Raw genomic sequence first — 55,516 nt, 5'->3', positions numbered from 1 at the left:
TGGCGTCGGCGGTGGCCCAGTCCTTGCGGGCGCGGGCGGACTCGCGCTGGTCGAGGACGAGGCGTACGAGGCTGTCGACGACGCCGTGCAGATCCTCGCTCTGGTCGGACTCGCCGACCCACTGCTCGTCCAGCGGGTCCAGGCCCAGGACGCCGAGCATGGCGCGGACCTCGGCGAAGCGGGCGACCGCGGCGTCCTTGTCGTCGGCGGCGAGCGCGCTGTTGCCCTGGCGGACGGTGGTGTGCACCACGGCGAGGGCGCCGGGGACGCCCAGGTCGTCGTCCATCGCCTCGGCGAAGGCGGGCGGGACCTCGGCGGCGGGCTCGACGGACTTGCCGGCCAGCTCGGTCACACGCTGAAGGAAGCCCTCGATCCGGCCGAAGGCGGCCTCGGCCTCGCGCAGGGCCTCCTCGCTGTACTCGATGGTCGAGCGGTAGTGCGGGGTGCCCAGGTAGTAGCGGAGCACGATGGGGCGCCACTGCTTGACCATCTCGGACACCAGCACGCTGTTGCCGAGCGACTTGGACATCTTCTCGCCGCTCATGGTGACCCAGGCGTTGTGCACCCAGTACCGGGCGAACTCGTCGCCGAAGGCCTTGGCCTGCGCGATCTCGTTCTCGTGGTGCGGGAAGATCAGGTCGAGGCCGCCGCCGTGCACGTCGAAGACGGAGCCCAGGTACTTGTGGGCCATCGCCGAGCACTCCAGGTGCCAGCCGGGACGGCCGCGGCCCCACGGCGTCTCCCAGTCGGGCTCACCCGGCTTGGTGGCCTTCCACATGGCGAAGTCGCGGGGATCGCGCTTGCCGGTGATGCCCTCCTCGGTGGGCTGGCGCATCTCGTCCAGGTCCTGCTTGGACAGCTCCAGGTAGCCGGGCCAGGAGCGGACGTCGAAGTAGACGCTGCCGTCGGCCTCGTAGGCGTGTCCGCGCTCGATGAGGGTGCGCATCATCTCGACCATCTCGGTGACATGGCCGGTGGCGCGGGGCTCGTAGGTCGGGGGGAGGCAGCCGAGGGCGGTGTAGCCGTCGTTGAACGCCCGCTCGTTCTCATAGCCGATGGACCACCACGGGCGGCCCTGTTCCCGGGCTTTGGTGATGATCTTGTCGTCGATGTCGGTGACGTTCCGGACGAACGTCACCTCGTAGCCGCGGTACTCGAACCAGCGGCGCATGATGTCGAAGTTGAGGCCCGAGCGGATGTGCCCGATGTGCGGGGCCGCCTGCACCGTGGCGCCACACAGGTAGATCGAGACACAGCCCGGCTTGACCGGGTCGAAGTCACGGATCTGCCGGGCGCTGGTGTCGTACAGGCGAATAGTCACCACTCCAGGGTAGTGGTCGCGACCCAGTGCCTCACGCCCCTTCCCCTCTTTACGGCGCCCTCCCCGCTGTTTGCGGTGATCCCCCCGTGCGGCGGCCTGACCGTGCGCCCCGCCCCGGAGCCCTCGCCCGCACGACGGGCCGGAGCGTTCCGCATGCCCAGGAGAGTCACCACACCACTGTGACCTGCGCAGACGCCGTGCAGGCCGAGGCCGGGCGATGCCGTGCGCGGGCCTCAGACAGGCAGGTTCCAGGACGGCCCGTCGGGGCTGCCGAGCCAGACACGTTGGGTGCCGTCCTCCTCCACGGTCATACCGAAGTCGGACAGTGTGGGTGAGCCGGCGCTCCGCCAGGTGGTGAGGGCGCCTTCCACCTGGTCCCACAGCTGGAGGGGTCCGTGCTGGTGGACGGTCCATCCCTCCCCGGCGGGTTCGGTCCATGCCTGGGAACCGGTGGCGACGTCCACCAGGATCACGCCCGTGCCGGTGGTCATGAGTTCGGCGGAGGGCGCGGCCAGCTGGGCGAGGAACTGCCCGGTCCAGTCCTCCAGGAGGGCGGGCCGCACACGGGTGGAGCGAGTGCGCCCGGGGTGCTTGTGGAACGTGGGGCGGGGCGGTCGTTCGTGGGGGCGGGCGAGCATGTAGCTGATCCGGTCGGCGTGGAAGGGGCCGGTGGCCGTTCCGTCGTCGTGGACGGTGAGGCGAACGAGGCCGGAAGCCGGCAGCCATCCGCCGACGGCGGTGGTGATGGTGCCGCCGTCGCGTACCTGGCGGAGCCAGGCCGGGGGGATGTGGCGTACGGCGCAGGTGGCCACGATGTGGTCGTATTCGGCGCCGTCCCTGTGTCCGGCGAGGCCGTCACCGGTGATGAGAGCGGGGTTGTGACCGGCCGAGCGCAGGCGATCGGCCGCCGCGGCGGCAAGGTGGGGGTCGTACTCGATGGAGCAGACGTTCTTGTCGCCGAGACGACTGCACAGGATGGCGGTGGAGTAGCCGGTTCCGGTGCCGATCTCCAGCACCTTGTCGCCGTCGCCGAGACGAGCGAGGTCGAGCATGCGCACGATCAGAGAGGGCAGCGTGCTGGACGAGGTGGGGCGTCCGGTGAGCGGGGCGGTGGCGTCGGCGGCGGCGACACCGTCGACCTGGGTGACCCAGGTGACGTCCTGGTGGACGAGACGCAGCCACTCGGCGGGGTCGGTCCGATCGCGGTGGAGGGGGGCCCAGTGGCGGCCGTCGAAGCGGAACAGGCCCTCGCCGATGAAGAGTTCGCGGGGCACGGTTTCCAGGGCGGTGCGCCATGCCGGGTCGTCCACGGGGACGGCGGCCGCGAGTCGGCGGCGCAGGTCGTCGGGGTCGGTCATGCGGGGGCTCCGTGCTGTAGCTGATCGGCGATGGCGCGGGTGATGGGAGTGGTGATGCGGTCGGGGAACCAGGCCCATTGGCCGTTCGGGTTGCACTCGTACCAATGCCACCGGCCGTCACGGTCCAGTCCGAAGTCGAAGGCTCCGAAGACGAGCCCGAAGGCGTCGAGGTAGGCGCGGACGCTTCCGGCGATCTCGGGCGGGACGGGCAGGGGTGTGTAGGTGAGCTGTTCGTAGTGGCGGCGCCAGTCGATCCCGGGTGAGCCGCTGATCCGGACGGCGCAGAGGTGGTCGCCGACAGCGGTCAGGCGGATGTCGGCGGTTTTGCCGACGCGCTGCTGGAACAGGTGGGCGGTGTGGCGTACCCGGTGGTCGACCTGGTCGGGAGTGACGTCCTCGATCCAGACCGTCAGTGCGCGGCCGGTGCTGTCGGTGTAGGCGGTCTCGCGAAGTGGCTTGTAGATCACGGGCCCGTGCTCCGAGATGAAGGCGCGGGCACGATCGGGGTCGTTGGTGACGAGCGTGGGTGGCACGGTGAAACCGCACGCGGCGGCGGTGGCCAGTTGCGCCGGTTTGTACTCGGCATCCCGGTTGCGCCACGGGTGGTTCAGGTAGTGGGCTCCGGGAAGGGCGGCGAGGACGCCGCCGAGTCCGTAGCGGGCTTCTTCGATGCTCCATCGTGCTGCCAGGTCCGCCATGGCGCGGTCGGCGATGTAAGGGGTGGGCCGCCGCCAGTACACCGAGCGGACGTTCCCCACGTCGAGGGTTCGGGAGGCAGTGGCGAGAGTCCCTCCGGGTCCGGTGCTGCCGAAGGTGCCCGACAAGCGGATCTCTCCGGGGAAGTCGCCGGGGTCCAGGCGGACCACCGGTACCCGGCGCAGGTTCAGTTCGCTGATCACACCGTCCGCGGTGGCGTCGTCCAGCCGCGTGACGACGAGGACGGGCGACCTGCCCGGAGCCATCAGTCGGCGTCCCCGTTCTGGTCGCTGCCCTGATCAGGGGTGCCGTCCAGGCTGGTCTTCGTACTCGTCTCCTGCGACGTCTCCGACCGCTTGTGCCTGGCCTCCTCCACCGGCAGGGGCGTCCCGTCAGGAGCGGCCCACACGGGAACCTGCGTACCCGGGTCGAGGACCGGCCGGGCGGCGGGAAGGACCGCCGCCGCGGGGTAGGGCCGCATGCGTCCGAGTCCCCAGGGCTTTACCTGATCGGATGGCGCTGAAGGCTGCATGAGTCTCCTCGTTTCCCAGATGATCCGACGGTGACGTCCGCTGCCGGGAGTTCCGGGCGATCAGCGACGCCTGCCGGTGCGGGACGGCCGGCGGCCGGCGGGGTGAGCACCGAGCGGCCGGTAATCACTCAACACCTGTGCGCGGCCATGAGTAAGCGAGCACAGTGGACGGTGAGTTGCACAGGTTGCACACGCTCGGGGGTCACGATGGGACGACAGTCACTCATGCCGAACGACGTCCTGGCGGCGCTCATGCGAGAGGGGAACATCCGGAACGACCAGTTGGCACGTCGAGTCAATGCCGTCGGCACCGAACTCGGCCTCGGCCTGACCTACACCAAAACGGCCGTCTCGCAGTGGCTGAGAGGCCACCGGCCGAAGAAGGAAGCGCGCCCTGCCGTCACCGAAGCGCTCTCACGTCTGCTCGGGCGGCCCGTAACCTCGGTGGAACTCTGCTGGGACAGCGACACCACCGAGCCCCCGGCCGTGGTGTCGGGGATCGTCGACCTCGGAAGGGCGGACATGGACCCATCCCGGCGCGCCGTGCTCGGCGCGGGCCTGTACTCGGCGGCCCTGGCCATCCCCCGTTACGACGACATCGCAGGCCGGACAGATCACGCTGCGGCCGGTCGCACCACCCGTATCGGCCGGTCCGACGTGGAGACCGTGACGCGGATGACGGAGCAGATCGCGGACATCCTCGACGACCTCGGGGGTGGCCATGCCCGTCCCATGGCAGCGGCATTCCTCGTCAACACCGTGGGGCCCTGTCTGCGTGCCGACGGAACGCACGAGGTGAAGCGCGCGATGCGGGCCGCGGCCTCGGATCTCACGTACCTCACGGGGTGGATGGCCATGTACGAGCGCGAACACGGCGTCGGCCAGCAGTACTACATGACGGCGCTGAAACTCGCCGGTGCCGCCGAGGACCATGTGACGTACTGCCGCACCCTGCGCGGCATGGCGTTGCAGGCTTCGAACCTGGGTCACGGCCCGAAGGCCCTCGAACTCGCCGACTCGGCCGCGCAAGCCGCTCCGGCCTCAGGACCGCGCCTGGTGGCATTCCTGCGTGGCCAGCAGGCACACGGAGCCGCCATGGTCGGCGACCGGCGGCAGGCGTTCGACCGACTCCGGGAAACCGAAAAGGCGCTCTCGCAGGCCGACGGCCGCAACGACCACATCGGTGGATACGATCGCGCCGCCTACGAATTCCACGTCGCCCACGTCCTGTGGGAACTCAGGGACCGGCCCGGATCTGTCGAAGCCCTGCGGCGATCCAACAAGGCGCGTCCCTCCGGCGAGCGGCAGGGCCGCATGCACGCGACCGGCCTCCTCGCCACCCGGCTCATGGAGATGAGGCACGTGGAGGAGGCGTCCCGGGAGTGGGACATGTTCCTGGACGACTACGCCGGTGTCAGCAGTGCGCGGGGTGACGAACACTTCGCGACCCTGCGGACGTCCATCCGGCCGTACGTATCGCTGCCGGCCGTACGCGCCCTGGACGCGCGGGCCCGCGAGGTGGCCCGGCAGAAATCGGCAGCGTGACCGGGCGGCACCCCAGAGCCGCCCGGTCACCTCGCGCCACGCGCCCACCCGGGCCACGCGCTCGGGCCGGCCGAGTCGGGCTGTACGCCGGGTTCTGTTTCCCGGGCCGTGCTGCGGCCGGGGCGGGGCGGGTGGTTCAGAGCCGACCGACCACCTTGCGTGGCGTGATTCGTACGACGACCCGTTCCGCGTCCTCGGAGGACTCCGGGTTGAACTCGGCGTACTTCTTGCCCGTGTACTTGAGGCTCAGGTCGTCGATGAGGGACCGGCCGCCGTCGGTGGTCAGTTCGGCGGTGCCGCGGATCTCGGCGTACTCGTAGGGCTGGTCGGGGTTCATGACGACGACGGTGACGCGGGGGTCGCGGTCGAGGTTCAGCTTCTTGCGGCGGTCGACCGTGGTGGAGAAGAGGAGGTGCTCGCCGTCGCGCTTCACCCAGACCGGGGACATCTGCGGGCTGCCGTCGGGCTGGACGGTGCCGACGACGATGAACACCTTGCCGTCGAGCAGGGACTTGAGCCGGTCGGACAGGGCGGCGGACATGGGTACCTCCGAAAGGCCGCGGACGGTGACTCTCCGGGTACCCTCGCACGCCCTCGGCTCACCCGCACCAGGAGGCCGCGGAATTCAGGACACCCGCGCCACCAGCGCCGTCGCCACCGCCATCAGCCCCTCGTCGCGCCCCGGGAAGCCGAGGCCGTCCGTCGTGGCACCGGAGACGGACACCGGCGCGCCGGCCGCCTCGGAGAGGATCTTCTGGGCCTCGTCCCGCCGCTTGCCGATCTTCGGGCGGGGGCCGATCACCTGCACGGCGACATTGCCGATGACGAAGCCCGCCGCGCGCACGATCCGCGCGGCCTCGGTGAGCAGCGTGACCCCCGACGCGCCGGACCACTCGGGCCGCCCGGTGCCGAAGTGCTGTCCGAGGTCACCGAGCCCGGCCGCGGAGAACAGCGCGTTGCAGGCGGCGTGCGCGACCACGTCCGCGTCGGAGTGCCCGGCCAGACCCGGCCCCTCGCCCTCCCACTTCAGGCCCGCGCACCACAGCTCGCGGCCCTCCTCGAAGGCGTGGATGTCGGTGCCGATGCCGACCTGGGGCAGGACCGTCTCAGTAGCCATCGTTGAGCCTCCTGCGGGCCAGGACCGCCTCCGCGAGGACCAAGTCCAGCGGGCGGGTCACCTTGAACGCCTCCTCGTGACCGGGGACGGTCACCACGGGCAGGCCGAGCCGCTCCACCATGCTCGCGTCGTCCGTGACGTCCTCGGTCACCGTCTCGTGCGCGCGCACCAGCGTCGCCCGGTCGAACCCCTGCGGCGTCTGCACGGCCCGCAGCCGGGCCCGCTCCGGCGTGGCCACGACCGGCTCGGGCGCGCCGGGCGCGGCGGCCGGCTCGACCTCCTTGACCGTGTCGGCCAGCGGCAGCGCGGGGACGACCGCCGGGGCGCCGTCGCGTACGGCCTCGATCACCGCGTCCACGGTGTCGACGGGGACCAGCGGACGGGCCGCGTCATGGACGAGGACGACGCCGTACTCGGGGGGTACGGCCGCGAGGCCGAGCGCCACCGACTCCTGGCGGGACTCGCCGCCGGGCACCACCTGGAAGTCCGTGCGCTCCGGCAGCGTGTGCGCGTCGAGCAACGACTTCACCTCGCCGGGTCCGTCCGGCGGGGCGACCACGATGACGAGGGAGACATGACGGGAGGCGGCCAGGGAGTGGACGGCGTGGATGAGCATCGGCGTGCCGTTGAGCGCCCGCAGCGCCTTGGGCGCGCCCGGTCCGAGCCGTACGCCGCGGCCGGCGGCGGGAATCACGGCGGCGACGGGGGCCTGCGCGGGCGCCGAGGGCGGTCCGGCGGGCGAGGGACGCGATTCGTCAGACATCGGTTCCTGTCAGGTTTGTGTGCTCGACCTTGTTGGGTATGGCCTTCAGGAGTGCCGGGCGCGACGCCTTGACCGGACCCTTTCCGTGACCCTGGTCGAGCCGTCCACCCGGGCCCGGCACCTTGAGTATCGGGGGCCCGCTTCGTTTTCAGGGGCTTTCCGGGGGGTACGCCACAGGCGGCGCCGCGGGGACGAACATGCCGCAGCGCCCGGCGACAGAATCGAGTGTCATCGGGCACCGCGGCATTTTCGCTGTGCTGAGAATGTGCGAGAGCACTGTGCTGAGCGTGTGCGGGGAGTGGGGGCGAGGGGCAGGACCGATCAGAACATCAGCCGTTGACCAGGGATCGCCACCCACGGCACGGGCACGTCAGGAGGCGAGCACCTCGTCGAGCAGGGCCTCGGCCTTGTCCTCGTTCGTGTTCTCCGCGAGAGCGAGCTCGCTCACCAGGATCTGGCGGGCCTTGGCGAGCATGCGCTTCTCACCGGCGGACAGTCCGCGCTCGCGCTCACGACGCCACAGGTCACGCACGACTTCCGCGACCTTGATGACATCGCCGGAGGCGAGCTTCTCCAGGTTTGCCTTGTAGCGACGGGACCAGTTCGTGGGCTCCTCGGCGTACGGCGCGCGCAGCACCTCGAAGACCCGGTCCAGTCCGTCCTGACCGACCACGTCACGCACACCGACGAACTCCGCATTGTCCGCTGGCACACGCACCGTGAGGTCACCCTGGGCGACCTTCAACACCAAGTAGGTCTTGTCCACGCCTTTGATCTGGCGAGTTTCGATAGCCTCGATCAGCGCGGCCCCGTGATGGGGATAGACCACGGTGTCGCCAACCTTGAACGTCATGTGACAGGTACCCCTTCCGTGGCTATCCAGGGTAACACGGATACGGCGTCTTCTGAATGGCGTTTTCGCAGGTCAGGGCATATCTCGGGGCTTGACAACAGCAACCGGAACGTGCTGCGAGGGCCCTCCGGAAGCGGGAATTCGCAGGTGGGAGGGGCTGTTCGGGCGGGGTGAAACGCGTACGTTACACACCTCGCGCGCACACTCCAAGTGGATGAACGTCCCGATTTGTCCGATTCCTAGCGTACGACTTCCGCTACTCCGTTCGGAGGCCCCGGGCCCATGTGAGCCGTTTCCAGAATTGATCAGTGACGGCCGGACGGGTGAACCGGTGATCAATTTCGGGACGGCCCCACATTCCTTCACGGAAATTTTGCGCCCGGTTATGCGAATGGCGTACCGCGACCTCGGCAAAGTGGCCGAAGTGGCGGTTGTGACTGCGGGGACGCGTGAGACGTCGGCGGGGCCACGTACCCCCACCTGGCGGGAAGCCCGGGGCGAGGGGGAGGGTCGGGTGCGATCGCGCGGGAACGGCTCGGTAACCTGAAGCCGCTGACAGACACTTAGGACGGCTTTACAAGGAAGCCGCCCCTGCGTTAGGAGTTGCCGCCGCCGTGAGCAGCAGCCTTCGACGCGGCGCCCTCGCCGCTTCCGCCATTGTCTTCTCGATCGCCTCGCTCGCCGCCTGCGGCGCCGGCAACGACTCGCAGACGCTTGAGGTCAAGCCGGACAACGCGGCGACCAGCGTCGGCGACATCAAGATCCAGAACGCTCTGGTCATCACCCAGCCCGACCCGAAGGCGACCGGCCCGGCCGTGGTCTCCGCGACCCTGTTCAACTCGGGCGCCGACGACGAGACCCTCCAGTCGATCAGCGTCCCGGGCACCGGCGACACCGTGAAGCTGACCCCGGCCAAGGGCGGCAGCCTGACCGTCCCGGCGCACGGCTCCCTGATCCTGGGCGGCCCGGACAACGCCTCCGCCGAGATCCCCGGCGGCCACCAGAGCGTGCAGGACGGCAACGCCCAGCCGGTCACCTTCACCTTCAGCAAGGCCGGCGCGGTGAGCCTGCGCGCCTTCGTGGTCCCGGCCACCAGCTACTTCGACAAGTGGGGCCCCTCCAAGGTCCCGGCCGCCCCCACCGGCTCCCCGGCCGCCGGCGCCACCGCCACCGCCTCCGGCAGCGCCAAGCCGGGCAAGCACGGGGCGAACCCCTCGTCGAGCGCGAGCACCGGCGCGGGCGACACCACGGGCACCACGGGCACCAACCCGACCCCGAGCGACTCGTCCTCGGCATCGACCGGCGCGGGTCACTGAGCGGTCGTACGACGGGCCACTGAGCGGTCGTACAACGGCTGAGCGGTCGTACGACCGCCCGCCGAGCCGCCGTACGACCGGTCACTGAGTGGTCGTACGGACCCACGCAGCACGCGAAAGGGCGGCATCCCCGTGGGGGTGCCGCCCTTTCCGCGTCGGGCCTTCGGTCTACGGCTCGAACTTGTAGCCCAGGCCGCGCACCGTCACCAGGTAGCGCGGGGCGCCCGGGTCCGGCTCGATCTTGGCGCGCAGGCGCTTGACGTGGACGTCCAGGGTCTTGGTGTCGCCCACGTAGTCGGCGCCCCAGACCCGGTCGATCAGCTGCATCCGGGTGAGCACCCGGCCGGCGTTGCGCAGCAGCATCTCCAGCAGGTCGAACTCCTTGAGCGGCAGGTCGACCTTGGCGCCGCCGACCGTCACCACGTGCCGGTCGACGTCCATGCGGACCGGACCGGCCTCCAGCGCGGCCGGGGTGACCTCCTCCGGCTCGCCGCGGCGGCGCAGCACCGCGCGGATCCGGGCGACCAGCTCGCGGGAGGAGAAGGGCTTGGTGACGTAGTCGTCGGCTCCTATCTCCAGCCCGACGACCTTGTCGATCTCGCTGTCCTTCGCGGTCACCATGATCACGGGGACGTTCGAGCGGCCGCGCAGCTGGCGGCACACCTCGGTACCGGGCAGGCCCGGCAGCATCAGGTCGAGCAGGACGAGGTCGGCGCCGTTGCGCTCGAACTCGTCGAGGCCGTCGGGGCCGGTGGCCGCCACGGCGACCTCGAAGCCCTCCTTGCGCAGCATGTAGGACAGAGCGTCGGAGAAGGACTCCTCGTCCTCGACGACGAGCACTCGGGTCACGGAAGGACCTCCGGGGAGGGAAGCGGTTCGTACGGGGATGACTCGGTGGGACCGGTCTCGTCGTCGAGGCCGGGGTCCGGGTGCTGGAGCGCGCGGTCACGGGCCGCGCCCGCCTCCGGCAGCCTGAGGGTGAACGTGGAGCCCTGGCCTTCGGCGCTCCAGACCGTGACCTCCCCGCCGTGCGAGGCGACCACGTGCTTGACGATGGCGAGACCCAGACCGGTGCCGCCGGTGGCCCGCGAGCGGGCCGGGTCGACGCGGTAGAAGCGCTCGAAGATGCGCTCCTTGTCCTTGTCCGAGATGCCGATGCCCTGGTCGGTCACGGCCAGCTCGATCATGTCACCACCGGGGGCGCTGACCCGCCGGGCGGCGATGCCCACCCGGGTGCGGGCCGGGGAGTAGTTCACCGCGTTCTCGACCAGGTTGCCGAGGGCGGCGGCCAGCTGGCCCCGGTTTCCCCAGACGTGCAGGTCGGCGGTGCCGCCCGCCCGTCGCCCGCCACCACCCTGATCGAGCCCTTCGGGCACACCCACATTCGTGGCCATGGTGATCTGCTTGGTGCCCGCCTGGTGGCGGCAGCGGTCCACGGCCTCGGCGACCAGCTCGTCCACCTGGACGGGCTCGGCGTCCTCCAGGGGGTCGTCGTTCTGCACCCGGGACAGGTCGATGAGCTCCTGCACCAGGTTGGTCAGCCGGGTCGCCTCGATCTGCATCCGGCCCGCGAAGCGCTCCACGGCCTCGGGGTCGTCGGAGGCGTCCATGACGGCCTCCGACAGCAGGGACAGGGCGCCCACCGGCGTCTTCAGCTCATGGCTCACGTTCGCCACGAAGTCGCGTCGTACGGCCTCGATCCGGCGGGCCTCGGTCAGATCCTCGACCAGCAGCAGGACCAGGCGGGAGCCGAGCGGCGCGACCCGCGCGGAGACGGCGAGCGCCTCGCCGCGTCCGCTGCCGCGCCGGGGCAGATCCAGCTCGACCTGGCGTATCTCACCGTCGCGCCGGGTGTCGCGGGCCATCTGCAGCATGGGCTCGATGGAGAGTTTGCCTCCGCGCACCAGGCCGAGGGCGTAGGCGGCGGAGCTGGCCTTGACGACGGAGTCGGCCTCGTCGAGGACCACTGCGGAGGAGCGGAGCACCGAGAGAACGGTGTCCACTCCGGGCGGGAGTACGGGATCGGTATGCAAAGAAGTCCTGGTCGGTCGCTTCTGGTCGCGTTCGCTCCAGCGGAACGCCAGCATGGCGATGACGCCGGTGAGCACCCCGGCGATCGCTGCCGCTGCGGCGACCGCCGCGTTCACGTCCATGCGTCCAGGTTAGGCATGGGGTACGACATGCCCACAGCCGATCGGGTGCGACCTCGAACACTCGTCGCCCAGAGTTCACCTAGGGGCCAGGGTCGGTTCATTTGGGAAGCCGGAAACGGACGCGTACGGGGCGGAGCGTGGGAGCGTGGGGTTCGCACCGCCGGTTCTGCCGCCGGCCCCCGGACGACGACCCCCGGAAGCACGTATACGAGAGGGAACCCTGATGCGGGACGCGTACCACGAGGAACTGGACTCGATCGGCGACGGTCTGGTGGAGATGGCCCGGCTGGTCGGCTCGGCGATCGGACGCGCCACGACCGCCATGCTGGACGCCGATCTCAAGCTCGCCGAGAGCGTGATCGAGGCGGACCAGAAGGTCGACGAGCTCCAGCACGACCTGGAGGCCCGGGCGATAGCCCTGCTGGCGCGGCAGCAGCCGGTGGCGACGGACCTGCGCATCGTCGTGACGTCGCTGCGCATGTCGGCCGACCTGGAGCGCTCCGGCGACCTCGCCCAGCACGTGGCGAAGCTGACCCGGCTGCGTTTCCCGCAGCGCGCCGTCCCTCAGGACCTGCACGCGACCATCCTGGAGATGGGCCAGCTCGCGCAGCGCCTGATGGCGAAGGCCGCCGAGGTCATCGTGACCAAGGACGTCGACCTCGCGCTCCAGCTGGAGCAGGACGACGACGAGATGGACCTGCTGCACCGCACCCTCTTCCAGCACCTCATCGACGACCGCTGGAAGCACGGCATCGAGACGGCCGTCGACGTCACCCTGCTCGGCCGCTACTACGAGCGCTACGCCGACCACGCGGTCGCCGTCGCGAAGCGGGTGGTGTACCTGGTGACCGGCGAACACGCGGACGAGATCCAGTCGGACATCCAGCCGGTGACGGGGGTGGAGGGGGCGTAGCCCTGGCCGGGCGGGGCGGGGGCCTGCTCCACCTTGGTACCGGGTGGGGGCCCGGTTGCTTGGTACCCGGTGAGGGGCCGGTTGCTTGGCACCGGGTGGGGGACCTTGCTTGGTACCCGGGGGGCCGGTTGCTGGGCGGGCCCACGGGCTCGACGGCCGGACCCCGACGACCGGACCCCGACGACCGGACCCCGACGGCCGAGCGCCAAGTACGGCGCCTCCGTGCGCCGTTGATGCGCCCGGTCGGTTGGGCATGAAATGGGTGAGGGCATGCCTGCCCCGGCAACCAGGCCTAGGCGTCCAGGCCTCGGCGTCCAGGAGGGACCCATGACCGACTCCCCCAGCACCACCCCCGACCCCGCGCAGGAGCGCGAGTCCGAGCAGCCCGCGGAGATCAGGGGGCTGCCGCTGATCGCCGCGTGCGGCTGTGGTTCCGGCTGCGGCTGCGGCTGCCAGTCGGGCGCGCCCTGCCAGTGCGGCTGACGGCAGAGCCGTCGTAGGGCCGGTGCGAACTCCCTTCGCACCGGCCCTTTCCGCGTGCCGTCACAGTCGTACGACCGGATTCAGCCGCAGCAGGCCGACGGCGAGACGGGTGCGGTGGTCCGCGTGGCGCAGCAGCCGTCGGCCTCGGGGTCGGGGTCGGGGTCGGCCTGGGGGTCGGCCTGGGGGTGGGCCTCGGGGTCGGCGCTCCTGCCGAGGGTGTCGGCGTCGGCCTTCACGACGTACACCTCCCACGGCTCCTTGCCGGGGCCGTGCACCCACACCTTGTCCTGGAGGGCGTAGCAGCAGGAGGTGTCGTTCTCCTTGAAGGTGGCCAGGCCGACGTCCTTGAGGCGGGTGGTGGCGGCGCTCACCTGACCGGTGGACTCGACCTCGATGCCCAGGTGGTCCAGCCGGGTCTCCTCCTCGCCGGGGCCGCCCTCGATCAGGACGAGCTTGAGCGGGGGCTCGGTGATGGCGAAGTTGGCGTATCCCTCCCGCCGCTTGGCCGGTTCGGTGCCGAACAGCTTCGAGTAGAAGGCGACCGACGCCTCCAGGTCGGGGACGCGCAGGGCGAGTTGAGCACGGGACATGGCGGGGCTCCCATCCGGTTTCGTTCGACGCCTACGACATCCACGAGACATCCATGACGACATCCACGACGTCTGAATCGATAACTGTCGATGCAAGATTGACGCGCTGTATCGAAGCCTGTCAACATAGACACATGTCGAATCAAGACCTGGTGCTGCTCGACCAGACCGACGGAACCGCTGGAACCCCCGGAACCGCCGGAGCCTCCGACTGCTGCCCCGGACTGCTCACCGCCCCCCTGGACGAGGACCAGGCCGCGGAGCTGGCGAAGGTGTTCAAGGCGCTCGGCGATCCCGTCCGGCTGCGCCTGCTGTCGATGATCGCCTCACGGGCGGGCGGCGAGGTCTGCGTCTGCGACCTGACCCCGGCCTTCGACCTGTCCCAGCCGACGATCTCGCACCATCTGAAGCTGCTGCGCCAGGCCGGTCTGATCGACTGCGAGCGGCGCGGCACCTGGGTCTACTACTGGCTGGTCCCGGAGATGACCGACCGTCTGGCGGCCATCCTGACGCGCCCCACCGGCGCGCCCCTCCTCGACGGCACCACCTCGTGACCGCGCCCGTGACCGCCCTCGCGGCCGAGAGGAACATGGCGGGGCGGCTCTCCTTCGTCGACCGCTACCTGGCGCTGTGGATCCTCGCCGCGATGGCCGCCGGACTCGGCCTCGGCCACCTGGTCCCGGGCCTGGGCGACGCGCTGGCCGAGGTGACCGTGACCGGGGTGTCCCTGCCGATCGCCCTGGGCCTGCTCGTGATGATGTACCCGGTCCTGGCCAAGGTCCGCTACGACCGCCTCGGCACCGTCACCCGCGACCGCCGCCTGCTGCTGCCGTCCCTGCTGCTCAACTGGGTCGTCGGCCCGGCGCTGATGTTCGCGCTTGCGTGGCTGTTCCTGCCGGACCTGCCCGCCTACCGCACCGGTCTGATCATCGTGGGCCTGGCGCGCTGCATCGCCATGGTGATCATCTGGAACGACCTGGCCTGCGGCCACCGCGAGGCCGCCGCCGTCCTGGTCGCCCTGAACTCCGTCTTCCAGGTCATCGCGTTCGCGGCGCTCGGCTGGTTCTACCTGTCCGTGCTCCCCGGCTGGCTGGGCCTGCCCCGGACCGGCCTCGACGTGTCGACATGGCAGATCGCCCGCAGCATCCTCATCTTCCTCGGCATCCCCCTGGCGGCCGGCTACCTCACCCGCCGGATCGGCGAGCGGACCAAGGGCCGCACCTGGTACGAGTCCCGACTCATCCCCCGCATCGGCCCGTTCGCCCTCTACGGCCTCCTCTTCACGATCGTCCTCCTCTTCGCCCTGCAAGGCGACGCCATCACCGCACGCCCCCTGGACGTCGCCCGCATCGCGTTGCCGCTGCTGGTCTACTTCGCCGTCATGTGGGCGGGCTCGATGGCCTTGGCCCGTGCCATCGGCCTGGACTACCCCCGCGCCACGACGCTGGCCTTCACCGCCGCGGGCAACAACTTCGAGCTGGCCATCGCCGTCGCGATCGCCACCTTCGGCGCCTCCTCCGGCCAGGCCCTCGCCGGTGTCGTCGGCCCGCTGATCGAGGTACCGGCCCTGATCGCCCTCGTCCACGTCGCGCTACGCACCCGCCGCTACTTCACCGCCCCCCAGAAAGCCCCCGCCCATGCCTGACCTGCCCTCCACCCCCTCCACCCCTTCCGTCCTCTTCGTCTGCGTCCACAACGCCGGCCGCTCCCAGATGGCCGCCGCCTTCCTCACCCACCTCGCGGGCGACAGCGTCCGGGTCCGCTCGGCCGGCTCCGCCCCCGCCGCCACGGTCAACCCGGCCGTCGTGGCGGCGATGGCGGAGTCGGGCATCGACATCTCGGCCGAGATCCCGAAGGTCCTCACCGTCGAAGCCGTCCAGTCCTCCGCCGTCGTCATCACCATGGGCTGCGGCGACACCTGCCCGGTCTTCCCGGGCAAGCGCTACCTCGACTGGCAGTTGCCGGACCCGGCGGGCCAGGGCGTCGAGGCGGTGCGCCCGATCCGCGACGAGATCGAACGCCGGGTCCGCGACTTGCTCACCGAGCTCACACAGACGTCGTAACGGCGCTTCCGGGACCTACGCCCGCCCGCTTGAACCCGTGACTCCGCTCCACCTTCGCCACATGCAGCGTGTAGCTCTGATACCACTCGGCTCGCCCACGCTCCTGCGCCGCACGGTGCTCGGCGTTGCTCCGCCATTGGGTGAGGGCGTCCGCGTCACGGAAGTACCCGACGGTGATGGACAACCCGCCGGGAGTCTGCGCGTGGTCCGCCCCCAGGTACCCGGGGACCTCCTTCACCAGGTCCTCCATACGCGCGTTGGTCTCGCCGTAGCCGCTCCGGTCCTCGGTCGGGATCGCGGTGAACACGGCGACGTAGTACGGCGGTTCGAAGGCCTCGACAGGCGCGACAGCCACCTCTGATTGATCACTCATGACGTCACTGTGCGTCAGCCCTAGCCCAACGATCCAGGGTCTTTCCCGAACGGGATCCATAGGGGATCCGACTCTTGACCAAAGGGTCACCCCGCGATACGGGTCGCCTGCTCACGGAGTTCCTGGGCCTCCGGCACCCCGTCGTACCGCCGCAGCCGGACCCGCATGTCCTGGAGGGCCGCCTGGACCTTCACCGAGCGGATGCCGTCGGCGCAGTCGAGGAAGCTCCGCCAGGTGGCCATGGCACCGTCCACATCGCCTTGGCGCAGCCGCACGCCACCGAGGTCGGCGAGGACGATGGCGCGGGTGCGGCGGCGGTCGAGGCCGTGGGCGAGGTAGCGGACAGCCAGGTGGCGAGCATGGCCGCGGCCCTTTGCGGGTCACGAGGGACGGAACCGTTCGCCTAGCCGTCATAACCTGGAATTACGCGGTCTCGCCCAGCGCTACTACGCGCACTCCTTCCCGCTAGCCGCCGAGGCCAGCGACCCGGAACTCTCCGTCACCGCACTGCGCGGGCTCGCCGTGCAGTGCGTCGCCCTCGGCCACCGGGCCGAGGGCGTCCAACTCGGTGAAGCCTGCGTGGAGTACGGCCGTCACCTCGACAACCCGCGCGCGGTGCCCTACGGACGAATCCACCCTCGCCAATGCCCGCCGCCCAGAACGACGACCGGCACATGGCACCCAGAATCTGACCATGCCCGAGACGGCCATCGGCAGCGCGGCTGCCGCGGGTAGTGACTGCTGGGCAGCCCACTACTCCCCAGACCGCTGGGCCCACGAATCCAGCATGGTCCTCTCCCATTTCGGTGATCTCGACGCCGCCGACGAGGAGCACCTCCACCTCGCCCTCGACCGGACGGCGCAATCTGGCAGGAAGGGCACTCACCGAGGCCATCGGTCGCGAATTTTCGCCGTCGCCTCCCAACTCATCTACCTCGCTGACTGGATGGCCCAAGACGAGGGCGACGCCCTAGTCGTCCTTGGCGGCTGATGAGCATCCTCGGTTGCCCCAGACACGGCCCAGACTGTCGCACTCAGCTTGAAAACTGCGATCGTTCGCGGCTGAGCAAGGCGCTGATCTCTAACAACGACCAGGTTGCGGCCTCATCAACGACGAGTGCGCCTACCGTGATTCCTCATTGCTCCCCGGTCGTTCTAATGAGGTTGTGGTGCGGGACTTGGCGGGACTCTGCATGCCTGCGCGCCTACTCCTTCAACCGCAGCAGATCGCCAGCAGGATCCCAGATCAGATCAACATCGTCAGGGTATGCATACGACCAAGTCGTGATGAAGGCACGCTGCACGAGGTCTTCGCTTAGGAAGTCAAGATCCTCACCGATTTGAGCGAAGATATTGTGGCGATCGTGGTTTGTGAGCGCGCGCTGCGTTACAACTTCCCGCACCCGTTCCTGCATAAAAGTATCTAGATGCAACGAGATCGCAAGTTTACCTAGGAGGTTGGGGATAGAATCAAACCCTTCAAGGATTCGGTCCATGATGTAAGCTTCCGGTGAATCTTCACCCGGAATGAAAAGTAGATCATCCGAGCTCGGGCTATTTTCATCACTTACAGCCTCGTCAGGCAGATTGAGTTTCTGCGGCGCAAACCCAGATTCGGCCCGCTTATCCCCGTCAAGAAGTGCAATGGCGAAGAAACGTCGGGCAGGGCTCGAATTATGGAATCGAGTGTGATCTCGCGCAGGAGCAGCTCCGCCTAGCTTATGCACTTCTATCCCCGATCGGTCGATTCCATGCTTCTGACAGTAGGCTCGCAGGGTAACGTCTGCCACCATTTCGCCGAATCGGTCCTCTGTGAAAACTACAAGTCGAGCGTTAATCTGCCCCGTCAGAGCACGCAATGACGCTACATCAAGCTTGCCTTGCTTAACCTCTCCACGATAAGCCACCCAGACAGCTTCATTCGGCAGCGGGAACAGGGCGTCGTTGGAGTGTGTAGTAAATATTACTTGGCACGACTTCCTCTTGGCTACCTTAATGAGGTATTCAACGAGGCGTCTAGTGGCTACAGGATGCAGCCCGTTTTCGATCTCTTCGATCAAGATCAAGGCGTTATCTGCGCTTGACTCAATCTGCGAGACGATGCGGATGACACTAGCCTCACCCGCCCCAAAATGAAATTCAGAGTAGCCTGCGCCATCCCCTGAGGGCAAGGAAGCGAAAATCGATAGGTCGCCGCTGCGTGCGCTGACACGGAGGTAGCTTCCGGCGTCCTTTCCGAGAATCGACTCTACCGCTTCAATTACAGGCTCTGTGAGCTGTTCCTCTGAGAACCCCTCGAAGCTACCACCGATGAATTTAGAAAGCTCCTTGCGCTCGCTTGCCGGAAGGGTCCTGCTTACGCCAAAGGTCAGAACGTCCCTCTCAACAGCGTCACGATTCCACTTAGCCTTCAGATAACTGGCAGTTCGGCTGATGGTTGCGCTGCTTTGTTCACGCTTGTCGAGGATTTCGTACTCAACCCTCCAGTTCTTCATGCTGTCGTCATACTTGCCGCTCTTCGCGAAGAACTGTCGAGGTAGGACTTTGCGGTGAATAAGAGCCGCTGCCCCGAGAATTGTTGTCTTCCCTGAACCATTTGGCCCTACGAGCGCAGTTACAGGAAAGTCGAATGTCACTTCTCGATTGGAGAATCCGCGCAGCTTTACCATCCTGAGGCGTCGGAGATACTTGTCATAGGCTTTCTTGTTTACGCGAGACGCGAGTGCTGTGATGTCACTTTTACGGATCTCACTCTTCGCAGACATTCGAACCCCCCAGGGCAGTACCCGGACTTTCAGGCAGTCTAGGACGCCCAAGCCTTGAGTGGGGCTGTCTCTCCGAAACTCGGTGTAGCAGTTTTTGCCTGGAGCTGCTCTGGCGCGTGCGATCATGGCTCCATAACCCCCCGACGTGACGGGCAGCCTGTGGACCTGTCCGACAAACACAGGGTCGGGGCCATGATCTTCGAGTCTCGCGCCAAAGCAGCTCCGTGAAGCTGGGCGCCCCAGCCGCAACGAACCCCTTCTGGCGTCGAGTGGCTGCATGCTGTGACCGCTGCATGGGCGTCGGCCGGGGCCGAGGCAGGGGTGCGGGCCCGGCCAGAGATCGTGCCTGCACTCCGAGGAGCGGAGCGAGTCACCTCAGAGTGGTAGGAGAAGTTGCAACTCACTCCGCGCAGCGCAGCCTGAAGGCATCTGCGCATGACCGGACTTCGGCGTCTTGGCGGGACGCGAGAGGCGGGAAGAGTACTGGGCGGATTGTCCACATGATGCGGGTGTAGGCGTGGGTGATGGTCACCGTGCAGGGTTCGCGGCGCAGTAGTGATCGGCGGGTTTCCAGGCGGCCAGCGTGCAGCCATGTCCATGCCTCGTCGGAAGCGGCCGCGTCGAGGGCCGGAGAGATCGTCCGCAGGGCGACCGCGACCCACCGGTCGGCCTGCCATGCCGAGTACGCGTCGATCGCGGCGAGAAGTGCTGGTCCTCCTCGCGGCCAGCGAAGAGACTCGGTCGAGCACGCGCACCAGTAACCGCGGCGCAGCGTGCTGGTCACGGCAAAAGGCCCTGAGCTCGCACGGGTTGGGGCGTCGGCTCCTGGCAGTGGAGAGGCGCGTCGAGTTCGGCGGTGACGGTGCGGCCGGGGTCGCCGCCTTGGATCCTGACCCGGTCGGCGAGTGCGGCGACCATGCCGAGACCTCGGCCGTGGGTCGATTCGAGAGTCGGACGCTGGACCCGGGGGCTGGTCTCGGACGTGCCGGAGTCGGTCACCTCGATGACGACGGCCAGCGGAGAGACGGTGAGCGCCACATGGAACGTGCCGCCGGAGTTGCCGCTGGCGGTGTGCACGACGGCGTTGGTGCCGAGTTCGGTCACGACCAGCGCGGCGTCCTCGGAGCAGGGGTGGCCGTCCAGCATCGCGCGCGTCCACCTACGGGCGGCATGAAGTTCCTTGGGGTCCCCGGGGAAGCTGCGTCGATGAGTGGGCATGGCGTCCTCCATGGGCGATGACCTGCTGTTCTCCTGGGCAGAGCGACCCGTCGGCAAGAGTGGAGCAGGTGAGCCGTAGAATCAGTACCGGCACCGTACTAAAAGTACGGGTAGCGAGGAGTGCGAACCCGCACTTTTCGTACGGGTGCCGAGATGCATAACGTCGCCCTGAAGCTGGTGGCCGGCGTGGACGCCGACGGAGGAAGGACCTCGTATGTTCGGACTGATGGTGCGCTTCACCTGCAAGGACGATGCGGCCGCGGCCGCGTTCGACGACCTGGTGGAGCGGACGGGTGAGCACATTCGTGCGCACGAGCCCGGAACGGTGATCTACGCCGTGCACCGTGTTGACGGCCGCCCCTTGGAGCGCGTGTTCTACGAGCTCTACCGAGACGAGGACGCCTTCCAGGAGCACGAGGCGAAGGACTATGTCCGTCTCTTCCTCGCCGAGCGGGACCAGTACCTCTCCGACACGGAGGTCGACCGCCTGGACTTCGTCTCCGGCAAGGGCGTGCGCGTTGAGCAGTGACTACGAGCAGGCGCTCGGCCGCAGGATCGCCGCCGGGCGCAAGCGGCGCGGGCTGTCGCAGAAGGAGTTCGCCGCGCTGCTGGGCCGTTCCGAGGCCTGGCTGTCGCAGGTGGAGCGCGGCGTGCGGCGCATCGACCGGATGACCGTATTGGGGAAGGTCGCCGACGTCCTGGGCGTACCGGTGGCGGAACTGGCGGCCGGGGCGCCCCTCATGGCCACGGCAGCCGAAGACACGTCGAGCGGGGCGGACCGCCTGCGCCTGCTGCTCAGTGCCCCGCATGCCCTCAAGGCGCTCGTCGGCCGGGAACGGGATGGCGCGCCCGCGGATGTGACAGCGCTTCGTACGGAGGTCGAGCGGGCCTGGGCGCTTGCCCACCAAGGTGCCTATGCCGACCTGACCGAACTGCTGGAGACACTCGTGCCCCGGCTGGAGTCCGCCGCCCGAGCCACCACCGGAGCGGAACAGGCTGACATCTTCCGGCTGCTCGCCGGCACCTACCAGGCGTTCGGTGCCGCGCTCGCGAACATGGCGGAGCCGGAGGCCGCCTGGGTCGCGATCGACCGTGCCGTGGCTGTCGCCGAGCGGGCCGGTGATCCCCTGCTGATGGCCGCCGGTGCGTTCCGCCTGTCGATCGTCTTCCTCGGTGCGCGTCACTTCGAGCAGGCAGCCTGGGTCTCCGGAAGCGCTGCCGAGGCACTGGTTCCCCTGGACGGAGCCGAGCAGATCGAGGCGGTGGCGCTGCGCGGTGCCCTGACACTGCAACGGGCCCTCGCTGCTTCCAGGTTGAACCTGGCCGAGGATGCGTACACGCACCTCCGCACCGCCCACGACCTGGCCGAACAGGTCGGCGAGGGACGCAACGACTACAACACCGAGTTCGGTCCGGCCAACGTGTCGGTGCACGAGGTGTCCGTCGCAGTCGGCCTCGGAGACGCCGGAATGGCTCTTCGCGCCGCGCGGAAGGCCGATGTATCGGTGCTGTCCGAGGAGCGACAGGCGCGATTCCACCTCGACGTCGCCCGAGCCCACGCCCAGCGTCGGCAAGTGGACGACGCCGTATCAACTCTGTCGGAAGCCAAGGACTTGTCACCCCAGTTGGTGAACACCCTGTCGTCCGTCAAGCAACTCGTGGCAGATCTGCTGCTCATGAGCCAACCACCCTCCGAAGGGCTACGGCGGCTGGCTGCGGAGTTCGGCGTAGATGCTGCCGGAAGCGGGGCCTGAGCGGGGCCCTTGCAAAGTCGGCCCGAGACATGGAAAACGCCCCTCATATGCGTGAACGCACAGGTGAGGGGCGTCATCACGAGAACTACTTCTTCTTGCCCTGGTTCTTGACCGCCTCGATCGCGGCCGCAGCCGCCTCCGGGTCGAGGTACTTGCCGCCCGGGGTGAGGGGCTTGAAGTCGGCGTCGAGGTCGTAGGCGAGGGGGATGCCCGTGGGGATGTTCAGGCCCGCGATGTCGGCGTCGGAGATGCCGTCCAGGTGCTTGACCAGGGCGCGCAGGGAGTTGCCGTGGGCGGCGACGAGGACCGTGCGGCCGGTCAGGAGGTCGGGGACGATCGCGTCGTACCAGTAGGGGAGCATCCGCAGGACGACGTCCTTCAGGCACTCGGTCCTGGGGCGCAGCTCCGGCGGGAGGGTCGCGTAGCGCGCGTCGTCGAACTGGGAGAACTCCGAGTCGTCCGGCAGCGGGGGCGGCGGGGTGTCGTACGAGCGGCGCCAGAGCATGAACTGCTCCTCGCCGAACTCGGCCAGCGTGGCCGCCTTGTCCTTGCCCTGGAGGGCGCCGTAGTGGCGCTCGTTCAGGCGCCAGCTGCGGTGGACCGGGACCCAGTGGCGGTCCGCGGCCTCCAGGGCCAGCTGGGCGGTGCGGATCGCGCGCTTCTGGAGGGACGTGTGGACCACGTCGGGCAGGAGGTCGGCGTCCTTCAGGAGCTCGCCACCGCGGACCGCCTCCTTCTCGCCCTTCTCGTTCAGGTTGACGTCCACCCAGCCGGTGAACAGGTTCTTCGCGTTCCACTCGCTCTCGCCGTGGCGGAGGAGGATCAGCTTGTACGGTGCGTCGGCCATGCCTCAGAGCGTAATCCACGGCCCCCGGGCGCCGACGCGGACGACCGGTGCGCGGGACGCAGAAGGGGGGCGCCAGGGGGACTGTTAATCCGCTGGTCGATGTCAGACCCCCTTAGTAAGTTGTGCGAGCGCCATCAGCCACTTACCACTCCAGGGGGTCCCCTCATGCCCGCCGCCCGTCTCGGACGCGCTGCCCGGGAAGCCGTGTCCGGGCTCCCCCGTGAGTTCTGGTGGCTGTGGACCAGCACCCTCGTCAACCGGCTCGGCGCCTTCGTGGCCACCTTCATGGCCCTCTACCTCACCCTCGACCGCGGCTACTCCGCCTCGTACGCCGGGCTCGTCGCCTCCCTGCACGGGCTGGGCGGGGTCGTGGCCTCGCTCGTGGGCGGGGTGCTGGCCGACCGCGTCGGGCGGCGGCCCACCCTGCTCGTCGCCCAGTCGGCCACCGCCGCCTCCGTCGCGCTGCTCGGGTTCATGACCCACCCGGTCGCCATCGCCGGCGTCGCCTTCCTCGTCGGCATGGCGTCCAACGCCTCCCGGCCGGCCGTGCAGGCGATGATGGCGGACATCGTGCGGCCCGAGGACCGGGTGCGGGCCTTCTCGCTCAACTACTGGGCCATCAACCTCGGGTTCGCCGTCTCCGCCGCGGGCGCCGGATTCATCGCCGAGTTCAGCTATCTCGCCGGTTTTCTGATCGAGGCGGGCATGACGGCCGCCTGCGCGCTCGTCGTCTTCCTGAAGGTGCCCGAGTCCCGGCCCACCGCCCCGGTCCACCAGGACGAGCCCCAGGTCGGCCTCGGTACCGTGCTGCGCGACGGGCGCTACATGGCCGTCGTCGGCCTGTCCTTCCTCGTCGCCCTGATCTTCATGCAGGGCGATGTCGCCCTGCCGGTCGCCATGGGCCGCGCCGGGTTCACGCCCGCCGACTACGGCCTCGCCATCGCCGTCAACGGTGTCCTGATCGTCGCCCTCCAGATCCCCGTCACCCGGTTCATCGAGCACCGCGACCCGCGCACCCTGCTCGTCGTCTCCTCGGTCCTCGCCGGGTACGGCTTCGGGCTCACCGCCTTCGCCGGGTCCGTCGGCGTCTTCATGGCCACCGTCTGCGTGTGGACCCTGGCCGAGATCGTCAACGCGCCGACCCAGACCGGTCTCGTCGTACGCCTCTCCCCCGTCCACGGCCGCGGCCGCTACCAGGGCGTGTACTCCCTGTCCTGGTCCGTCGCCGCCCTGGTCGCGCCCCTGATGTCCGGCCAGGTCATCGACCGGTTCGGGGCGCGGTGGCTGTGGGTCATGTGCGCCGTCCTGGGGATGGTCGCCGGGCTCGGCTACGCCCTGCTGATGCGCGGGCTCGGCGATCGGGGTCGTGAGACGGAAGGCCGTACGGCGGACGGGCCGGTGGTCGTCTCCGCCGCCGGTGACACCGCCCCAGAGCCCACCCCGACCATGTGACGGGGGTCACAGTCGACCTTGTCACATTCCCCGCGCCCCCTCCGTCCATGAGGTGTAGCCAGCACGAGCAGTACGACCCACACAGGAGCACATCGCCATGGACGCCCGTCTGAACCTGATGACCAACCCCGTCGCCGGCACGTTCCTCAAGTACGTCAACTCGGCCGGAAAGGTGCTGTCGGACTCCACTCTCCCGGCCGCGACACAGGAGTTGGTGAAGCTCCGGGCCAGCCAGATCAACGGCTGCGGGTTCTGCACCGACATGCACAGCAAGGACGCCGAGGCCGCCGGGGAGAGCGCGCGGCGGCTGCACCTGGTCGCCGCCTGGCGCGAGGCCACGGTGTTCACGGAGGCCGAGCGTGCCGCGCTGGAGCTGACCGAGCAGGGCACCCGGATCGCGGACGCGGCCGGCGGGGTCACCGACGAGGCTTGGGCGGAGGCCGCCCGGCACTACGACGAGGAGCAGCTCACCGCCCTCGTCGGCCTGATCGCGGTCATCAACCTGTACAACCGGGTGAACGTCATCGTGCGGCAGCCCGCGGGCGACTACCAGCCCGGCATGTTCGGCTGACCGCCGCGGACCGGGGGCGGGGGGCGGCCGGTACGGGGGTCCGGCCGCATCCCCTGGAGGGGGCGCGCGTCAGGGGTGCATGCGCGCCCCCTTCAGCACCTTGTCCACCCCGCCTCGCGGGCCGTACACCGCGAGCCCGACCAGGTCCAGATCGGCCGCCGGTACGGCGCGCACGGCCGCGCGGTTGTCGCGGTCGTTGCCGGTGGCGAACAGGTCCGCGGTGAACACGGCGCAGGGCAGGGCCCGGCCGAGCGCCCGCCCGTGGGCCGCGCGCAGGGTCTCCTTCTCGCCCTCGAAGACCAGCACCGGCTGCCGGAACATGGGCAGGTACCGGGTGCCGTCCGCGTCCTCGTAGGGCTCGCCGACCACCTCGGGCAGCGTCGCGCCGAGGCCGCTGACCAGGAACGCGGTGACGTTCAGCCGCTGCCAGGAGGCCAGGTCCGCGCGCAGCAGCACGGCGATCTTGGTGTCGAAGCGGACGGGCTCGGCGGGCCGGGAGGGGACCGGGGCGGGGGTCGGGGTGCTCATGGGACGAGACTGCCGGTCCCCGCCCGGCGCGGTCTTGTACGTTGTTTGCATGGCCACGAGCAGGGCCGTGAGCAGGGCGGCGCGCGGGGCCCCGGGCGAGCCGGGCGCGGAAGTGAGCGCGTGGCGTCCCCGGGTGCCGGGCGTCACCGAGGTCTTCCACGCCCATTTCACCGAGTACGCCTATCCGATGCACGTCCACGACGCCTGGACCCTGCTCATCGTGGACGACGGCGCGGTCCGCTACGACCTCGACCGGCACGAGCACGGCACCCCGCTCGACACGGTCAGCCTGCTGCCCCCGCACGTGCCGCACAACGGCTCCCCGGCGACCCCGGGCGGCTTCCGCAAGCGGGTCGTCTACCTCGACAGCAGCCGGCTCGGCGAGGAGCTGATCGGGGCGGCCGTCGACGGACCCGATCTGCGCGACCCCGTGCTGCGCCTGCGGGTCGGGCAGCTGCACGCGGCCCTCGCCCGCCCCGGCGACGAGCTGGAGGCGGAGAGCAGGCTGACCCTCGTCGGGGAACGGCTGCGGGGGCATCTGCGGCGGCGCGTCGAGCCGCCGGGGCTCCGCCGGGAACCCGGACTCGCGCGGAAGCTGCGGGAGTTGCTGGACTCCCGGCTCACCGACGGCGTCTCGCTCGCGGAGGCATCCGGGCTGCTGCACGCCCATCCGGCCCATCTCGTACGGGCGTTCAGCGGGGCGTACGGCATCGCACCGCACCAGTACCTGATGTCACGCCGGGTCGGCCGGGCCCGCCGGCTGCTGCTGGACGGGCTGCCGCCCGGCGAGGTGGCGGCCCTGACCGGGTTCTACGACCAGGCCCATCTCACCCGCCACTTCCGCAGGTTGGTCGGGGTGCCGCCGGGCCGCTATCGGAGTGGGACGCGCCGAAACTCGTAGCCTCTGGACTTCATTCGACAGGGCGCTCGATGAGGTGCTTGAAGGCGTCCAGGTTGCGGGTGGACTCGCCGCGGGAGACGCGCCAGGCGTACTCCTTGCGGATGGAGGTCGCGAAGCCCAGCTCCAGAAGGGAGTTGAAGGCGCCGTCGGCCGCCTCCAGGATCTGGCCGAGGAGGCGGTCGATCTCGTCGGGGCTGGCGGAGGCGAGCGGGAGGCGCGCGGTGACGTAGACGTCGCCGAGGCGGTCGACGGCGTAACTCACGCCGTACAGCTTGAGGTTGCGTTCCAGGAGCCAGCGGTGGACGCCCGCCTCGTTCTCGTCGGGGTGGCGTACGACGAAGGCGTTGAGGGAGAGGGAGTGCCGGCCGACGAGGAAGGAGACGGTGGTGGACAGCTTGTGGGTGCCGGGCAGCTTGACCACGTAGGTCCCGGTCTCGGGGTTCTCCCACTCCAGTTCGGCGTCCTGGAAGACGGCCTCCAGGACCTGTCCGGCCTTCTCGACATCACCCATGGTGGGAGCGTACGCGACGGCGGTACGACTGGGTCGCGGCCGTGTAGACGTCGGCGGTCGCCGCGGCCGCCGCGTCCCAGCCGAAGGAGCGGGCGTGCCGGGCGGCGGCGTCGCCCATGCGCGTGGTGAGCGCCTGGTCGTCGGCGAACCGGGCGAGGACGCGCGCGTAGTCGGCCGGTTCGTGCCCCTGGACCAGGAAGCCGGTCTCGCCGTCGCGCACCGCCACCGGCAGCCCGCCGACCGACGCGGCGAGCACCGGGGTGCCGGCCGCCTGCGCCTCGATGGCGACCAGCCCGAAGGATTCGCTGTAGGACGGCATGACCAGCACGGACGCGGCCCGGAACCAGTCCGCGAGCTGCTCCTGGCCGACGGGCGGGCGGAACCGTACGACGTCCGCGATGCCGAGCCGGGCGGCCAGCTTCTGGAGGCCCTCGGGCTTGGCGAGGCCGCTGCCGCTGGGCCCGCCGACGACCGGCACGAGGATCCTGGAGCGCAGTTCGGGGCGTTCGTCGAGGAGGACGGCCACCGCGCGCAGCAGCACGTCCGGGGCCTTCAGGGGCTGTATGCGGCCCGCGAAGAGGGGGATCAGGGCGTCCTTGGGCAGCCCGAGGCGGGCGCGGGCGGCGGCCCGGCCGTCGGCAGGGCGGAAGCGCTCCAGGTTGACGCCGGGGTGGACGACGGCGACCGAGCCGGGGTCGGCGTCGTAGTAGCGGACCAGTTCGCCGGCTTCGTCGTCGGTGTTGGCGATCAGCCGGTCGGCGGCGGCGACGATCTGGGTCTCGCCGATGACCCGGGCGGCGGGCTCGGGGCGGTCGCCGACGGCCAGATGGGCGTTCTTGACCTTGGCCATGGTGTGCATGGCGTGCACCAGGGGGACGCCCCAGCGCTGGGCGGCGAGCCAGCCGACGTGGCCGGAGAGCCAGTAGTGGGAGTGGACCAGGTCGTAGTAGCCGGGGCGGTGGCCGGCCCATGCCTGCATCACGCCGTGTGTGAAGGCGCACAGCTGGGCGGGCAGCTCCTCCTTGGCGAGGCCCTCGTACGGGCCCGCGTCGACGTGCCGGACCAGGACGCCGGGGGCGAGCTGGACGGTGGGCGGCAGATCGCCCGCGGTGGCCCGGGTGAAGACCTCCACCTCGATGCCGAGCGCGGCGAGCCGCTGGGCCAGCTCCACGATGTAGACGTTCATACCGCCCGCGTCGCCGGTGCCGGGCTGGTGCAGGGGTGAGGTGTGCACGGAGAGCATCGCGACCCTGCGGGGCCGGCGGAGCAGCCGTAGCCGGGGCGCGGCGGACGGGGAGCGGCGCCCGAGCCTGCTGGCGTACTGGCTCACGTGGCGGTCCTCCTTGCTGCGGGCATGCCGGGCGGAGGACTCGCCTGCGCCCTCCACGGGGGTGCAACAGCGTGCTGGGGGCCGGTCATTTCCGGATCAAGCCGCTTTACCGAATCATTACCTTGGCGACTCAACCCGGCCTCCTCGATCTCCCTGCCTCCGCCCGGTGATCTCCCTGCCTCCGCCTGGTCCCGACCCGGTACCCCTCGACCCGGCCCGGTACCCCCTCGACCCGGCTCCGCACCCCTTTACCCTCGTACTCATGGCAACCCGCGCATCCACCCTCCGTCCCGTGGGGACCGTGACGCGCGGCACCACCAATCCCAACCGGCTGCGCCGCATGGACCGCTGGATCGCCGCCGTCCACGGCGCCGAGCTGCGCCGCGCCGCCGAGCCGGTCGCCGTCGACCTCGGCTACGGCGCCGCCCCCTGGACCGCCGTGGAACTGCTCGGCAGGCTGCGCACCGCCGCCCCTCGCACCCGGGTCATCGGCATCGAGATCGAGCCGGAGCGGGTCGCGGCGGCGCGGCCGTACGAGCGCGAGGGGCTGGTCTTCCGGCACGGCGGCTTCGAGGTCCCGGTGGCCGGGCGGCCACTGCTGATCCGCGCGGCGAATGTGCTGCGCCAGTACGACGAGGACCAGGTCGCCGCCGTCTGGGAGCGGCTGTGCGCGCGGCTGGCCCCGGCGGGCGGCGGCTCGCGCGGGGGGCTGCTGGTCGAGGGGACGTGCGACGAGATCGGGCGGCGGCACGTGTGGGTGGCGCTCGGGCCCGAGGGGCCCCGGACCGTCACCTTCGCCACCCGGCTCGGCTCCCTGGACCGCCCCTCCGACCTCGCCGAACGGCTGCCGAAGGCGCTGATCCACCGCAATGTGCCCGGTGAGCCGGTGCACGCCTTCCTTCGCGACTTCGACCGCGCCTGGGCGGCGGCCGCGCCGTACGCCGCGTACGGCGCCCGGCAGCGCTGGCTGCGCACGGTGCGCGCCCTCACCGCGGACTGGCCGGTGACGGACGCGCCGGGCCGCTGGCGGCAGGGTGAAGTGACCGTGGCGTGGGGGGCATTGGCGCCCAGGGGCTGAAGCCGCTGTGCAAACCACCCCTTCGGGTGGGCGGGCGACGGAACGAACCCGGCGCGTCGTTCGTCAGACGGACGAGGTGATCGTCGGACGGGCGCGGTGATCGTCGACTTGGCCGCACCGGGGGGAAATCCGACTTTCCTCATGGCCTCTGTCGCTTTGCGCGCGGTCGTGGCACGATCCCTCAGGCGTCCATAAGTTACTGACGGTAAATCAGCTGGGGGGTAGGTATGGGTACGGGCAAGCGCGGTCTGCTCGCGGCCGCCCTGACCGTGGTCTGCGCGGTGGCCGTACTCGCGGCACCCGGGACGGCGCTCGCCGCGCCGGCACCCCCGCAGGGCACCGGTCCGGCGGCCGGCACGAAGCCGGAACCCGTGCCGGACAAGGACCTTGAGCAGGTCCGCGAGAAGCTGGACAAGCTCTACCACGACGCGGCCGTGGCCACCGACGCGTACAACGCGGCGGAGGAGAAGACGAAGAAGCAGTCCGCCGAGATCGTCTCGCTGGCCAAGAAGATCGAGGCCGGGCAGCGCAAGCTCGCGCAGCTCAAGGACCAGGCGGGTGCGGCGGCCCGGGAGCAGTACCGCACCGGAGGGGTGCCGCCCACCGCCCAGTTCCTGCTCAGCGACGACCCGGACCAGTTCCTGGACGGCGCGGGCCTGGTCCTCCAGAGCCAGCAGGCGGCCAACCATCTGATCGGCGAACGGACATACACCCAGCAGCAGTTGCGGGACTACGCCGCCGACGCGGCCGCCCAGTGGAAGAAGCTGGACGCCGACCGCAAGGCCAAGGCGAGCGCCAAGAAGAAGATCCAGCAGCAGATCGACGCCGCGAAGAAGCTGGAGTCCTCGCTGGAGGAGAAGCAGCGCGAACGGCTCGCGCAGCTGGAGCAGAAGGCCGCGCTGAAGGCGCAGACCGCCTGGCTGGACACCGGCATCCTCGACCGGATCCACGGCAAGGCGTCGGCGGCGGGCGAGAAGGCCGTGGCGTTCGCCACCGCCCAGCTCGGCAAGCCGTATGTATGGGGCGCCGCGGGCCCGGACTCCTTCGACTGCTCGGGGCTGACCTCCCAGGCGTGGGCCGCGGCCGGCCGCCCCATCCCGCGCACCTCCCAGGAGCAGTGGCAGCAGCTCAAGCACGTCGACGTCAAGGACATGCGGCCCGGCGACCTCGTCATCTACTTCGACGACGCCAGCCATGTCGCCCTGTACATAGGGGACGGCGCGATCATCCAGGCCCCGCGTCCGGGGCGTTCGGTGACGGTCGCGGGCGCGGGTTCGATGCCGATCCTGGGGGTCGTACGACCCGACGCGTGACGGGAGCGGGCCGCGCGGGGCGGGGAGGTGGGCCTGCGCGGGGCGGGATGTCGGGCCGCCCGGCGCGGGGTTGTCGCCCCCGGCGCGAGGATGTCGGCCTTCCCGGCACGAGGATGTCGGCCTTCCCGGCACGGGGATGTCGGCCGCCCGGCGCGGGGGCGTGAGGCGCGTCGCGTGAGCCGCGTCGCGTGAGCCGCGTCGCGTGAGCCGCGTCGCGTGAGCCGCGTTATACGGCTGCCGTTATACGGCTTTCGTCCCGGTGGCACGGGCCATGTGACCCACTCCACCGCCAACCCCCGCGCAAACCGGGGCAGGACGTGAGCTTCGTCATCCCCCGGGGCCCGGTTCGCTGTCCAACTGCGGTACGGAAAGCGGCATATGACAGTGGCCTGCGCCGGAGCGACGGGGCTCACACCATTCCATCGAGGTGGCCCCACCCGCTAGGGTCACCCGTCGGTGGGTCGAGACCCCTCGACACCGCCGTGCCCTCGGGGGGAGGGAAGGAACCCAGACGATGCCCGTACCCGTACCGCGGCAGAGAGCGATCCCGGCCGTGGAGAGTGGTCAGGCGCAGGCCGCCGGCGCCGTCGGCGGCCCCCTCAAGGAAGAGGCCCACCGCGACGCCGCGCCCGTGAGCGGCGCCACTCTCACCCTGCTGCTGATCGAGGACGACCCGGTCGGCTCGCCGATCGTGCCCGAACTGCTGGACTCGGCCGGCAAGCCGGTCCGGGTGCGCACCGCCCGCAACCTCACCGAGGCCGAGCGGCTGCTCACCGACGACGTCCACTGCATCCTGCTGGACCTGGCGCTGCCCGCGCCGGGCGGCAGCGACACCGACGACGAGCTGGCCGTGCTGCACCACGTCCTCCAGCTCGCGCCCCGGCATGCCGTGCTGGCCCTGACCGGCTCCGGCGACGCCGAGCGTGGCGCGGAGGCGGTGCGCGTCGGCGCGCAGGACTACCTCGTCCGGGACGAGCTGGACAGCCGGCTGCTCAGCCGAGCCGTCCGCTACGCGGTGGAGCGGAAACGATCCGACACCGCGGAACGCCGGCTCACCGAGAGCCGGCTGCGGGCGCAGGAGAACCGGCGCCTGGAGCGGGGGCTGCTGCCCACACCGCTGCTCGACGGCTCCTCGCTGCGGTTCGCGGCCCGGTACCGTCCGGGCCGCTCGCGCGCCCTGCTCGGCGGCGACTTCTACGACGCCGTGCGCACCCCCGACGGCACGGTGCACGCCATGATCGGCGACGTCTGCGGGCACGGCCCGGACGAGGCGGCGCTCGGCGTGGAGCTGCGGATCGCCTGGCGGGCGCTCACCCTCGCGGGGCTGTGCGGGGACGAGCTGCTGGGCACGCTCCAGGAGGTGCTGGAGCACGAGCGGCCGGACGAGGAGATCTTCGCGACGCTGTGCACGGTGGACATCGCGCCCGACGGCCGCCACGCGGGGCTGTGCCTGGCCGGCCATCCGGCCCCGCTGCTGGTGCGCCCCGGCGTACCGGCGCGGCTGCTGCCGTACGACGACAACGGTCCCGCCCTCGGCATGCTGCCCGGGTCGCACTGGTCGCGGAAGCGGGTGGAGCTGGGCGCCGAGTGGAGCCTGATGCTCTACACCGACGGGCTGATCGAGGGCCGCGTCGGGGCCGGCGGGGAGCGGCTCGGCCAGGACGGCATGGTGGAGATGATCCGCCGCCAGCTCGCCGAGGGGCTGCGGGGCGAGGAGCTGCTGCGGGCCGCGGTGCAGGAGGTGCGCCGGCTCAACGAGGGCGAGCTGGCGGACGACGTGGCGGTGGTGCTGCTGGACCGGACGGCGTAGGGGTCGCTCCTCGCCGCCGCGGACCGCGGGGCCGTCGTGGCCGCTCGCGCGGTTCCCCACGCCCCTCACGGGGGCGGGCCGCGTCCCTCGCGGGGCGGGGTGTTCTCAGCGCCCGCCGTTCCAGGGGCCGTACGGACCGTCGCTGCTGCTGCCGCGGCGGCCGTAGCCTCCGCCGCCCGTGACCTGCCTGAGCGCGGGGCGTACGTCCACGATGTAGACGATGCTGGCCACGGCGCCGGCGATCGGCAGGATTGCCAGGACCGAGAAGATCACGCTGGCGACCAGGGCGATGCCCAGGATGATCAGCCAGAAGACCTTGTTCTGCTTGTCGGCCGCGCGGAAGGCGTCCTCGCGCCGCACCGCGGCGTCGACGAGCGCGAACGCGGCCAGGGCCATGAGGACGATCTTCAGGATCCCCATGAATCCCGCGAAGCCCAACATCAGCATGCTTGCCACCGCTCCCGTTCCGCCGCTCGGTCCCTACGCCGCAACCGTACCCATAGAACGGGCGGAACGGGCCGGACACCCCAAAGACGTCCGGCCCGCCGCCGCCCGCGCGGTCACTGGGCCGGCGGGGTGGGCTTCTTCGTGGGGGTGGTCCTGCGGGCGGCCGGGGACTTCCGGGCGGCGGCGGCCTTCTTCTCCGCGGCGGCCTCGGGCGTGGCGACCTTGGGCCGGCCGGCCTCGTCCTTGACCTCGACGGGCTCGGGCTTGCCCTCGACGACGATGGCCAGCTCCTCGATGTCCTCGGCGGCCTCGCCGCGCCAGGTCTTCACGGCAGCCTCGCCGTGCTCGGCGACCTTCTCGTAGGCCTCGCGGGCCTTGACGGCGTACTCGGCGGCGACGCCCACGCCGCGCAGGGCGAGGTCCTGGGCCTGCTCGCCGAGCTTCTTCAGGTCGACGTCGAAGCCGCCGATCAGCTCGGTGACCTTGGTCTGGAGGGTCTCCTGGGCCTCCTTGGCCCGGGCGGTGGCCTTCTCCTGCACGGCCTTCGGGTCGGTGCCGCGCACCTTCTCGATCCGGGCCGGGGCCTCGGCGCGCAGCTGCTCGACCAGCGCGGGCACCTTCTTGGCCTGCTGGAGGGCGAGGTCGGCGGTACCGGCGGCGAAGTAGAGCGGGGTCGGGTCGCTGAGGGTCTTGCGCAGGTCGTCGGTGATGGCCATGGTGATCAGGTCCTCCCGGATCTCGCGTTCGGCTGAGGTGGTGTGGTTCGCGGTGGGCGCCCGGTGCCCTGGTCCGGCGTCAGCCGGCCGTCCGCCGCGAGCCGGCATCGTCGTCGTCCGTTCCCTGCTCCGCGCCGTCCTCACCCGCGGGTTCGCCGGTCCCGAATCCGTTCTCCTTGCGGAAGGACTCGTAGATCTGGAGCAGCACCTGCTTCTGCCGCTCGTTGAGCGAGGGATCGGCGAGGATGACGGCGCGCGTCTCCACCTCGTCCCGGTCCCGCTCGGCGTCGAGGATGCCGGCGCGGACGTACAGCGTCTCGGCGGAGATCCGCAGGGCCTTGGCGACCTGCTGCAACACCTCCGCGCTGGGCTTGCGCAGCCCGCGCTCGATCTGGCTCAGATACGGATTGGACACCCCGGCCGCCTCGGCGAGCTGCCGCAGCGACAGCTGGGCGTTCCGCCGCTGCTCGCGCAGATACTCACCGAGATTGCCGACGTTCAGCGATGCCATGCCTCCACCATGCCCCACCCCCGCTAACAATTGCAAGCACCCGCTTGCAATAGTGCGTGAGGGTGTCGAGCCCCCGGGTCGGGCCCGAGCACGACAGGTGTCGCGTGATCGCCCCATCTTTGGCTTGAAGTCGGCGAGCCCACGCATATGCCATTGAAGACGTCTCATTGCATGACTAGCGTCACACCCTGTTGTGGGCACTGAGCGGCAACAGGGGCGGTCATGAACGGGCGAGGACAGCATCAGGACGACGCATGGCTTCGGGGTGGCAACATCCCGACCGACCACTCCAGTGACCGCAGCGAGTGGGCGCTCGCTCCGATCATGCTGCTGCGCCACGCCGGATTCCCCTGCTCTCTCCTGCACAAACTCGCCGACTCGTCGACTCCGAGAGCCGCGGATGCCGTACTCGCCCGCTGCGACGAGGCGCTTCAGATCGGGCAACGGCTGAAGGCGGTGCTGCGCGAGGAGCGCGTGGGTACGAAGGGGGACATCGCCTCCGGGGTGGGCATGCTGCGGCCTTTTTCGCCGCGGGATCTCGCACGCTTGGAGACAGACCTCGGCCCGACGTCCATGGAGATGGTCAAGCGCTACCAGGACGCGGTTCTGGCCCTGGACAGCGTGTGGGTGTCCTTCGAGAAGGATCACGCTGCCGCGCTGATGCGCGGCCGGGAGACTGTCGTACGCCTCTTCCGGGACCCCGCGCTCCAACAGGTTCTGCTCCTGTCGAACGACGCACGCTTCGAGGAGTTCGCCGGATGGATCGACGGTGGCGGAGGAGGTTCGGACGGGCACGTCAAGCGCATGACCGACCTGCTCGCCATGTATCTCCAGCGGGTCACGACGAAGAACGAGACACATTCGCACTTCGGCCCTCTCGCGGTGGCCCGGACGGCACCCGCCACCGCGGGGATCTCCTGGTCCACCGGTCCACTGCGGCGCATCGCCTTCCTGAGCCACTGGGCAGGTGAAGCGATCGCCGAAGCGTTCAGCGGCCGCCCTGAGCACTTCGAGACCGTACGTCCTCGGCGGCGCCCGCTCGCGTTCAGCCAGGATTCGCGGATCCGGCTGTACGCCTTCGAGACGCGGACGGGCATGCCGGACGACTGGCGCTTCGTCGAGGTGACGGCCGAAACGTTCGACAACGACCAGACGTGGCTGTGGGATCTGTGCGAAGGCGAGCGCACAGTGGCACAGCTCCGCGCCGCATGGACGCGACGCGGCGGCACCCCGTCCCAGCGCACTTTCGACGAGGTGCTGCATGAACTGGTGAGCGACGGCTGGCTGATGGCACGCTGGGAAATTCCCGTCGGAGCCGCCGATCCTCTCCAGACGCTGACCGGACACCTGAAGGAAGGGACAGCCGAGCTCGCGGTGGTGCAGTGGTTCGCCGATGCACTGCGGCAGTTCGCCGACGGCCCGGTCGAGGACCGTGCAGCCCTGCTGAGCAGCCTCAAGAAGAAGTTCGAGGAGATCACCGGGACGGCAGCCAACCGTTCCCAGGGACTGCACTACTCCGACCGGAGCGTTCTCTATGAGGAGGCGTACAGCCCCGTCCGGAACATGACCCTCGGCCACGACGTCGAGAACCTCATCAGCCGCGAACTGTCCGTGGTCTACAATCTGACACTCCTCGCCCCCCGGCTCCGTATCCGCCGCGAGCAGGAAATCCTGCACGGCTGGATGAAGGAACGCTTCGGCCTGGGAAACCCCGTCCCTCTCCAGCACTTCTACGCCGGCTTCTTCGAGGACAAGCCGCAGCTCGCCCGACAGTGCGAGGAAGTGGACCGGGACATCGCGACGCTCGACCACGAGATCACTACCGTACTGCTGGCAGGAACCACCGGCGATCAGCACGAGACGGTCGTCGACCGGGGTCAGCTGGAGGAACTGCTCGCGCGCCATCCGGCCACGCCACCGGCGCTGTGCAATCCGGACGTCATGCTCGCCGCACTGGACGCCGACGCGCTCGCCGACGGCGACTTCCTCGCCGTCGTGGGCGACTGCCATGCCGTCCGCGAGGCGCTCACCCACTCCAGCTTCGCCTCGATGATGCAGGCCGAGGCTCCGGACCTGCTCGACGAGATCTACACGCGGTACCAGAGCCTTCTCGACGAGGACGAGGTGCTGATCGACCTCTCCCGCGCACATCCTGACAAGACCGCCGCCCAACTGACCTATCCCTGCCCGGACCTGGAGGTCCACGGACTGTCCCCGAAGGATCGGGGCGCCGTGCTCCAGCCCCATCAGCTGTACGTCGTGGCGACCGCCGAACGCCTGGAGCTACGCGCCCAGGGAATGGAGGGCCGGCTGAAGCTGCTCGCCCCGCTGGCCGGCGGACCGAGCATCCGCCAGGACCCGTTGTCCCCGTTCGCCTTCCCCCGGCACTTCGGAGGCGTCGGAATACGCAGCACCGGTCACGACCATCTGCCACGCATCCGCTGCGGCCGCGTCGTACTGCATCGGGAGCGCTGGCGCATATCCGCGAACGCCCTTCGCGGATGGAGCCCCGGGGGGCGCCCGGCAAAGGGGGATGCGGCCGAGTTCGCCGCCGCTCGCAGGCTCCGCCGTGACCTGGACCTGCCCCGCCACGGTTTCCTGAAGATCCCCGGCGAGCCGAAACCGGTGTACGTCGACTGGGAGTCCCCTCTCCTCGTCAGGCAGATCTTCCGTCTTGCCCGGAGGTCGGACTCCCCCTTGGAATTCAGCGAAATGCTCCCGTCGCCGGAACAACTCTGGCTCGAGATCGACGGAGAACGCCATACGAGCGAGCTGCGCTGTGCGGTCTTCTCCCGCGGTTCCAGCTGACCGCTCCACTTCGAGGATGCCCCATCATCATCGAGCAAAGGGACGACCATGCCCAAGAGCTGCATAGTCCAACTTCCTTTCCCCTCCAGTCATGACCCGGACATCCACCTGTCGAGCTACTACGACGACTACGACCGGAGGTTCCGGGCGCTGCTCCCCGAGTACTTCATCCCGTCCGACGGGTTGTGGGAGATGCCGCTGTGGGTCGCCCATCTGACTGCGCTGCTGGACACTGCGGGCATCGACTCCGTCTTCCGTGACCTGTCGAGGACGCCGGCGGAACCGGACGCCTGCTCCGAACCATTGCTGGAGGCGACAACCCCCGGCGATCTGGTCCTCATGTCCCCTCTCGCCCAGAACTTCCGCCTCGCGCTGGACGTGGCCAAACACCTGGAGCACGCCGGACGCCGTGTCGTCCTCGGCGGGAACATGGCCCCACTCGCCCCGGACGGTTCCGTCCACGCGGTACACCGCGGCCAGCTCGACGCCACCTTCGTGCGCAGGCTCGTGGGCCTCGCCTCCGGAGCGGGCGGGGGCCTGGAGAAGCCTCTTCTGCCCGGGCTGGTGTCCGAGCGGATCACCTGGGCACCGGACTACCGCCATCTCGGCGGCTACGAGGGCCGGGTTCCTCTGCTGCGGCTCAACGCCAGCCACGGATGCCTGTACCAGTGCTCTTTCTGCGGCGACGCCTGGAGCAAGCAGCTCACCCTCGTGGAGAAGGGCGCCCTTGAGCAGGAAGTGGACGAACTCACCGCCCGGTTCCCGGACACCCGGCTCTTCTACATCGGCGACAAGACATTCGGCCAGTCACGCGAAGCGGTCGCCAACTTGTTGGACGTCTTCCGCGACCGGCCCGGATACCGGTTCATCGTGCAGACACATGTCATGCAGGTGAAGGACTGGATCGTCGACGCCATGCGGGAACTCGGCGTCGTCGCCGTGGAACTCGGCTTCGAGTCGGCCGACTCCCAGATGCTGAAACGGCTCAACAAACTCTCACGCGGCCTCGACGACTACACCACGAAAATCCACAAGTTGAGCGACGCCGGCCTGAAGGTCGTGCTCAACATGATGGGCGGCCTCGACGAGGAGACGGAAGCCGCGCACGGCCAGACCGTCGACTGGATGCGGGAGAACAGCTCGGCGCTGTGGCTCTTCAACCTCTACAACTTCGTTCCCTACCCGCTCACCCCGGACTTCCCGAGGCTGCGTGAGCGCATATTCAACTGGGACTTCGCCGACTGGCGGGAGGACGTACCCGTCGTCTACCGGCCGCAGCATCTGTCTCCCGAAGCGAGCTGGGACCTGTTCCAGGAGAAGATCGCCGCTGCGCACGACATCATCCGCACCCCGGTGACCGTTCCCACGTCCTCTGCGCAGGAGAAGTGACATGACCGAGCTCCCCGACTTCGAAGCGCTGCAGAACGGTGTCAAGGCCGAGGACTTCGCGGAGGACCCGCTTCCGGGATGGGCGGGTGTCGCGACGCTCTTCGGTACCCCCACCACCCGCGCCGACCGGGTGGACGTGGGAGAGGACGGCTGGGTGGTGTCCGGTGTTCCTTTCGACGCCACCGCCAGTTCCCGGCCGGGAGCCGCGGAAGGGCCCCGGGCCATCCGCCAGGCAAGCCTGGTCTTCTCCAGCTATCTGACCAGTCTGGGACAGTGGCGGATGCTGGACACCCGTACCGGCCAGGCGTTCCGCTACCGCGCCCCCCAGGTCGCGGATGCCGGTGACCTGCACGTCTACCCGACGAACACCGTGCGGACGTTCCAGGCCGTCGCGGCGGAGAGCCGTCGGCTGAGCCAGTCCGCGCCGCGTCTGATCTTCCTCAACGGTGACCACTCGTGCACCTTCCCGACGTTCGCCGGTTTCCGTGCCGGGCGGCTCGACCGCGGCGCGGGCCGCGTGGGGTTCATCAACATCGACCATCACTTCGATTTCGGCAACTGGAGCACGCTGCACGGGCCGCTGTACCACGGCTCCAACTCCCGCAGGATCAGCGAGATCCCACAGATGCGTCCGGAGGACATGGCCTTCGTCGGCGTCGGCGACGTGACCAAGTACGACCAGTACCGAGGTCTGATCGACAGCGGCTTCCACGTCGTGCCGGGCTCCCAGATCGTCAGGGACGGCGCCGCCGCCGCTCTGCGCCCCCTCATCGAGGAACTCGGCTCGCGGTGTGACACGGTCTACGTCTCGCTCGACATCGACGTGCTCGACAGCGCCTCGGCGTCCGGCACCGGCCACGTGACCATGGGCGGCATCAGCACCGGGGACCTCCTCGACGTCTACGAGGAACTCCGCGCGCTTCCCGTAGGCGCCGTCGACGTGGCGGAGGTCGCACCTCGCTACGACCCGTCCGGTGGCACCGCCCAGATCGCGGCACGCCTGCTCTTCGAGTTCCTGTTCCGCACCGAGTGCGTTGCGTCCGAGTTCGCGCCCTGGTCCGACGGCACCTTTGACGAACCCCTGGAGCACCAGTGAAATTCACCCCCACAGAGGCTCAGTTCGACTGCACCGGTCTCGTCTTTGGGCCGCAGGACCGGCGCGAACAGGCACTGGACGACTTGGCCGCCGCGTCCGTCGGCGTCATCCACCGGGTTGGCTTCGCGGTGTTCCGTATCGGCCGCCTGCGGCTGGGCGTCGAGGAGAGCCGTCGGCTGTCGACAGCCCTGGCCGGACGGATCCGCGCCGCGCTGATCGCCCGTGGCGCCCCCGCAAAGATGCGGCTGGAGATCGACCGGTCGCAGCAGACGTACGTACCCGAGGGCTTCTCCACCCGGACCCTGCTGCCCCACCACGACGGACAGCACTGCTCCTATCTGACGCCCAGCCTCCAGGACGCGCCCGACTGGGATCCCGCCTGGAGAGAGTTCGGCAGCTCCGGCTACACCACCACTCCCGCGCACAAGATGTACCAGGGCATCTTCCTCCCCGACGTGGGAGAAGGACTGAGCGTCACGACGTACTACGACTGGCTCGGCGTCATCGACGACGTGCTCGACCGGCGTGGCATCGAAGCCGGGGACGATCGGCCGGCCGCTGCGGCACGCTGGATCGGTGCCAACCTGCGCCGGGGGCTGGAGCGTCAGCCGGAGCACGGCTGCGCCTATCCGTCGTTCGGAGCCATGCTCGGTCTGGAGGAGCCCCTTTGGCACGGCCTGTCCTTCCACCACGGCGAGGCCGTGCTGACGAAGGAGGAACGGGTTCGCCACCCCGCCGCCGTGCCACTGGCCCAGCGCTGTGCCTGCGGGGACTGCGAGGGCGAGGCGGCACGTCTCTTCTGCCATCAGGTGCTCATGGCCACCGGCCTGACCTGGGCACAGTTCCGACGCCGCTGGGAAGTACTCGCACCGGGTGAGCACTGCGACCTGTTGTTCGGCCACAACCTCACCATGCTCCACGGCGGCCTGGCCGGCGGCCCGGGGCGGATCATCGAACCACTGTGCCTGGTCATGGACACCCCAGCCGGCCCCGAGTACGAGCGATGGCTGGCCGCGTCCTGGCGGCGTACCCTTCCCGGAGCGCATTGATGCGGGGGCCGTCCGCCACTCTCGCCACCTCGGTCGACTTGCATCTGCACACCCGGCACTCCGACGGGGACGAGGCTCCGGCAGAGCTGGCGCGGCGCTGTGTCGACGCCGGGCTACGCGTGGCCGCCGTGACTGACCACAACACCGTGGCCGGCATCGCCGCGTTCGATCAGGCCATCGGCGGACGCCTCACCGTCGTACCGGCTTGCGAGATCACCGCCACCTGGCGTGGCGAGGAGACCCACTGCCTGGCCTACTTCGTCGACCCCCGTGACCCGAAGTTCCGGGAACGGATCGGTGGCATCCACGACGCCGAACTGGTGTGGTGGCGCACCTGGACCGACCGCGTCCAGGCCATAGGAGTGCCGCTCACCTGGGACGATGTGGTGCGGCGCCTCGGCGGCCACCGTGTGGCCTACGTCGGCGACTATCTCGCCCTGCTGCTGGAGGCAACGCACGGCGACCCGAGGTTCGCCGCTTACACGGCCGAGGCGTACGACCGGCTCGTGGCCGACTGGTGTCGTCCCGGTCGGCCACTCCATGTGGAGCATCCTGAGAAGCCCGACGTGGCCGACGTCCTGTCATGGATCGAGGAGGCGGGCGGGGCCGCCGTCCTCGCACACCCCGGCACGTTCGTGACGGGCCTGGACGTTTCCGAATGCGTGGAGCTGCTGAAGCCACTGGCGGAAGCCGGACTGGCAGGGCTCGAAGTGTGGACGAGCTGGCATACGCCGGCTGTCAGCGCCCGCCTCACCGACGTGTGCGACCTGCTTGGCCTCGTCGCGACAGCCGGGTCCGACTACCACGGGGCGCGGGTCAAGCCCTGGGCGCCGCGGCCCGGCCTGCTGCCCGCTCTCCCCGCGGATCCCCTGGCCGTCATCGACGCGCTGCACGACCGTCGTCCCGTCCGCACGAGTACCGAGGCAGGGCTGTGACCAGCGTCAACGACCCCCAGACCGCCACCAGCACCGTCCCGGGCGGGGCGTGGAGGCTTGTACCGATCGTCGTGCTCCGGCAGGCCGGCTTCCCGATGGAGGCGCTCACCCCCCTCGTGGACCCCGCCTCCGTCGATGAGGCCCACGCTCTCCTGGAGAGCAGGAGCCGGCTGACTTCGCTGGCGCGGGAACTCAAGCCGGTGCTGCGGCAGCACCAGGTCCCCGGTTGCCCGCAGTCGGCGTCGCGCGTGGGGCAGCTGCGGCCGCTGCCAGGCCGTGAACTGCGGCGGGCCACCGCAGCGCTGCCCGACGAGGCGGCACGCACTCTGCGCGCCTACCAGGCCTTGGCAGAGGAGTTCGCCGGGGAACAGGATGCCTTTGCCGCCCGGCACCGCACCCGGCTGGAGCGCGCGAGAACCGCCGTGGTCGAGGCGTTCGGCGACGAGCACCTGCGGCAAGTGCTGCTGCTGTCGAACGACGCTGCGTACCCGGAGTTCGCCGCGTGGCTCGACACCTTCCAGGGGGATATGGGGCGGCACACCCGCAGAATGACCGACCTGCTCACCATGTACCTCCAGCGGGTGACAACGAAGAACGAGACCCACTCCCACTTCGGACCGTTCACCGTGGGCCGGGTCGGGGAAGTGCCGGGCATCGCATGGACCTCGGAACGGGAGATGGAGCGCCGGACGCTCTTCAGCCACTGGGCCGCGGAGAAGCTCGCCCAGAGCGCCGCTGCGGTCCCCGGCCTGTTCGACTTCGTACGTCCTCGCAGGCGCCCGCTGTCCTTCCTGCGCGACGGCCGTATCGACCTCTACGCGTTCACCACTCGGGACGGGCTGGACACCGACTGGAACTTCCGACATCTCGGGGGCAGGGAGGTGGCAGCGCACGAGGAATGGCTGTGGCAGCGCTGCGACGGCGAACGATCGCTCCGCGAGTTGCGCTCGGAGTGGGATACCGAGTTCGGTTCCCGCATCCCCGTCCCCTTCGACCTGGTGCTGAAGGAGCTGGTCGCGCAAGAGTGGGTGGTGGCCGAGTTCGAGATCCCTGTCGGCGATCACGAGCCCCTGGCCGTCCTGCGCCGACAGCTGCTCTCCGCTCCACCGGGGCAGGCCGCGCCGATCCTCTCCGCCATCGGTCACTTCGAGGAGGACCTGGCCCGCTTCGCGAAGCTGCCCCTTGCCGAGCGGCCTGCCGCACTGGCCGCGACCAAGGCCAGGTTCGAGAAACTGACGGGAACCCCCGCGAACCGCAACGGCGGCCTGCACTACGCCGACCGGAGCGTCCTGTTCGAGGAGGCCCACGGCGAGCCGGCCGGCCTGACCATCGGCCCGGACATCGCCCGTTTCATCACGGACGAACTGTCGATCGTGTACGAGACCGTGCTCGCGCGTCCACGGCTGCGCATGCGGCGTGAGCTCGCCGTTCTCACGCGATGGGTGACGGAGCACTTCGGCGCCGATGTCGAGGTCCCCCTGGACCGCCTCTACTCGGAGTTCTTCCGGGACCGGCACGCCCTTGAGGAGGAGTGCGCCGCCGTTGAGGCCGAACTGGCGGCGCTCGACCGGGTGATCACCGACGCCCTGCTGGGGGAGGGGGGTGTGGACCGGCCGGAGGTCGTCGTGGAAAGGGACCGGATGGAGGCGATCCTCGCTGCCCATCCCCGTACGCCTGCGGCAGTCGTCGATCCGGACGTGCTGTTCGCTGCCGCACGTCGTCAGGACCTGCGGGAGGGCCGGTTCACCGCGGTGATCGGAGACTGCCACGCCGTCCGGGAGGTCATCACCCACACCAGCTTCGGCCCCCTGATCCAGGAACGCGCCCCGGAGCTGCTGCCAGCGGTGTACGAGGGCTACCTGTCCCTGCTCGACGACGGCGAGGTCCTCGCCAACCTGTCACGTGGCCACCCGGACAAGTCGTCGACGCAGCTCGTCTACCCCTGCTACGACCTGGAGGTCTACGGCCGTTCCGGGCAGTCGCGCGACCGGGTGGTGCAGCCCTCCCAGCTGTACGTCGTGCTCCGTGACGGACGGCTGGAACTGCGTGCCCAGGGTGTCGCGGGAAGGCTACGACTCATGGCACCCCCGGCCGGCGGACCGAGCATCCGCCAGGACCCGCTCTCCCCGTTCGCTTTCCCGCGTCACTTCGGCGGGGCGGGACTGGACGCCCCCACACTGGAGCACATCCCCCGTATCCGCTGTGGCCGTGTCGTCCTGCAACGCGAGACCTGGCGGGTCCCCGCCGCCCGCCTGCGTGGTGCGGCCGCCTTCGACGGCCCCGTGGGACAGACGGGCGGCGAGGAGGCCGCGGAGTTCGTCGCGGCCTGCCGACTGCGTTCCGAGCTCGGCCTGCCCCGGCACGTCTTCGTCAAGGTCCCCGATGAGCCGAAGCCGATCTACGTCGACTGGCAGGCTCCGCTCCTGGTACGGCAGTTGTGCCGACTGGCCGCACGGAAGGACGGCACACTGGAGATCTCCGAGATGTTGCCCACGCCCGACCAACGCTGGCTGAGCGTGCACGGTCATCGCTACACCAGCGAGCTGCGGTGCGCCGTGTTCTCACCGGGGAGCCCGAGGTGAGCGCAGACACCACCTTTCGCTTCGGTTCCGGCTATCACCGGGTGATCGGTGCTGCGAGCGCGTCGGCTGTCGGCGACGGCATGCGTTTCGCCGCCCTTCCGCTGCTGTCCGCCGCGCTGCTGCGCGACGCGTTCCAGGTGTCCGCGGTCACCGCGGCCACGACGGTGCCCTGGCTGCTGTTCGGACTGCCGGCAGGGGCGTATGCCGACCGGTTCGAGCGCGGTCGCCTGATGGTCATCGCCGACCTGCTGCGCGCCCTGACGCTGATCGTCACCGTGGTGCTGCTCGCCTGCGGCTGGCTGACGTTGTGGCCCCTGATGACCGCGGCGTTCCTGCTGGGTGTCGGGGAGGTGCTGTTCGACTGCGCGTCCTTCGCGCTGCTGCCGAGCATCGTCCCCAAAGAGAAGCTGGAGGCGGCGAACGGCCGGCTCTTCGCGGTCCAGACCGTGGGCCGCGATCTGCTGGGACATGTGCTCGGCGGCGTGCTCTTCGTGGCGGGCAGGGCGATTCCCCTCCTGCTCGACGCACTCTCCTTCCTGATGTCCGCGGCGCTGCTGACCGGCGTTCGCGGGCCGCAGCCCGAGCAATCCACTGCCAGGCCACAGCTCCTGACCGACATCCGCGAGGGCCTGGTCCACGTGCTGCGTGACCCTCTGTTGCGCGCCCTGACCCTCTCCGCGGGCGTCATCAACGCTGTGTACCTGGGACAGATCGCCGTCTTCGTCGTCCTGGTGCGCGACGTGCTCGAACTCCCGGACGCCGCGTACGGGGCACTGCTGGCCGCCGGAGCTGCCGGGGGCGTGGTCGGCAGCATGGCCGCGAGCCGTATGACCGCAGCGATGGGCCGGGTCCCCACCCTGATCGGGAACCTGGCCCTGATGGGTCTGGGAGGTCTGGCGGTGGCGGCAACCGACAGCGTGTACGTGGTCACCGCCGGATACTGCGTCGCCGGGTTCGGCCTCATGGTCTGGAACGTCGTGGCTGTCTCCCTGCGGCAGGAACTCATCCCGGATCACCTCCTCGGCCGGGCAACGGGCGTGTATCGGTTGTTCGCCTGGGGGACGATGCCCCTCGGCGCGCTGATCTTCGGCTGGCTGGGCACGTCGGCGGGGCCGCAGACGGCCTTCGCGGTCGGCGGCGCGGTCACACTGGTGATGTGCGTGCCCATCGCTTTCAATCTGCTGAAGGACAGCAGGATCACCGACGACCGCAAGACCCCCGAAGGCGCACATGATGAGTAAGCGATTCGCCGAGTTGGACAGCCTGGCCGAACGGTGGGGCTTGAGCGACCTGGAACTGGTCGGCAAGGGTCTGGAATTCTCCGTCCATCGGGCGCGAGGGCGCGACGGGCAGCCCGTCGCGGTACGTCTCGCGCACCGGCGATTCGACTCGAACGCCAATGACCCCCATGTGGACACCCGGGCCCTGCTCCGGCAGGAGTACGAGATCGCGAGGCATCTGACCGCCCACGGTCTGCCCGTCCCTGAGGCGAAGGAACTCGTCCTGGCGGACGAGCCGGCATCCCCCGACGTACTGCTGTCCGCATATGTCCCCGACGACGGATCGGATCTCGACTCCTTCGCGCTGGGGCGGCTCCTCGCGCGGCTTCATCAGGTGCCGCCACCGCGTCTGACGCCCGTCGCGTCGGAGGGAGTGCCTACGGCGAGCGCGATCACCGCACGTATCGGGCGCCGTTGGGCCGAGATCGGCCGCCTTGTCGACGACTGGCCCGAACCGCCGGACGCGTCTCTTGTCGCCGGACATCTCACCAGCCTCACCGGGGCCAGCCTCCTGCACCTCGACGTCCGCAGCGACAACATCCGACGGCGGCAGGGGCAGACCGTCGCCCTGCTGGATTGGTCGAACGCCCTGCTCGGGTCCCCCTCGGTGGAATTTGGGCGCCTTGTCGAGTATGCGCGGTATCCGGAGAACGAGCTCGATATGGAAGCGATCCGCAGCGGATACGCGATGACGGCAATGGTTCCGCCCGACAGCGATCCGTGCTTGTTGGTGTGCCGACTGGACGCCGCACTGATGCTGGCTCTCGTCTTCCTCTCCGAGGCGCCCGACCCGAGCCGCGGACCGGCGGCAGCCGACCACGCACGAGAGCTCGCGCTCAGGGTGATCGCACGTCACACGTAACCGTTCATTTCACTTCGAGCCTCGCGGAGTAGCCATAACGAGCAAGCTCCCTTTTCAGAAGAGGCTCGGCTGATCACCTCGACTGGGAACGGGCGAAGGGGGCCCGGCAGGGGCACGAGGACGGCGGTGCGCCGGCTCGATCCGGGATGTTTCGTCCGGCCCGCGGCGGAGACGGGCGGCCCGCGGCCGCGGGTGGAACCCGTCCTCGCCTACCTGGTGCGACACGACAGGGGGCTGATCCTCTTCGACACCGGCATCGGCGACGGGGAGCCGCAGACCGAGGCGCACCACCGGCCCCGGCGGCGGGCGCTGCGGGACGCCCTGGCGGCGTCCGGAGTCGCCCTCGACGACATCTCCCTCGTCGTGAACTGCCATCTGCACTTCGACCACTGCGGCGGGAACCCCCTCCTGGCCGGCCAGGCATACGACTTCGCCTCCGAGCAACTGGCCCGCCAGGCGGCACTTCAGAGCGTGGAGCAGCCGCTTCCGCCCTATCGGCGCCGGCTGGACCGGCTCGCCGACGTCGGCCCCCGGCGCGTGCTCTTCGCCCACGACTGCTCGGTCTGGGAGCCGCCGGAGATCACCGCGTCGCCGTGGAGCGGATGAGGAAGCCGGGGGACGGCGCGGGGCAGCCGGCGATCAGGGGGGCGAGGCGAGGCAGCCGGCGCTGCGGCAAGCGCTCCGGACGGGAGCGCGACCGGGGGTACGCCGGAACCGGTCAGAATCGGAGAAGCGGTTCTCCCGCGCCCCCGGCTACCGTGGCCCGCATGGACGCCGCCAACGCCGCCGCCCCCGCCGCCGACAGCCATGACCTGATCCGGGTGCACGGCGCCCGTGAGAACAACCTCAAGGACGTCAGCGTCGAGATCCCCAAGCGCCGCCTCACCGTGTTCACCGGGGTGTCCGGATCCGGCAAGAGCTCGCTGGTGTTCGACACCATCGCCGCGGAGTCGCAGCGGCTGATCAACGAGACGTACAGCGCGTTCGTGCAGGGCTTCATGCCCAGCCTCGCGCGGCCCGAGGTGGACGTCCTGGACGGGCTGACCACCGCGATCATCGTGGACCAGCAGCGGATGGGCGCCGACCCGCGCTCCACCGTCGGCACCGCCACCGACGCGGGCGCCATGCTGCGCATCCTCTTCAGCCGGCTCGGCACCCCGCACATCGGCTCGCCCAAGGCGTTCTCCTTCAACGTGGCCTCGATCAGCGGGGCGGGCGCGGTCACCGTGGAGCGGGGCGGCCGGCAGGTCAAGGAGCGGCGCAGCTTCAGCGTCACGGGCGGCATGTGCCCGCGCTGCGAGGGCCGGGGCACCGTCACCGACCTCGACCTCACCCAGCTCTACGACGACGGCAAGTCGCTGAACGAGGGCGCGCTGACCGTGCCCGGCTACAAGGCCGGCGGCTGGAACTACCGCCTGTACGCCGAGTCCGGCCTCGTGGACCCGGACAAGCCGATCCGCTCGTACACCGAGCGGGAGCTGGCCGACTTCCTGTACCGCGAGCCGACCCGGATGAAGATCGCGGGGATCAACATGACCTACGAGGGTCTGGTCCCGCGCATCCAGCGGTCGATGCTGGCCAAGGACCGGGAGGGGATGCAGCCGCACATCCGGGAGTTCGTGGACCGGGCGGTCACCTTCACGGTCTGCCCGGACTGCGACGGGACCCGGCTGACCGAGGCGGCCCGCTCCTCGAAGATCGCGGGGGTCGGCATCGCGGACGCGTGCGCGATGCAGATCAGCGATCTGGCGGAGTGGGTACGGGGGCTCGCCGAGCCGTCGGTGGCGCCGCTGCTCGACTCGCTGCGGGGCACCCTGGACTCGTTCGTGGAGATCGGCCTCGGCTATCTCTCGCTGGACCGGCCCTCGGGCACGCTGTCGGGCGGCGAGGCGCAGCGCGTGAAGATGATCCGGCACCTCGGCTCCTCGCTGACCGATGTGACGTACGTCTTCGACGAGCCCTCCGCCGGTCTGCACCCGCACGACGTGCGGCGGATGAACGGGCTGCTGCGGCGGCTGCGGGACAAGGGCAACACGGTGCTCGTGGTGGAGCACAAGCCCGAGGTGATCGCGATCGCCGACCATGTGGTGGACCTCGGCCCCGGGGCGGGCACCGCGGGCGGCACGGTCTGCTACGAGGGCGACCTCGCGGGGCTGCGGGCCGCGGGCACCCTCACCGGACGGCACCTGGACGACCGGGCCGCGCTGAAGAAGGCGGTGCGCGAGCCCACCGGGGCGCTGGAGATCCGCGGTGCCACGGCGCACAACCTGCGCGGGGTGGACGTGGACATCCCGCTCGGGGTGCTGACCGTGATCACGGGGGTGGCCGGGTCCGGGAAGAGTTCGCTGGTGCACGGGTCCGTCCCGGCGGGCGAGGGTGTCGTATCGGTCGACCAGGCGCCGATCCGCGGCTCGCGGCGCAGCAACCCGGCGACCTATACCGGGCTGCTGGACCCGATCCGCAAGGCGTTCGCCAAGGCCAACGGGGTCAAGCCCGCCTTGTTCAGCGCCAATTCGGAGGGCGCCTGCCCGAACTGCAACGGCGCGGGCGTCGTCTACACCGACCTGGCGATGATGGCCGGGGTGGCCACGACGTGCGAGGAGTGCGAGGGCAGGCGGTTCGAGGCGTCGGTGCTGCGGTACCGGCTCGGCGGGCGGGACATCAGCGAGGTGCTGGCGATGCCGGTGGCCGAGGCGGCGGAGTTCTTCGGCGCGGGCGAGGCGCACACCCCGGCGGCCCACCGGATCCTCGGCCGGCTCGCCGACGTCGGCCTCGGCTACCTCACCCTCGGGCAGCCGCTCACCACGCTGTCCGGCGGTGAACGGCAGCGCCTGAAGCTGGCCACGCACATGGCCGACAAGGGCGGGATCTACGTCCTGGACGAGCCGACCACCGGCCTCCATCTGGCCGACGTCGGCCAACTCCTCGCCCTGCTCGACCGGTTGGTGGACTCCGGCAAGTCGGTCATCGTGGTGGAGCACCACCAGGCGGTCATGGCGCACGCCGACTGGATCATCGACCTCGGCCCCGGCGCCGGGCACGACGGCGGCCGGATCGTCTTCGAGGGCACCCCGGCCGACCTGGTCGCGGCCCGCTCCACGCTCACCGGGGAACATCTGGCGGAGTACGTGGGGGCGTGAGCCCCAGCACGCCGCGAGCCACTCCCCCAGGACCCGGAAGACGGGACGAGCGGGGCCGTCGGCGTCGGCGTCGGGCTCCACCCCTCAGGCCCCCCCAGGCCCGCCCCCTCACCTCACCCCTCGAACCCCTGCGCCGCCAGGATCTCGTCGATCCGCGTCCGGTGTGCCCGCTCCCAGTCGTCCAGCGACTGTTCCGCCTCCTTGGCGAGCTTGGTGCGGGCGGCCGTGAGGACGGCGGGGGCGCGGGTGGCCGGGACGGCGACCACGCCCTCCTCGTCGGCCACCACCACGTCCCCGGCCTCGATCCGCACGCCCCCGCAGCGCACCGGCCGCCCGAAGGGAGTGGCGATCTCCTTCACGCCCGGGATGGGCACGATCCCCCGGGCGAAGACGGGGAAGCCCAGGTCACGCACCTCGGCGAGATCGCGGATCACCCCGTCGGCGACGAACGCGGCGATGCCGTGGCGCTGCGCCACGGCGCACACATTGCCGCCGGCCAGGGCGTACCGCAGATCGCCGGACTCGACCACGATCACCGAGCCGGGGGCGGCGCGGTGGATCGCCGCGTGCAGCATGAGGTTGTCGCCGGGCGGGCAGCTCACGGTGAACGCGGGCCCGGCCACCCGGGGCACCGGCCCCCACAGCGGCCGTATCCCGATGTCCATGACCTGCTCCACGCCGAGCAGATCGGCGAGGGTGGTGGTGGGAATGTCCCGGAAGGCGGCGAAGTCCGGTACGTCGGCGATGAGTTCGGTCATGCCCGGCACGCTACCCACCGCGTCCGCTCAGAACGGCAGCGGCCTGCCGTGCACCACGTCCAGGCGGGACACCGCCCGGGTCAGCACCACGTACAGCCGGTGCGCGCCCCGTTCCTCCGCCTCGGTCACGGCGGCCGGTTCCACCGCGATGACGTGGTCGTACTCCAGGCCCTTGGCCACGCTCGCGGGGACGAGGGTCAGCCGGGCGCCGAGGGCGTCGGGGGCGGCCGGATCGAGGCCCGCGCCGGAAAGGGCCCTCGCTACCGCGGGCACGTCCGCGTCGGCCGCGATCACGCCGACCGAGCCCTCCCGGGCGAGGGCGCTGCGGGCGGCGGTCACCGTGGTGGCGAGGACGTCCTCGGCCGGACGCAGGGTCAACTCCCCGTCGGCGCGCAGCGACCGGGCGGGCGGCACCGCCACCTCCAGGCGGGCCAGCAGCCGGTTGGCCAGGGCGACGACCGCCGCCGGCACCCGGAACCCGGTGGTCAGCGAGACCACCGCCGCGTCCGGGCGGCCGAGGTGGCGCAGCTGCGCCGGCCAGTCGCGGGCGGCCCAGGGCGCGGTGCCCTGGGCGAGGTCGCCGAGGACGGTCAGCGAGCCGAAGACGGCCCGGCGGGCGATGGCCCGGCACTCCATCGGCGAGAGGTCCTGGGCCTCGTCCACCACGATGTGCCCGTAGCTCTCCGGGTGTTCGATCAGCCCGGACAGCTCGTCCAGGAGGACCAGGTCGGCGGCCGACCAGCGGGCGGACTTGAAGGAGCGCGGCGGGCGCGCCCACAGCAGCGCCCGCTGCTCGCCGGGTTCCAGGAGCCCCCGCGCCGACCGCGCCAGCACCTCCGCGTCCGTGAGGAGCCGTGCCAGCACCTCCTCCGGGCGGACCTTCGGCCACACCAGGTCGAGCTGGGCGGTGAGCGGCCGGGCGTGCTCCATGCGCCGCGCCCAGGCGGCCGGCAGCACCCCGGAGCGCCGTTCGGCGAGATCGCGCAGCCGTCGTACCACCCGGGTGCGCACCCGCTCCCGGCCGACGGCGTACGGCGGCTCCTGCGCGCGCACCTCCCGGACGATCGCGGCGAGTTCGGCGGCGGGCACCCGCCAGCGGTAGGAGCCGTCGGGTACGGCGAGGTCGCTCACCCCGTCCGTGGTCACGTGCGCGTACAGCGCCCGGCGCAGCACCTCGGCCATCCGGGGGTCGTGCTTGAGGGCGGCGGTGGGCAGGGGGTCGGTGCCGGTGACCGGGTGGCGGGCGATCTCGTCCAGGAGGGTGGACTGGCGCACCCCGCTCTCGCCGAGCGCGGGCAGCACCTCGGAGATGTAGGCGAGGAAGGTGCGGTTGGGGCCGAGGATCAGCAGTCCGGAGCGCTGGAGCCGCTTGGGGTGGGTGTAGAGCAGGTAGGCGGCGCGGTGCAGTCCGACGGCGGTCTTGCCGGTGCCGGGGGCGCCCTGCACACACACCGAGTCGGCGAGGGCGGCGCGCACGAGGTCGTCCTGCTCGGGCTGGATGGTGGCGGCGATGTCCCGCATCGGGCCGACGCGGGGGCGCTCCAGCTCGCGGGCGACGATGCCGTCCGGCCGCGGCGCCCCGGCCCCATCGCCGCTCCCGCCCTCCAGGTGCTCGTCCTCGAAGCCGGTGAGGTCCGCCGTCTCCCCGGTGCTGCCGGGCGCCCAGCCGAACCGCCGCCGTACCGCCACCCCCTGGGGATCGCGGGCGCTCGCCTGGTAGAAGGCGCGGGAGACGGGGGCCCGCCAGTCGACCACCAGGGGCGGGGCGGCGGGGCTCTCGGTGATGCGCAGCCGCCCGAGGTGGAAGGGCTGCCCGCCGTGCTCGGGGTGGTCGCGGGCGAAGTCCAGGCGGCCGAAGAACAGGGGTCCCGGCGGGAGTTCGCGCAGCTCCTTGGCCTGGCTGCGCAACTGGTAGCCGAGCACCTCGGCGTCCGCGCCGGAGGCGGAGACGTCCTCGCCGATGACGACCTGCTCCGCGGCGCCCTCGACCATCGCGGCGAGGGCGGTCCGGCAGTCGTCGTGGTGGGCGCGCTCGGCGCGCAGGGCGTCGGTGAGGGCGGGGCGTGGCGTCATGCCGCCCAGCCTACGATAAATCGTTACCGAGTTAAATTTTTAACTCGGTCTCATCGAGCGGTCGCCGCTCACCCCCTGGTCAGCCCCTGGACAGCACCGCCCCCAGCCGCCCGAACGCCCGCTCCGCCGCCCGTACGGCGTCCGGCGCGACCTCCGCGACCTTCTCCCCCGCCGCGATCCGCCGCCAGTTGTCCAGGGCGAGGATCCGCTGGACGGCGATGATCTGCCCGGCCGCGAGCCGCGCGTCCAGATCGCCGCCGAGCGCCTCGGCGAGGGCCGCCTCCGCGCGCTCCTGGTGCTGATAGGCGCGGGCGACCAGGGACGGGGTGCCGTGGAGCAGGGTGTGGAAGGCGAGCACCTGGGGGTGGTCGTTGAGCCCGGTGACCGGGTCGCGCCGCTCCAGTCCGGCGAGGAAGTGCCGGCGCAGCGCGTCGAGCGGGTCCGGTGCGCCCGCGGCCACCCGCGCGGCCTCGTTCTCGTGGTCCGCGATCCGGTGCAGGACCAGGTCCTCCTTGGCCGGGAAGTACCGGAAGAGGGTCGGCTTGGAGATCCCGGCCGCCGCGGCCACCTCCGCCACCGGCACCGCGTCGAAGCCCCGCTCCAGGAACAGCCGGACCGCGGTGTCCGAGACCTCCTGGTACATCCGCTGCCGCTTGCGCTCCCGCAGCCCCGGCTCCGGCTCCCTCGATCCCGTCTCCCGCGCGCGCGGCTGCGACTCACCCATGGGGCGAGCCTACGCAGTGCTCAGCCGAGCCCCGGACTGGGCAGCCCCAGCCGGGGCAGCCCCCAGGGGCGCCCGGACAGCCCCAGCGAGGCCGTCGCCGCCGCGAGCGTCATGCCGTACGACGCCACCGCCCGCCGCACGTTGGGCGCGTCCAGGCTGGATCCGGTGACCAGGCGGTCGAGGTCGACGTAGGCCGAGCGGACCAGCTCGATCCAGCGGTAGACCCGCCAGTCCGTCTGCCAGTCATGGGTGTACCGCGCGTCCAGCCGGGCCGCCCAGCGGCGGAACATGCGGTCGCGGATCTCCGGCCGGGTCGGGGTCAGGTGCATGTGCCGGACCAGTTCGTACAGCGGGTCCCCGACCAGGGCCATCTCCCAGTCGATGAGGGTGAGGGCGGGGCCGTCGTCGCGGCGCACCAGGTTCCAGGGGTTGAGGTCGCCGTGCAGCAGGGCGGGGGCGCGGTCGCTGACCTGGTGGCGGGCGAGGATCTCGCGCAGCCGGGGCGCGTCCGGCAGACCGAGGAAGCGGGCCGTCTGCTGGGACCGCCTCGGCAGCGCCTCGACCAGCGCGACGAGCTGCTCGCTGAGCCAGCCGTAGAAGCCGGGACGGCCGCCGAGCGGGTCGATGCCGGCCGGGTCGACGCCGGTCAGCGCGGCCAGCTGGTCGACCAGGTGGTCCGCCTCGTGCGGGCGCAGCCCGTCGACCGGGTGGTCGGGGCGGCGGCCGAGGTCGCGGCCGCCCTCGTAGGTGTGGACGGCGAAGCGGTCGCCCCGGTAGCGGTGGGCGGGGTCGGCGGCGTGGCTGGTGCCCAGGGCGAGGACGCGGGGGGCGGCGACCGGCACCCCGGACCGTTCGACGGCGGCGAGGACGGCGTGTTCGCTGAGGAAGCTGCGCTCGCGGCGCAGGACGACGGTCACCTCGCGGCGTACGACGACGGGGAAGCCGGTGCCGGGGACCCGGAGCACGGTGGTGAGGTGGGCGGCGCCCTTGAACACCCGGTCGGCCGGGGCGGCGCCCTCCAGGAACAGGGCGTCGGCGACCGCGTGGTGCGGGAAGCCGGGGTGTTCGGGGACCCGCCGGTCCGGTGTCCAGGCGATGGCCCGGGGGCGCCTGCCGGGCCGGGCGGCGCCGCGCCGGAAGAGGATCCGCTCGATCTCGTCGTCGCCGGGCACCCGGCCGAGCCGCAGCGGTTCGGTGGCCGCGCGCAGGGCGTCGCCCACGACGGCGGTGGCCCGCTCCAGGGACTCCGGGTCGAAGCGGCGGCCGAGGGCGCGGACGGCCCGGACGACGTCGGTGTAGAGGGACCGGGCGTGTTCGAGGGCGAGGTAGTGGGGCAGGTCCTTGCCGAGTCCGGCGATCGCGGCGGGCCGGGCGCGGGCCACCGCGTCGGCCCAGGCGCGCACGAGCACCGCCCGCTCGGGCTCCGGGCGGCGCGTGCGCACGAGGTGGACGGCGAGGTCGTACAACGGGTCGCCGTAGCTCGCCAGTTCCCAGCCGGTGCAGTGCAACCCGTCGTCGGTCAGCACGAGTTGACTGTGGCGCAGGTCGCCGTGGAGCAGGGCGTACGGGCGGCGGGTCAGCGCGGGCACCCGGTCGGCGAACCGGGTGAGCGCGTCCTCGGGGACGCCGAGCGCGGTGAACAGGCCGCCGTACCTGCGCCAGTCGGCCCTGCGGATCTGCCGGTCGGCGAGATGGGCGAGGGTGCGCAGGAAGCCCTGGGAGTCGGTGTGGTTGCGCGGCCAGTGCGCGGGCAGCGGGGGCAGCGCGGAGGCGCGCACCGGGGCGAGGGCGGCGAACAGCGCGGCGATGTCCCCGGGGAGCGGCGCGCGGCCGTCCACATGGCTGTGGATGACGTAACCGTCCCCGGCGGCCAGGCACCGCGGCGCCATCCCCGGCAGCACCCGGTGGACCGCGCGCAGGATCTCCGCCTCGCTCTCCCAGGTGCGCACGGCCGGTGCCGCGTCCGGGCGGGGCAGCCGTACGGTCACGAGCGTGCCCGGGGTCCGGCCGAGCAGACCGGCGAGCGGTTCGGTCAGCGGCAGCACGTGGTCGCGGTGGCGCGGGCCCTCACGCGCCGCGCCCGCGGCCGCGGCACGGGCCACGAAGGCACGGCACGCGGCGTCCGTCCGCATGGCTTCGGCGCGCTCCCCCACGACGGTAGGGGGAACCGACGGTGCGCCCACTGGCCGCTCCGGGATCGATCGCACAAAGGGGAGGACCTGCCGGGCGGCGGGTCCGGGGAAACGCTATTCCCCCGTGGGTGGCCGGTACGGCCTCCGGGCGCGGTGGAGTAGCCCAACGGGTGGTCCGCCGCTCGGCTGTGCCGATCCGGCGGCCGGGACCCCGGCACCTCGCCGCGCCCCTGCCCGCGTACCCGCGGCCGGACGGTGACCCGGCCGCGCCTCCGCATGCTAACCGACCCCGCCGCCGCTCCTGAGCAGGCGCAACAGCGGTTCGAGCGACCGTACGACGTGTGCGGCGCCGGCCGCGCGCAAAGGTTTCTCCTTCTCCTCGTTGCGGGCGTAGCCGAGGAAGGGCACCCCGGCGTCGCGGGCGGCGGCGAGGTCGGAGGGGGTGTCGCCGATCATCAGGGCGGCGGTGGGGGCGGCGCCCATGGCTCCGAGGGCGCGCAGCAGGCAGTGCGGGTCGGGCTTGAGGTGGTGCAGATGCTCGGTACGGCCGTACAGGTGCGGGGCGAAACAGGCGGTCAGGCCCCGGGACTCCAGGTAACTGCGCACCACGCGCGGCGAGTTGTTGGTGGTGACGGCGAGCCGGGTGCCGACGGCGGTCCAGGTGCGGATCAGCGGGTCGGCCCAGGCGGTGGGCAGCGCGGAGGCGGCGGCCCGCAGCTCCTCCTGGGTGAGGCGTTCCTCCAGGCCGGTGACGAGGTCGCTGCCGGGCCGGCGGCGGCCCACCGCGCGCAGCACCACCTGGGGGTCCAGGGTGGAGCGTTCGGCGGGGGTGAGCAGTCCGTGCAGGCCCTGCCGCTCCA

Annotated in this window: 55 protein-coding genes (2 of these 55 only partly in view); 26 read left to right on the top strand and 29 right to left on the bottom strand. The window is 70.6% G+C overall.

Annotated elements, in window-relative coordinates; all coding sequences use genetic code 11:
- The 4 genes from cysS to tgmA all read right to left on the bottom strand — a co-directional run.
- Window positions 1–1,321, bottom strand: partial view of a cysteine--tRNA ligase gene (gene cysS, locus QHG49_RS19255; protein ID WP_301490488.1) — the 5' portion only. Its footprint begins 80 nt before the window's first position; 1,321 of the gene's 1,401 nt are visible here — the first part of the coding sequence; it begins with the start codon at window positions 1,319–1,321; the stop codon falls past the left edge of the window.
- 233 nt (window positions 1,322–1,554) lie between these two features.
- The gene (tgmC, locus tag QHG49_RS19250) at window positions 1,555–2,679 is read right to left on the bottom strand and encodes an ATP-grasp peptide maturase system methyltransferase (RefSeq protein ID WP_159702594.1); all 1,125 of its coding nucleotides are present in this window, start codon (window positions 2,677–2,679) and stop codon (window positions 1,555–1,557) included.
- A complete protein-coding gene (gene tgmB / locus QHG49_RS19245; RefSeq protein WP_301490487.1) occupies window positions 2,676–3,641 on the bottom strand; it encodes an ATP-grasp ribosomal peptide maturase in 966 nt (321 codons plus the stop codon). Before tgmB ends, tgmC begins: the two co-directional genes overlap by 4 nt.
- Window positions 3,641–3,856, bottom strand: a complete 216-nt coding sequence (gene tgmA / locus QHG49_RS19240) for a putative ATP-grasp-modified RiPP (protein ID WP_370530485.1) — start codon at window positions 3,854–3,856, stop codon at window positions 3,641–3,643. Before tgmA ends, tgmB begins: the two co-directional genes overlap by 1 nt.
- A 258-nt stretch (window positions 3,857–4,114) precedes the next feature.
- Between tgmA and QHG49_RS19235 the strand changes: the two genes are divergently transcribed.
- Window positions 4,115–5,452 (top strand): hypothetical protein, encoded by a 1,338-nt coding sequence (locus tag QHG49_RS19235; RefSeq protein ID WP_370530581.1) that lies wholly within the window; start codon window positions 4,115–4,117, stop codon window positions 5,450–5,452.
- A 136-nt stretch (window positions 5,453–5,588) separates the two neighbouring features.
- Here QHG49_RS19235 and QHG49_RS19230 read toward each other — a convergent pair whose 3' ends face one another.
- The 4 genes from QHG49_RS19230 to QHG49_RS19215 all read right to left on the bottom strand — a co-directional run bounded on the left by QHG49_RS19230 (window position 5,589) and on the right by QHG49_RS19215 (window position 8,185).
- Window positions 5,589–5,993: a PPOX class F420-dependent oxidoreductase gene (locus QHG49_RS19230; protein ID WP_145485842.1), complete on the bottom strand. Its 405-nt coding sequence runs from the start codon at window positions 5,991–5,993 to the stop codon at window positions 5,589–5,591.
- 84 nt (window positions 5,994–6,077) lie between these two features.
- Window positions 6,078–6,569 (bottom strand): 2-C-methyl-D-erythritol 2,4-cyclodiphosphate synthase, encoded by a 492-nt coding sequence (gene ispF, locus QHG49_RS19225; RefSeq protein ID WP_145485841.1) that lies wholly within the window; start codon window positions 6,567–6,569, stop codon window positions 6,078–6,080.
- The gene (ispD, locus tag QHG49_RS19220; RefSeq protein ID WP_159702600.1) at window positions 6,559–7,332 is read right to left on the bottom strand and encodes a 2-C-methyl-D-erythritol 4-phosphate cytidylyltransferase; all 774 of its coding nucleotides are present in this window, start codon (window positions 7,330–7,332) and stop codon (window positions 6,559–6,561) included. Before ispD ends, ispF begins: the two co-directional genes overlap by 11 nt.
- A 370-nt stretch (window positions 7,333–7,702) precedes the next feature.
- Entirely contained in the window at window positions 7,703–8,185 is a 483-nt protein-coding gene (locus tag QHG49_RS19215) for a CarD family transcriptional regulator (protein WP_003953493.1), read from the bottom strand.
- A 614-nt stretch (window positions 8,186–8,799) separates the two neighbouring features.
- Between QHG49_RS19215 and QHG49_RS19210 the strand changes: the two genes are divergently transcribed.
- Window positions 8,800–9,501 (top strand): DUF461 domain-containing protein, encoded by a 702-nt coding sequence (locus QHG49_RS19210; protein WP_301490485.1) that lies wholly within the window; start codon window positions 8,800–8,802, stop codon window positions 9,499–9,501.
- Between the two features lie 168 nt (window positions 9,502–9,669).
- On the opposite strand, the gene QHG49_RS19205 is transcribed toward QHG49_RS19210, so the two are convergent.
- Window positions 9,670–10,350 (bottom strand): response regulator transcription factor, encoded by a 681-nt coding sequence (locus QHG49_RS19205; RefSeq protein ID WP_037653407.1) that lies wholly within the window; start codon window positions 10,348–10,350, stop codon window positions 9,670–9,672.
- The gene (locus QHG49_RS19200) at window positions 10,347–11,654 is read right to left on the bottom strand and encodes a cell wall metabolism sensor histidine kinase WalK (RefSeq protein WP_301490484.1); all 1,308 of its coding nucleotides are present in this window, start codon (window positions 11,652–11,654) and stop codon (window positions 10,347–10,349) included. Before QHG49_RS19200 ends, QHG49_RS19205 begins: the two co-directional genes overlap by 4 nt.
- 223 nt (window positions 11,655–11,877) lie before the next feature.
- Between QHG49_RS19200 and phoU the strand changes: the two genes are divergently transcribed.
- Both phoU and QHG49_RS19190 read left to right on the top strand, forming a co-directional pair.
- A complete protein-coding gene (gene phoU / locus QHG49_RS19195) occupies window positions 11,878–12,567 on the top strand; it encodes a phosphate signaling complex protein PhoU (RefSeq protein WP_145485837.1) in 690 nt (229 codons plus the stop codon).
- 327 nt (window positions 12,568–12,894) lie between these two features.
- Window positions 12,895–13,050: a hypothetical protein gene (locus tag QHG49_RS19190; RefSeq protein ID WP_301490483.1), complete on the top strand. Its 156-nt coding sequence runs from the start codon at window positions 12,895–12,897 to the stop codon at window positions 13,048–13,050.
- A gap of 80 nt (window positions 13,051–13,130) precedes the next feature.
- Here the strand turns inward: QHG49_RS19190 and QHG49_RS19185 are convergent, their stop codons facing one another.
- The gene (locus QHG49_RS19185) at window positions 13,131–13,640 is read right to left on the bottom strand and encodes an ArsI/CadI family heavy metal resistance metalloenzyme (RefSeq protein WP_301490482.1); all 510 of its coding nucleotides are present in this window, start codon (window positions 13,638–13,640) and stop codon (window positions 13,131–13,133) included.
- Between the two features lie 134 nt (window positions 13,641–13,774).
- Here QHG49_RS19185 and QHG49_RS19180 point away from each other — a divergent pair, with 134 nt between their 5' ends.
- Genes QHG49_RS19180 through QHG49_RS19170 form a run of 3 tightly spaced genes read left to right on the top strand, consistent with a single transcriptional unit; the run spans window position 13,775 to window position 15,703 of the window.
- Window positions 13,775–14,194: a helix-turn-helix transcriptional regulator gene (locus QHG49_RS19180; RefSeq protein ID WP_301490481.1), complete on the top strand. Its 420-nt coding sequence runs from the start codon at window positions 13,775–13,777 to the stop codon at window positions 14,192–14,194.
- A gap of 35 nt (window positions 14,195–14,229) precedes the next feature.
- Window positions 14,230–15,285, top strand: a complete 1,056-nt coding sequence (gene arsB, locus QHG49_RS19175) for an ACR3 family arsenite efflux transporter (protein WP_301492848.1) — start codon at window positions 14,230–14,232, stop codon at window positions 15,283–15,285.
- Entirely contained in the window at window positions 15,278–15,703 is a 426-nt protein-coding gene (locus QHG49_RS19170; RefSeq protein WP_301490480.1) for an arsenate reductase ArsC, read from the top strand. The genes arsB and QHG49_RS19170 overlap by 8 nt, the downstream gene beginning before the upstream one ends.
- Here QHG49_RS19170 and QHG49_RS19165 read toward each other — a convergent pair.
- The 3 genes from QHG49_RS19165 to QHG49_RS19155 form a co-directional block, all read right to left on the bottom strand.
- Window positions 15,687–16,076 (bottom strand): antibiotic biosynthesis monooxygenase, encoded by a 390-nt coding sequence (locus QHG49_RS19165; protein WP_301490479.1) that lies wholly within the window; start codon window positions 16,074–16,076, stop codon window positions 15,687–15,689. The genes QHG49_RS19170 and QHG49_RS19165 overlap by 17 nt on opposite strands.
- Before the next feature lie 86 nt (window positions 16,077–16,162).
- Entirely contained in the window at window positions 16,163–16,318 is a 156-nt protein-coding gene (locus QHG49_RS19160) for a hypothetical protein (protein ID WP_301490478.1), read from the bottom strand.
- Window positions 16,319–16,541: 223 nt separating this feature from the next.
- Complete coding sequence (locus QHG49_RS19155) at window positions 16,542–16,673, bottom strand: hypothetical protein (protein WP_301490477.1); 132 nt, start codon at window positions 16,671–16,673, stop codon at window positions 16,542–16,544.
- Window positions 16,674–16,770: 97 nt separating this feature from the next.
- On the opposite strand from QHG49_RS19155, the gene QHG49_RS19150 reads away from it, so the two are divergent.
- Entirely contained in the window at window positions 16,771–17,067 is a 297-nt protein-coding gene (locus QHG49_RS19150) for a hypothetical protein (protein ID WP_301490476.1), read from the top strand.
- Window positions 17,068–17,281: 214 nt separating this feature from the next.
- Here QHG49_RS19150 and QHG49_RS19145 read toward each other — a convergent pair whose 3' ends face one another.
- From QHG49_RS19145 to QHG49_RS19135, 3 genes are all read right to left on the bottom strand, one after another.
- On the bottom strand, window positions 17,282–18,967 hold the full coding sequence (locus tag QHG49_RS19145) for an ATP-dependent endonuclease (protein ID WP_301490475.1): 1,686 nt from the start codon (window positions 18,965–18,967) through the stop codon (window positions 17,282–17,284).
- Between the two features lie 274 nt (window positions 18,968–19,241).
- Complete coding sequence (locus tag QHG49_RS19140; protein ID WP_301490474.1) at window positions 19,242–19,625, bottom strand: hypothetical protein; 384 nt, start codon at window positions 19,623–19,625, stop codon at window positions 19,242–19,244.
- On the bottom strand, window positions 19,622–20,059 hold the full coding sequence (locus QHG49_RS19135) for an ATP-binding protein (RefSeq protein ID WP_301490473.1): 438 nt from the start codon (window positions 20,057–20,059) through the stop codon (window positions 19,622–19,624). Before QHG49_RS19135 ends, QHG49_RS19140 begins: the two co-directional genes overlap by 4 nt.
- Before the next feature lie 214 nt (window positions 20,060–20,273).
- Here QHG49_RS19135 and QHG49_RS19130 point away from each other — a divergent pair, with 214 nt between their 5' ends.
- Both QHG49_RS19130 and QHG49_RS19125 read left to right on the top strand, forming a co-directional pair.
- Window positions 20,274–20,588 (top strand): putative quinol monooxygenase, encoded by a 315-nt coding sequence (locus QHG49_RS19130; protein ID WP_301490472.1) that lies wholly within the window; start codon window positions 20,274–20,276, stop codon window positions 20,586–20,588.
- Window positions 20,578–21,813 (top strand): helix-turn-helix domain-containing protein, encoded by a 1,236-nt coding sequence (locus QHG49_RS19125; RefSeq protein WP_301490470.1) that lies wholly within the window; start codon window positions 20,578–20,580, stop codon window positions 21,811–21,813. Before QHG49_RS19130 ends, QHG49_RS19125 begins: the two co-directional genes overlap by 11 nt.
- An 85-nt stretch (window positions 21,814–21,898) precedes the next feature.
- Here QHG49_RS19125 and QHG49_RS19120 read toward each other — a convergent pair whose 3' ends face one another.
- Window positions 21,899–22,660, bottom strand: coding sequence for a phosphoglyceromutase (locus tag QHG49_RS19120; protein WP_301490468.1), 762 nt, complete (start codon window positions 22,658–22,660; stop codon window positions 21,899–21,901).
- 165 nt (window positions 22,661–22,825) lie between these two features.
- Here QHG49_RS19120 and QHG49_RS19115 point away from each other — a divergent pair, with 165 nt between their 5' ends.
- Window positions 22,826–24,112, top strand: a complete 1,287-nt coding sequence (locus QHG49_RS19115; protein ID WP_301490466.1) for an MFS transporter — start codon at window positions 22,826–22,828, stop codon at window positions 24,110–24,112.
- A 97-nt stretch (window positions 24,113–24,209) separates the two neighbouring features.
- Window positions 24,210–24,683: a carboxymuconolactone decarboxylase family protein gene (locus QHG49_RS19110; protein ID WP_159702644.1), complete on the top strand. Its 474-nt coding sequence runs from the start codon at window positions 24,210–24,212 to the stop codon at window positions 24,681–24,683.
- Between the two features lie 69 nt (window positions 24,684–24,752).
- Here QHG49_RS19110 and QHG49_RS19105 read toward each other — a convergent pair whose 3' ends face one another.
- Entirely contained in the window at window positions 24,753–25,211 is a 459-nt protein-coding gene (locus QHG49_RS19105) for a DUF2000 domain-containing protein (protein WP_236576337.1), read from the bottom strand.
- A 49-nt stretch (window positions 25,212–25,260) separates the two neighbouring features.
- Between QHG49_RS19105 and QHG49_RS19100 the strand changes: the two genes are divergently transcribed.
- Window positions 25,261–26,112, top strand: coding sequence for an AraC family transcriptional regulator (locus QHG49_RS19100; protein ID WP_159702647.1), 852 nt, complete (start codon window positions 25,261–25,263; stop codon window positions 26,110–26,112).
- Between the two features lie 10 nt (window positions 26,113–26,122).
- On the opposite strand, the gene QHG49_RS19095 is transcribed toward QHG49_RS19100, so the two are convergent.
- Together QHG49_RS19095 and mshA are read right to left on the bottom strand one after the other, a co-directional pair.
- Window positions 26,123–26,623 carry a YbjN domain-containing protein gene (locus tag QHG49_RS19095; protein ID WP_301490463.1) on the bottom strand — a complete coding sequence of 167 codons (501 nt, stop codon included), beginning with the start codon at window positions 26,621–26,623 and terminating at the stop codon, window positions 26,123–26,125.
- Window positions 26,616–27,953: a D-inositol-3-phosphate glycosyltransferase gene (gene mshA / locus QHG49_RS19090; RefSeq protein ID WP_201300597.1), complete on the bottom strand. Its 1,338-nt coding sequence runs from the start codon at window positions 27,951–27,953 to the stop codon at window positions 26,616–26,618. The genes QHG49_RS19095 and mshA overlap by 8 nt, the downstream gene beginning before the upstream one ends.
- Before the next feature lie 262 nt (window positions 27,954–28,215).
- Here mshA and QHG49_RS19085 point away from each other — a divergent pair, with 262 nt between their 5' ends.
- The 3 genes from QHG49_RS19085 (at window position 28,216) to QHG49_RS19075 (ending at window position 32,154) form a co-directional block, all read left to right on the top strand.
- Entirely contained in the window at window positions 28,216–29,031 is an 816-nt protein-coding gene (locus QHG49_RS19085; RefSeq protein ID WP_301490461.1) for a class I SAM-dependent methyltransferase, read from the top strand.
- 227 nt (window positions 29,032–29,258) lie between these two features.
- Complete coding sequence (locus QHG49_RS19080; RefSeq protein ID WP_301490460.1) at window positions 29,259–30,344, top strand: C40 family peptidase; 1,086 nt, start codon at window positions 29,259–29,261, stop codon at window positions 30,342–30,344.
- Window positions 30,345–30,858: 514 nt separating this feature from the next.
- Entirely contained in the window at window positions 30,859–32,154 is a 1,296-nt protein-coding gene (locus tag QHG49_RS19075) for a PP2C family protein-serine/threonine phosphatase (protein WP_159702659.1), read from the top strand.
- A 105-nt stretch (window positions 32,155–32,259) separates the two neighbouring features.
- Here QHG49_RS19075 and QHG49_RS19070 read toward each other — a convergent pair whose 3' ends face one another.
- The 3 genes from QHG49_RS19070 to QHG49_RS19060 all read right to left on the bottom strand — a co-directional run bounded on the left by QHG49_RS19070 (window position 32,260) and on the right by QHG49_RS19060 (window position 33,828).
- Window positions 32,260–32,601: a DUF2516 family protein gene (locus QHG49_RS19070; protein WP_167532264.1), complete on the bottom strand. Its 342-nt coding sequence runs from the start codon at window positions 32,599–32,601 to the stop codon at window positions 32,260–32,262.
- 113 nt (window positions 32,602–32,714) lie between these two features.
- Window positions 32,715–33,317: a hypothetical protein gene (locus QHG49_RS19065; RefSeq protein ID WP_159702662.1), complete on the bottom strand. Its 603-nt coding sequence runs from the start codon at window positions 33,315–33,317 to the stop codon at window positions 32,715–32,717.
- A gap of 79 nt (window positions 33,318–33,396) precedes the next feature.
- Window positions 33,397–33,828 carry a helix-turn-helix transcriptional regulator gene (locus QHG49_RS19060; RefSeq protein ID WP_145485823.1) on the bottom strand — a complete coding sequence of 144 codons (432 nt, stop codon included), beginning with the start codon at window positions 33,826–33,828 and terminating at the stop codon, window positions 33,397–33,399.
- 222 nt (window positions 33,829–34,050) lie between these two features.
- On the opposite strand from QHG49_RS19060, the gene QHG49_RS19055 reads away from it, so the two are divergent.
- From QHG49_RS19055 to QHG49_RS19010, 10 genes are all read left to right on the top strand, one after another.
- Window positions 34,051–36,636: a lantibiotic dehydratase gene (locus QHG49_RS19055; RefSeq protein ID WP_301490459.1), complete on the top strand. Its 2,586-nt coding sequence runs from the start codon at window positions 34,051–34,053 to the stop codon at window positions 36,634–36,636.
- Window positions 36,637–36,684: 48 nt separating this feature from the next.
- Entirely contained in the window at window positions 36,685–38,025 is a 1,341-nt protein-coding gene (locus QHG49_RS19050; protein WP_301490458.1) for a radical SAM protein, read from the top strand.
- Between the two features lies 1 nt (window position 38,026).
- Complete coding sequence (locus tag QHG49_RS19045) at window positions 38,027–39,121, top strand: arginase family protein (protein ID WP_159702674.1); 1,095 nt, start codon at window positions 38,027–38,029, stop codon at window positions 39,119–39,121.
- Entirely contained in the window at window positions 39,118–40,170 is a 1,053-nt protein-coding gene (locus QHG49_RS19040; RefSeq protein WP_301490457.1) for a hypothetical protein, read from the top strand. The genes QHG49_RS19045 and QHG49_RS19040 overlap by 4 nt, the downstream gene beginning before the upstream one ends.
- On the top strand, window positions 40,170–41,105 hold the full coding sequence (locus tag QHG49_RS19035; protein ID WP_301490456.1) for a PHP domain-containing protein: 936 nt from the start codon (window positions 40,170–40,172) through the stop codon (window positions 41,103–41,105). The genes QHG49_RS19040 and QHG49_RS19035 overlap by 1 nt, the downstream gene beginning before the upstream one ends.
- The gene (locus tag QHG49_RS19030; RefSeq protein ID WP_301490454.1) at window positions 41,102–43,687 is read left to right on the top strand and encodes a lantibiotic dehydratase; all 2,586 of its coding nucleotides are present in this window, start codon (window positions 41,102–41,104) and stop codon (window positions 43,685–43,687) included. The genes QHG49_RS19035 and QHG49_RS19030 overlap by 4 nt, the downstream gene beginning before the upstream one ends.
- Window positions 43,684–44,928, top strand: coding sequence for an MFS transporter (locus QHG49_RS19025; protein ID WP_301490453.1), 1,245 nt, complete (start codon window positions 43,684–43,686; stop codon window positions 44,926–44,928). Before QHG49_RS19030 ends, QHG49_RS19025 begins: the two co-directional genes overlap by 4 nt.
- Window positions 44,921–45,829: a phosphotransferase family protein gene (locus tag QHG49_RS19020; RefSeq protein WP_301490452.1), complete on the top strand. Its 909-nt coding sequence runs from the start codon at window positions 44,921–44,923 to the stop codon at window positions 45,827–45,829. The genes QHG49_RS19025 and QHG49_RS19020 overlap by 8 nt, the downstream gene beginning before the upstream one ends.
- Before the next feature lie 126 nt (window positions 45,830–45,955).
- Window positions 45,956–46,435 (top strand): MBL fold metallo-hydrolase, encoded by a 480-nt coding sequence (locus QHG49_RS19015; protein ID WP_370530484.1) that lies wholly within the window; start codon window positions 45,956–45,958, stop codon window positions 46,433–46,435.
- Between the two features lie 161 nt (window positions 46,436–46,596).
- On the top strand, window positions 46,597–48,969 hold the full coding sequence (locus tag QHG49_RS19010) for an excinuclease ABC subunit UvrA (RefSeq protein WP_301490451.1): 2,373 nt from the start codon (window positions 46,597–46,599) through the stop codon (window positions 48,967–48,969).
- Window positions 48,970–49,082: 113 nt separating this feature from the next.
- Here QHG49_RS19010 and QHG49_RS19005 read toward each other — a convergent pair whose 3' ends face one another.
- The 5 genes from QHG49_RS19005 to QHG49_RS18985 all read right to left on the bottom strand — a co-directional run.
- A complete protein-coding gene (locus QHG49_RS19005) occupies window positions 49,083–49,727 on the bottom strand; it encodes an RraA family protein (protein ID WP_301490450.1) in 645 nt (214 codons plus the stop codon).
- Window positions 49,728–49,754: 27 nt separating this feature from the next.
- The gene (locus QHG49_RS19000) at window positions 49,755–51,800 is read right to left on the bottom strand and encodes an AAA family ATPase (RefSeq protein WP_301490449.1); all 2,046 of its coding nucleotides are present in this window, start codon (window positions 51,798–51,800) and stop codon (window positions 49,755–49,757) included.
- Between the two features lie 79 nt (window positions 51,801–51,879).
- Window positions 51,880–52,524, bottom strand: a complete 645-nt coding sequence (locus tag QHG49_RS18995) for a TetR family transcriptional regulator (protein WP_159702698.1) — start codon at window positions 52,522–52,524, stop codon at window positions 51,880–51,882.
- A 20-nt stretch (window positions 52,525–52,544) separates the two neighbouring features.
- Window positions 52,545–54,656 (bottom strand): aminoglycoside phosphotransferase family protein, encoded by a 2,112-nt coding sequence (locus tag QHG49_RS18990; RefSeq protein WP_301490448.1) that lies wholly within the window; start codon window positions 54,654–54,656, stop codon window positions 52,545–52,547.
- Window positions 54,657–54,935: 279 nt separating this feature from the next.
- Window positions 54,936–55,516, bottom strand: the 3' portion of a protein-coding gene (locus QHG49_RS18985; protein ID WP_236576338.1) for an HAD family hydrolase. The gene runs 157 nt beyond the window's last position; only the last 581 of its 738 coding nucleotides appear in the window; its start codon lies beyond the right edge, outside the window — the gene reads right to left on this strand; its stop codon occupies window positions 54,936–54,938.

This window comes from Streptomyces sp. WP-1 (genome assembly GCF_030450125.1).
Lineage (GTDB): Bacteria > Actinomycetota > Actinomycetes > Streptomycetales > Streptomycetaceae > Streptomyces > Streptomyces incarnatus.
This window is presented reverse-complemented; position numbering and strand designations above follow the sequence as displayed.

Coding starts and splice junctions, on each gene's coding strand:
- QHG49_RS19085 (WP_301490461.1), top strand. CDS start 28,216: ATGGCAACCCGCGCATCCACCCTCCGTCCCGTGGGGACCGTGACGCGC.
- QHG49_RS19075 (WP_159702659.1), top strand. CDS start 30,859: ATGCCCGTACCCGTACCGCGGCAGAGAGCGATCCCGGCCGTGGAGAGT.
- QHG49_RS19215 (WP_003953493.1), bottom strand. CDS start 8,185: ATGACGTTCAAGGTTGGCGACACCGTGGTCTATCCCCATCACGGGGCC.
- QHG49_RS18995 (WP_159702698.1), bottom strand. CDS start 52,524: ATGGGTGAGTCGCAGCCGCGCGCGCGGGAGACGGGATCGAGGGAGCCG.
- QHG49_RS19095 (WP_301490463.1), bottom strand. CDS start 26,623: ATGGGTGATGTCGAGAAGGCCGGACAGGTCCTGGAGGCCGTCTTCCAG.
- QHG49_RS19070 (WP_167532264.1), bottom strand. CDS start 32,601: ATGCTGATGTTGGGCTTCGCGGGATTCATGGGGATCCTGAAGATCGTC.
- QHG49_RS19130 (WP_301490472.1), top strand. CDS start 20,274: ATGTTCGGACTGATGGTGCGCTTCACCTGCAAGGACGATGCGGCCGCG.
- QHG49_RS19135 (WP_301490473.1), bottom strand. CDS start 20,059: ATGCCCACTCATCGACGCAGCTTCCCCGGGGACCCCAAGGAACTTCAT.
- arsB (WP_301492848.1), top strand. CDS start 14,230: ATGGCGGGGCGGCTCTCCTTCGTCGACCGCTACCTGGCGCTGTGGATC.
- QHG49_RS19010 (WP_301490451.1), top strand. CDS start 46,597: ATGGACGCCGCCAACGCCGCCGCCCCCGCCGCCGACAGCCATGACCTG.
- QHG49_RS19115 (WP_301490466.1), top strand. CDS start 22,826: ATGCCCGCCGCCCGTCTCGGACGCGCTGCCCGGGAAGCCGTGTCCGGG.
- QHG49_RS19080 (WP_301490460.1), top strand. CDS start 29,259: ATGGGTACGGGCAAGCGCGGTCTGCTCGCGGCCGCCCTGACCGTGGTC.
- QHG49_RS19045 (WP_159702674.1), top strand. CDS start 38,027: ATGACCGAGCTCCCCGACTTCGAAGCGCTGCAGAACGGTGTCAAGGCC.
- QHG49_RS19000 (WP_301490449.1), bottom strand. CDS start 51,800: ATGACGCCACGCCCCGCCCTCACCGACGCCCTGCGCGCCGAGCGCGCC.
- ispD (WP_159702600.1), bottom strand. CDS start 7,332: ATGTCTGACGAATCGCGTCCCTCGCCCGCCGGACCGCCCTCGGCGCCC.
- QHG49_RS19235 (WP_370530581.1), top strand. CDS start 4,115: ATGGGACGACAGTCACTCATGCCGAACGACGTCCTGGCGGCGCTCATG.
- QHG49_RS19160 (WP_301490478.1), bottom strand. CDS start 16,318: ATGGCCACCTGGCGGAGCTTCCTCGACTGCGCCGACGGCATCCGCTCG.
- QHG49_RS19055 (WP_301490459.1), top strand. CDS start 34,051: ATGAACGGGCGAGGACAGCATCAGGACGACGCATGGCTTCGGGGTGGC.
- QHG49_RS19065 (WP_159702662.1), bottom strand. CDS start 33,317: ATGGCCATCACCGACGACCTGCGCAAGACCCTCAGCGACCCGACCCCG.
- QHG49_RS19230 (WP_145485842.1), bottom strand. CDS start 5,993: ATGTCCGCCGCCCTGTCCGACCGGCTCAAGTCCCTGCTCGACGGCAAG.
- QHG49_RS19200 (WP_301490484.1), bottom strand. CDS start 11,654: ATGGACGTGAACGCGGCGGTCGCCGCAGCGGCAGCGATCGCCGGGGTG.
- tgmC (WP_159702594.1), bottom strand. CDS start 2,679: ATGACCGACCCCGACGACCTGCGCCGCCGACTCGCGGCCGCCGTCCCC.
- tgmB (WP_301490487.1), bottom strand. CDS start 3,641: ATGGCTCCGGGCAGGTCGCCCGTCCTCGTCGTCACGCGGCTGGACGAC.
- QHG49_RS19005 (WP_301490450.1), bottom strand. CDS start 49,727: ATGACCGAACTCATCGCCGACGTACCGGACTTCGCCGCCTTCCGGGAC.
- QHG49_RS19145 (WP_301490475.1), bottom strand. CDS start 18,967: ATGATCGCACGCGCCAGAGCAGCTCCAGGCAAAAACTGCTACACCGAG.
- QHG49_RS18990 (WP_301490448.1), bottom strand. CDS start 54,656: ATGCGGACGGACGCCGCGTGCCGTGCCTTCGTGGCCCGTGCCGCGGCC.
- tgmA (WP_370530485.1), bottom strand. CDS start 3,856: ATGCGGCCCTACCCCGCGGCGGCGGTCCTTCCCGCCGCCCGGCCGGTC.
- QHG49_RS19110 (WP_159702644.1), top strand. CDS start 24,210: ATGGACGCCCGTCTGAACCTGATGACCAACCCCGTCGCCGGCACGTTC.
- QHG49_RS19100 (WP_159702647.1), top strand. CDS start 25,261: ATGGCCACGAGCAGGGCCGTGAGCAGGGCGGCGCGCGGGGCCCCGGGC.
- QHG49_RS19170 (WP_301490480.1), top strand. CDS start 15,278: ATGCCTGACCTGCCCTCCACCCCCTCCACCCCTTCCGTCCTCTTCGTC.
- phoU (WP_145485837.1), top strand. CDS start 11,878: ATGCGGGACGCGTACCACGAGGAACTGGACTCGATCGGCGACGGTCTG.
- QHG49_RS19020 (WP_301490452.1), top strand. CDS start 44,921: ATGAGTAAGCGATTCGCCGAGTTGGACAGCCTGGCCGAACGGTGGGGC.
- QHG49_RS19120 (WP_301490468.1), bottom strand. CDS start 22,660: ATGGCCGACGCACCGTACAAGCTGATCCTCCTCCGCCACGGCGAGAGC.
- QHG49_RS19105 (WP_236576337.1), bottom strand. CDS start 25,211: ATGAGCACCCCGACCCCCGCCCCGGTCCCCTCCCGGCCCGCCGAGCCC.
- QHG49_RS19190 (WP_301490483.1), top strand. CDS start 12,895: ATGACCGACTCCCCCAGCACCACCCCCGACCCCGCGCAGGAGCGCGAG.
- QHG49_RS19185 (WP_301490482.1), bottom strand. CDS start 13,640: ATGTCCCGTGCTCAACTCGCCCTGCGCGTCCCCGACCTGGAGGCGTCG.
- QHG49_RS19060 (WP_145485823.1), bottom strand. CDS start 33,828: ATGGCATCGCTGAACGTCGGCAATCTCGGTGAGTATCTGCGCGAGCAG.
- QHG49_RS19150 (WP_301490476.1), top strand. CDS start 16,771: ATGCCCGAGACGGCCATCGGCAGCGCGGCTGCCGCGGGTAGTGACTGC.
- QHG49_RS19050 (WP_301490458.1), top strand. CDS start 36,685: ATGCCCAAGAGCTGCATAGTCCAACTTCCTTTCCCCTCCAGTCATGAC.
- ispF (WP_145485841.1), bottom strand. CDS start 6,569: ATGGCTACTGAGACGGTCCTGCCCCAGGTCGGCATCGGCACCGACATC.
- QHG49_RS19165 (WP_301490479.1), bottom strand. CDS start 16,076: ATGAGTGATCAATCAGAGGTGGCTGTCGCGCCTGTCGAGGCCTTCGAA.
- QHG49_RS19035 (WP_301490456.1), top strand. CDS start 40,170: ATGCGGGGGCCGTCCGCCACTCTCGCCACCTCGGTCGACTTGCATCTG.
- QHG49_RS19180 (WP_301490481.1), top strand. CDS start 13,775: ATGTCGAATCAAGACCTGGTGCTGCTCGACCAGACCGACGGAACCGCT.